Origin of the sequence: Pseudomonas sp. BN415 (assembly GCF_029871195.1) — a bacterium.
GTDB lineage: Bacteria > Pseudomonadota > Gammaproteobacteria > Pseudomonadales > Pseudomonadaceae > Metapseudomonas > Metapseudomonas resinovorans.
This window is the reverse complement of the sequence record NZ_SSOK01000004.1, coordinates 1-54035: the sequence shown is the minus strand read 5'-3', so window position 1 is coordinate 54035 and position 54035 is coordinate 1. Positions and strand designations below refer to the sequence as shown.

57 protein-coding genes (1 of these 57 running past the window's edge) are annotated in these 54035 nt (G+C 64.5%); 25 read left to right on the top strand and 32 right to left on the bottom strand.

Annotated elements, in window-relative coordinates; genetic code table 11:
• The 3 genes in view from E8F20_RS00475 to E8F20_RS00465 are tightly spaced (at most 39 nt apart) and all read right to left on the bottom strand, a layout consistent with a single transcriptional unit that may run on beyond the window.
• Window positions 1-136 carry the 5' end (the start) of a GMC family oxidoreductase gene (locus E8F20_RS00475; protein ID WP_280281949.1) on the bottom strand. The gene continues 1460 nt to the left of window position 1, outside the view, so 136 of the gene's 1596 nt are visible here — the first part of the coding sequence; its start codon is at window positions 134-136; the stop codon falls past the left edge of the window.
• Window positions 137-175: 39 nt separating this feature from the next.
• On the bottom strand, window positions 176-721 hold the full coding sequence (locus E8F20_RS00470) for a twin-arginine translocation pathway signal protein (RefSeq protein WP_280281948.1): 546 nt from the start codon (window positions 719-721) through the stop codon (window positions 176-178).
• 28 nt (window positions 722-749) lie between these two features.
• Window positions 750-2180: a coniferyl aldehyde dehydrogenase gene (locus tag E8F20_RS00465; protein ID WP_280281947.1), complete on the bottom strand. Its 1431-nt coding sequence runs from the start codon at window positions 2178-2180 to the stop codon at window positions 750-752.
• A 254-nt stretch (window positions 2181-2434) separates the two neighbouring features.
• On the opposite strand from E8F20_RS00465, the gene E8F20_RS00460 reads away from it, so the two are divergent.
• Window positions 2435-3100 carry a TetR/AcrR family transcriptional regulator gene (locus E8F20_RS00460; protein WP_280281946.1) on the top strand — a complete coding sequence of 222 codons (666 nt, stop codon included), beginning with the start codon at window positions 2435-2437 and terminating at the stop codon, window positions 3098-3100.
• Here E8F20_RS00460 and E8F20_RS00455 read toward each other — a convergent pair.
• Genes E8F20_RS00455 through E8F20_RS00440 form a run of 4 tightly spaced genes read right to left on the bottom strand, consistent with a single transcriptional unit; the run spans window position 3097 to window position 7574 of the window.
• Window positions 3097-4107, bottom strand: coding sequence for a hydrolase (locus E8F20_RS00455; protein WP_280281945.1), 1011 nt, complete (start codon window positions 4105-4107; stop codon window positions 3097-3099). The genes E8F20_RS00460 and E8F20_RS00455 overlap by 4 nt on opposite strands.
• A gap of 11 nt (window positions 4108-4118) precedes the next feature.
• Window positions 4119-4739: a 16S rRNA (guanine(966)-N(2))-methyltransferase RsmD gene (rsmD, locus tag E8F20_RS00450; RefSeq protein WP_280281944.1), complete on the bottom strand. Its 621-nt coding sequence runs from the start codon at window positions 4737-4739 to the stop codon at window positions 4119-4121.
• On the bottom strand, window positions 4739-6226 hold the full coding sequence (locus tag E8F20_RS00445; RefSeq protein WP_280281943.1) for a pitrilysin family protein: 1488 nt from the start codon (window positions 6224-6226) through the stop codon (window positions 4739-4741). The genes rsmD and E8F20_RS00445 overlap by 1 nt, the downstream gene beginning before the upstream one ends.
• Window positions 6219-7574: a pitrilysin family protein gene (locus tag E8F20_RS00440; protein ID WP_280281942.1), complete on the bottom strand. Its 1356-nt coding sequence runs from the start codon at window positions 7572-7574 to the stop codon at window positions 6219-6221. Before E8F20_RS00440 ends, E8F20_RS00445 begins: the two co-directional genes overlap by 8 nt.
• Window positions 7575-7717: 143 nt before the next feature.
• Between E8F20_RS00440 and ftsY the strand changes: the two genes are divergently transcribed.
• The 5 genes from ftsY to E8F20_RS00415 all read left to right on the top strand — a co-directional run bounded on the left by ftsY (window position 7718) and on the right by E8F20_RS00415 (window position 12443).
• Window positions 7718-9127: a signal recognition particle-docking protein FtsY gene (ftsY, locus tag E8F20_RS00435; protein ID WP_280281941.1), complete on the top strand. Its 1410-nt coding sequence runs from the start codon at window positions 7718-7720 to the stop codon at window positions 9125-9127.
• Complete coding sequence (gene ftsE / locus E8F20_RS00430; RefSeq protein WP_280281940.1) at window positions 9124-9792, top strand: cell division ATP-binding protein FtsE; 669 nt, start codon at window positions 9124-9126, stop codon at window positions 9790-9792. The genes ftsY and ftsE overlap by 4 nt, the downstream gene beginning before the upstream one ends.
• Window positions 9792-10811 carry a permease-like cell division protein FtsX gene (gene ftsX / locus E8F20_RS00425; RefSeq protein WP_280281939.1) on the top strand — a complete coding sequence of 340 codons (1020 nt, stop codon included), beginning with the start codon at window positions 9792-9794 and terminating at the stop codon, window positions 10809-10811. The genes ftsE and ftsX overlap by 1 nt, the downstream gene beginning before the upstream one ends.
• Window positions 10812-10925: 114 nt before the next feature.
• Complete coding sequence (rpoH, locus tag E8F20_RS00420) at window positions 10926-11780, top strand: RNA polymerase sigma factor RpoH (RefSeq protein WP_028629048.1); 855 nt, start codon at window positions 10926-10928, stop codon at window positions 11778-11780.
• Between the two features lie 60 nt (window positions 11781-11840).
• Window positions 11841-12443, top strand: a complete 603-nt coding sequence (locus E8F20_RS00415; protein WP_280281937.1) for a hypothetical protein — start codon at window positions 11841-11843, stop codon at window positions 12441-12443.
• A 13-nt stretch (window positions 12444-12456) separates the two neighbouring features.
• Here E8F20_RS00415 and mtgA read toward each other — a convergent pair whose 3' ends face one another.
• Complete coding sequence (gene mtgA / locus E8F20_RS00410) at window positions 12457-13149, bottom strand: monofunctional biosynthetic peptidoglycan transglycosylase (RefSeq protein ID WP_280281936.1); 693 nt, start codon at window positions 13147-13149, stop codon at window positions 12457-12459.
• A 65-nt stretch (window positions 13150-13214) separates the two neighbouring features.
• Between mtgA and E8F20_RS00405 the strand changes: the two genes are divergently transcribed.
• The 5 genes from E8F20_RS00405 (at window position 13215) to E8F20_RS00385 (ending at window position 17160) form a co-directional block, all read left to right on the top strand.
• Window positions 13215-13592 (top strand): DUF423 domain-containing protein, encoded by a 378-nt coding sequence (locus E8F20_RS00405; RefSeq protein WP_280281935.1) that lies wholly within the window; start codon window positions 13215-13217, stop codon window positions 13590-13592.
• A 106-nt stretch (window positions 13593-13698) separates the two neighbouring features.
• Window positions 13699-13899: a sulfur carrier protein ThiS gene (gene thiS, locus E8F20_RS00400; protein ID WP_028629044.1), complete on the top strand. Its 201-nt coding sequence runs from the start codon at window positions 13699-13701 to the stop codon at window positions 13897-13899.
• 89 nt (window positions 13900-13988) lie between these two features.
• The gene (locus tag E8F20_RS00395; RefSeq protein WP_028629043.1) at window positions 13989-14783 is read left to right on the top strand and encodes a thiazole synthase; all 795 of its coding nucleotides are present in this window, start codon (window positions 13989-13991) and stop codon (window positions 14781-14783) included.
• Between the two features lie 160 nt (window positions 14784-14943).
• Complete coding sequence (gene trmB, locus E8F20_RS00390) at window positions 14944-15663, top strand: tRNA (guanosine(46)-N7)-methyltransferase TrmB (RefSeq protein WP_280281934.1); 720 nt, start codon at window positions 14944-14946, stop codon at window positions 15661-15663.
• Window positions 15664-15816: 153 nt separating this feature from the next.
• Window positions 15817-17160 (top strand): DUF1329 domain-containing protein, encoded by a 1344-nt coding sequence (locus E8F20_RS00385; RefSeq protein WP_280282024.1) that lies wholly within the window; start codon window positions 15817-15819, stop codon window positions 17158-17160.
• Between the two features lie 227 nt (window positions 17161-17387).
• On the opposite strand, the gene E8F20_RS00380 is transcribed toward E8F20_RS00385, so the two are convergent.
• From E8F20_RS00380 to E8F20_RS00325, 12 genes are all read right to left on the bottom strand, one after another.
• Complete coding sequence (locus E8F20_RS00380; RefSeq protein WP_280281933.1) at window positions 17388-17642, bottom strand: hypothetical protein; 255 nt, start codon at window positions 17640-17642, stop codon at window positions 17388-17390.
• A 41-nt stretch (window positions 17643-17683) separates the two neighbouring features.
• Window positions 17684-18007: a DUF3392 domain-containing protein gene (locus tag E8F20_RS00375; protein ID WP_028629039.1), complete on the bottom strand. Its 324-nt coding sequence runs from the start codon at window positions 18005-18007 to the stop codon at window positions 17684-17686.
• 60 nt (window positions 18008-18067) lie between these two features.
• Window positions 18068-19252, bottom strand: coding sequence for a radical SAM family heme chaperone HemW (hemW, locus tag E8F20_RS00370; RefSeq protein WP_280281932.1), 1185 nt, complete (start codon window positions 19250-19252; stop codon window positions 18068-18070).
• Complete coding sequence (gene rdgB, locus E8F20_RS00365; RefSeq protein WP_280281931.1) at window positions 19249-19842, bottom strand: RdgB/HAM1 family non-canonical purine NTP pyrophosphatase; 594 nt, start codon at window positions 19840-19842, stop codon at window positions 19249-19251. Before rdgB ends, hemW begins: the two co-directional genes overlap by 4 nt.
• A complete protein-coding gene (locus E8F20_RS00360) occupies window positions 19839-20258 on the bottom strand; it encodes a DUF4426 domain-containing protein (RefSeq protein WP_280281930.1) in 420 nt (139 codons plus the stop codon). Before E8F20_RS00360 ends, rdgB begins: the two co-directional genes overlap by 4 nt.
• 17 nt (window positions 20259-20275) lie before the next feature.
• Entirely contained in the window at window positions 20276-20896 is a 621-nt protein-coding gene (gene metW / locus E8F20_RS00355) for a methionine biosynthesis protein MetW (RefSeq protein ID WP_280281929.1), read from the bottom strand.
• 3 nt (window positions 20897-20899) lie between these two features.
• Window positions 20900-22039, bottom strand: coding sequence for a homoserine O-acetyltransferase (locus tag E8F20_RS00350; protein ID WP_280281928.1), 1140 nt, complete (start codon window positions 22037-22039; stop codon window positions 20900-20902).
• 110 nt (window positions 22040-22149) lie between these two features.
• Entirely contained in the window at window positions 22150-24138 is a 1989-nt protein-coding gene (locus tag E8F20_RS00345) for a dynamin-like GTPase family protein (RefSeq protein ID WP_280281927.1), read from the bottom strand.
• Window positions 24139-24348: 210 nt separating this feature from the next.
• A complete protein-coding gene (locus tag E8F20_RS00340) occupies window positions 24349-24645 on the bottom strand; it encodes a DUF167 domain-containing protein (RefSeq protein WP_028629032.1) in 297 nt (98 codons plus the stop codon).
• The gene (locus tag E8F20_RS00335; protein ID WP_280281926.1) at window positions 24642-25235 is read right to left on the bottom strand and encodes a YggT family protein; all 594 of its coding nucleotides are present in this window, start codon (window positions 25233-25235) and stop codon (window positions 24642-24644) included. The genes E8F20_RS00340 and E8F20_RS00335 overlap by 4 nt, the downstream gene beginning before the upstream one ends.
• A 10-nt stretch (window positions 25236-25245) precedes the next feature.
• Entirely contained in the window at window positions 25246-26064 is an 819-nt protein-coding gene (gene proC, locus E8F20_RS00330; RefSeq protein ID WP_137822342.1) for a pyrroline-5-carboxylate reductase, read from the bottom strand.
• A 10-nt stretch (window positions 26065-26074) separates the two neighbouring features.
• Complete coding sequence (locus E8F20_RS00325) at window positions 26075-26770, bottom strand: YggS family pyridoxal phosphate-dependent enzyme (RefSeq protein WP_280281924.1); 696 nt, start codon at window positions 26768-26770, stop codon at window positions 26075-26077.
• Window positions 26771-26933: 163 nt separating this feature from the next.
• Between E8F20_RS00325 and pilT the strand changes: the two genes are divergently transcribed.
• From pilT to E8F20_RS00300, 5 genes are all read left to right on the top strand, one after another.
• Window positions 26934-27968, top strand: coding sequence for a type IV pilus twitching motility protein PilT (pilT, locus tag E8F20_RS00320; protein ID WP_028629028.1), 1035 nt, complete (start codon window positions 26934-26936; stop codon window positions 27966-27968).
• Between the two features lie 27 nt (window positions 27969-27995).
• Entirely contained in the window at window positions 27996-29141 is a 1146-nt protein-coding gene (locus tag E8F20_RS00315) for a PilT/PilU family type 4a pilus ATPase (RefSeq protein ID WP_028629027.1), read from the top strand.
• Between the two features lie 76 nt (window positions 29142-29217).
• A complete protein-coding gene (locus E8F20_RS00310; protein ID WP_280281922.1) occupies window positions 29218-29613 on the top strand; it encodes a TM2 domain-containing protein in 396 nt (131 codons plus the stop codon).
• A gap of 235 nt (window positions 29614-29848) precedes the next feature.
• Window positions 29849-31228: a pyridoxal-phosphate dependent enzyme gene (locus E8F20_RS00305; RefSeq protein ID WP_280281921.1), complete on the top strand. Its 1380-nt coding sequence runs from the start codon at window positions 29849-29851 to the stop codon at window positions 31226-31228.
• Window positions 31225-32409 (top strand): PLP-dependent aspartate aminotransferase family protein, encoded by a 1185-nt coding sequence (locus tag E8F20_RS00300; protein ID WP_280281920.1) that lies wholly within the window; start codon window positions 31225-31227, stop codon window positions 32407-32409. The genes E8F20_RS00305 and E8F20_RS00300 overlap by 4 nt, the downstream gene beginning before the upstream one ends.
• A gap of 147 nt (window positions 32410-32556) precedes the next feature.
• Here E8F20_RS00300 and E8F20_RS00295 read toward each other — a convergent pair whose 3' ends face one another.
• Window positions 32557-34938, bottom strand: coding sequence for a penicillin acylase family protein (locus tag E8F20_RS00295; RefSeq protein ID WP_280281919.1), 2382 nt, complete (start codon window positions 34936-34938; stop codon window positions 32557-32559).
• 112 nt (window positions 34939-35050) lie between these two features.
• On the opposite strand from E8F20_RS00295, the gene E8F20_RS00290 reads away from it, so the two are divergent.
• A complete protein-coding gene (locus E8F20_RS00290) occupies window positions 35051-36091 on the top strand; it encodes an AraC family transcriptional regulator (RefSeq protein ID WP_280281918.1) in 1041 nt (346 codons plus the stop codon).
• Here E8F20_RS00290 and E8F20_RS00285 read toward each other — a convergent pair.
• Window positions 36088-36663 (bottom strand): DUF6436 domain-containing protein, encoded by a 576-nt coding sequence (locus E8F20_RS00285; protein ID WP_280281917.1) that lies wholly within the window; start codon window positions 36661-36663, stop codon window positions 36088-36090. The genes E8F20_RS00290 and E8F20_RS00285 overlap by 4 nt on opposite strands.
• A 121-nt stretch (window positions 36664-36784) precedes the next feature.
• Here E8F20_RS00285 and E8F20_RS00280 point away from each other — a divergent pair, with 121 nt between their 5' ends.
• Window positions 36785-37726: an alpha/beta hydrolase gene (locus tag E8F20_RS00280; protein ID WP_280281916.1), complete on the top strand. Its 942-nt coding sequence runs from the start codon at window positions 36785-36787 to the stop codon at window positions 37724-37726.
• A gap of 22 nt (window positions 37727-37748) precedes the next feature.
• On the opposite strand, the gene E8F20_RS00275 is transcribed toward E8F20_RS00280, so the two are convergent.
• Window positions 37749-38504, bottom strand: coding sequence for a DUF2059 domain-containing protein (locus tag E8F20_RS00275; RefSeq protein WP_280281915.1), 756 nt, complete (start codon window positions 38502-38504; stop codon window positions 37749-37751).
• Window positions 38505-38711: 207 nt separating this feature from the next.
• Here E8F20_RS00275 and E8F20_RS00270 point away from each other — a divergent pair, with 207 nt between their 5' ends.
• Entirely contained in the window at window positions 38712-39329 is a 618-nt protein-coding gene (locus tag E8F20_RS00270) for a 2OG-Fe(II) oxygenase (RefSeq protein WP_280281914.1), read from the top strand.
• Window positions 39330-39339: 10 nt separating this feature from the next.
• On the opposite strand, the gene E8F20_RS00265 is transcribed toward E8F20_RS00270, so the two are convergent.
• Window positions 39340-39897: a DUF6160 family protein gene (locus E8F20_RS00265; protein WP_280281913.1), complete on the bottom strand. Its 558-nt coding sequence runs from the start codon at window positions 39895-39897 to the stop codon at window positions 39340-39342.
• A gap of 225 nt (window positions 39898-40122) precedes the next feature.
• On the opposite strand from E8F20_RS00265, the gene E8F20_RS00260 reads away from it, so the two are divergent.
• Window positions 40123-40614 (top strand): DUF523 domain-containing protein, encoded by a 492-nt coding sequence (locus E8F20_RS00260; protein ID WP_280281912.1) that lies wholly within the window; start codon window positions 40123-40125, stop codon window positions 40612-40614.
• A 3-nt stretch (window positions 40615-40617) separates the two neighbouring features.
• Here E8F20_RS00260 and E8F20_RS00255 read toward each other — a convergent pair whose 3' ends face one another.
• Window positions 40618-41154, bottom strand: a complete 537-nt coding sequence (locus tag E8F20_RS00255) for a transporter substrate-binding domain-containing protein (RefSeq protein ID WP_280281911.1) — start codon at window positions 41152-41154, stop codon at window positions 40618-40620.
• A gap of 128 nt (window positions 41155-41282) precedes the next feature.
• Between E8F20_RS00255 and E8F20_RS00250 the strand changes: the two genes are divergently transcribed.
• A complete protein-coding gene (locus tag E8F20_RS00250; protein ID WP_280281910.1) occupies window positions 41283-41714 on the top strand; it encodes a DUF4399 domain-containing protein in 432 nt (143 codons plus the stop codon).
• Between the two features lie 82 nt (window positions 41715-41796).
• Here E8F20_RS00250 and serA read toward each other — a convergent pair whose 3' ends face one another.
• On the bottom strand, window positions 41797-43026 hold the full coding sequence (gene serA, locus E8F20_RS00245) for a phosphoglycerate dehydrogenase (protein ID WP_280281909.1): 1230 nt from the start codon (window positions 43024-43026) through the stop codon (window positions 41797-41799).
• A 187-nt stretch (window positions 43027-43213) separates the two neighbouring features.
• On the opposite strand from serA, the gene E8F20_RS00240 reads away from it, so the two are divergent.
• The 4 genes from E8F20_RS00240 to E8F20_RS00225 all read left to right on the top strand — a co-directional run bounded on the left by E8F20_RS00240 (window position 43214) and on the right by E8F20_RS00225 (window position 46798).
• The gene (locus tag E8F20_RS00240) at window positions 43214-44605 is read left to right on the top strand and encodes an FAD-binding oxidoreductase (protein ID WP_028629524.1); all 1392 of its coding nucleotides are present in this window, start codon (window positions 43214-43216) and stop codon (window positions 44603-44605) included.
• 62 nt (window positions 44606-44667) lie between these two features.
• The gene (locus E8F20_RS00235) at window positions 44668-45333 is read left to right on the top strand and encodes a fumarylacetoacetate hydrolase family protein (RefSeq protein WP_028629525.1); all 666 of its coding nucleotides are present in this window, start codon (window positions 44668-44670) and stop codon (window positions 45331-45333) included.
• Between the two features lie 128 nt (window positions 45334-45461).
• On the top strand, window positions 45462-46352 hold the full coding sequence (locus E8F20_RS00230) for an SdiA-regulated domain-containing protein (RefSeq protein ID WP_280282023.1): 891 nt from the start codon (window positions 45462-45464) through the stop codon (window positions 46350-46352).
• Window positions 46353-46450: 98 nt separating this feature from the next.
• Window positions 46451-46798 carry a NirD/YgiW/YdeI family stress tolerance protein gene (locus E8F20_RS00225; RefSeq protein ID WP_280281908.1) on the top strand — a complete coding sequence of 116 codons (348 nt, stop codon included), beginning with the start codon at window positions 46451-46453 and terminating at the stop codon, window positions 46796-46798.
• Window positions 46799-46925: 127 nt separating this feature from the next.
• Here E8F20_RS00225 and E8F20_RS00220 read toward each other — a convergent pair whose 3' ends face one another.
• From E8F20_RS00220 to E8F20_RS00195, 6 genes are all read right to left on the bottom strand, one after another.
• Window positions 46926-47957 (bottom strand): histone deacetylase family protein, encoded by a 1032-nt coding sequence (locus E8F20_RS00220; RefSeq protein WP_280281907.1) that lies wholly within the window; start codon window positions 47955-47957, stop codon window positions 46926-46928.
• A 33-nt stretch (window positions 47958-47990) separates the two neighbouring features.
• Window positions 47991-49382, bottom strand: a complete 1392-nt coding sequence (locus tag E8F20_RS00215) for an APC family permease (protein ID WP_280281906.1) — start codon at window positions 49380-49382, stop codon at window positions 47991-47993.
• A gap of 428 nt (window positions 49383-49810) precedes the next feature.
• A complete protein-coding gene (locus tag E8F20_RS00210) occupies window positions 49811-50854 on the bottom strand; it encodes an extracellular solute-binding protein (RefSeq protein WP_280281905.1) in 1044 nt (347 codons plus the stop codon).
• A gap of 29 nt (window positions 50855-50883) precedes the next feature.
• On the bottom strand, window positions 50884-51672 hold the full coding sequence (locus tag E8F20_RS00205; protein WP_280281904.1) for an ABC transporter permease: 789 nt from the start codon (window positions 51670-51672) through the stop codon (window positions 50884-50886).
• Window positions 51669-52580, bottom strand: a complete 912-nt coding sequence (locus tag E8F20_RS00200; RefSeq protein WP_280281903.1) for an ABC transporter permease — start codon at window positions 52578-52580, stop codon at window positions 51669-51671. The genes E8F20_RS00205 and E8F20_RS00200 overlap by 4 nt, the downstream gene beginning before the upstream one ends.
• A complete protein-coding gene (locus E8F20_RS00195; RefSeq protein ID WP_280281902.1) occupies window positions 52577-53626 on the bottom strand; it encodes an ABC transporter ATP-binding protein in 1050 nt (349 codons plus the stop codon). The genes E8F20_RS00200 and E8F20_RS00195 overlap by 4 nt, the downstream gene beginning before the upstream one ends.
• Between the last annotated feature and the right edge of the window lie 409 nt (window positions 53627-54035).

The window sequence follows — 54035 nt, the reverse complement described above, 5'->3', positions numbered from 1 at the left end:
CCGTCGTGCCGCCACCGGCGCCGCTGCCGACGATGGCGACATCGGCTTCCAGGGTCAGGTCTTGTTCCAGGCGTGAGCCGTTGTGGGTTTTCCAGCCACGGGCCAGGCCCTCGGCGAACAGATCGGGTACAGGCATGTCAGGGTCTCGGGCGAGTTCTTGTCGTTATGGTGTGGATCAGATGGCGGGTGGTCCTGGGTAACCGCAGTGCGCCCAGGATTCCGGGCGGCCATACCAGGCCATCATCACCAGTTGCAGCAGGGACGCGTGGCCCATTTTCAGGAGGCCGATGGAGCTGTTTTCCCAGCGCGTGAGGAAGTCGCGAATGCCCTGGGCGCTGGCTTTCTCCCAACTGCCCCAGACGCCGGTCAATGGGCCGCGGGTGACCGGCAGGGCCAGTACGTCGAAGAGCTGCTGGGTCAGTTTGAGCATTTCCGGCGACAAACGGTGCAGGGCGTAGTCGAGGCTCTGCAAGGTGCTGTCCACGGCCTGGGCCATCTTCTCGCCGGGCACGGCGCCCTCGAGCATTACCGGGACCAGCGCGCGAAGGAAGGGCAGGTCGGAGTCACGCAGCACGGCGAAGCCGCCCGCCGGCACGCTGGCCGAACAGCCGGTGAGGCTTGCGGCGACCCCAGCGGTGGCGAGGAAGGCGGAGCCGAACAGGCTGACCTTGAGCAGGTTGCGCCGGGAAAGGCCCGGCACGTCGAGGGTGGTTTCGCTCATTCTTGTTATCTGCCTGCGAAAGCCCGGCTCAGCGGACGAAGAGTTTGTAGACCAGCTTCTGGATGGCCTTGCCGTAAGGCGGGTAAATCATCTTCGCGGCATTGAAGCGCTGCTTGATGAACACGCCCTTGGCCTTGCTGAAGGTCAGGAAGCCTTCATGGCCATGATAGTGGCCCATGCCGGAAGGGCCGACCCCGCCGAAGGGCATGTCGTCCTGGGCCACGTGCAGCAGGGTGTCGTTCAGGCACACGCCGCCGGAATGAGTCTCGTGCAGCACGCGTTGCTGTTCCGACTTGCCGTAGCCGAAGTAATAGAGGGCCAGTGGGCGCGGGCGGTCGTTGATATAGGCGAAGGCATCTTCGATACGGCGGTAAGGGACGACAGGCAGCAAGGGGCCGAAGATTTCCTCTTGCATCAGCTTCATGTCGTCGGTGGCGTTCAGCACCAGGGTGGCGGGCAGGCGGCGGCCCTGGGATTCGGGGAACAGCGGCACCAGGCGCGCGCCCTTGGCTTCTGCGTCGCTCAGGTAGCCTTTGAGACGGCCCAGTTGGCGCTCGTTGATGATGGCGGTGTAGTCGGGGTTGTCGCTCAGCTGCGGGTAGAAGCCCTGCACCGCCTGGCGATAGGCCTCGACGAAGCCCTCGACCCGGTCTTCCGGCACCAGTACGTAGTCCGGTGCCACGCAGGTCTGGCCGGCGTTCATGGTCTTGCCGAACGCGATGCGCTCGGCGGCATCGGCCAGGGGAACGTCGGCGGAGACGATGGCTGGCGACTTGCCGCCCAGCTCCAGGGTGACCGGGGTCAGGTTCTCGGCGGCGGCGCGCATCACATGCTTGCCGATGCTGGTGGCACCGGTGAACAGCAGGTGGTCGAAGGGCAGTCGGGAGAAAGCCACACCCACTTCAGCCTCACCCAGCGCCACGGCCACCAGGTCCTCGGGGAAGATGCGTGCCAGCAGGTCCTTGACCAACTGGGAGGTGGCCGGGGTGGATTCACTCATCTTGATCATCACCCGGTTGCCGGCTGCCAGGGCGCCCACCAGCGGTCCGATGGCCAGGTAAAGCGGGTAGTTCCACGGCACGATCACGCCGACCACACCAAGCGGCTGGTACACCACCTTGGCCGATGCTGGCTGGAAGGCCAGGCCGACGCTGCGGCGGGAAGGCTTCATCCACTTCTTCAGGCGCTTGGCGGCATAGTGGATGCCATGGAGGCTGGGCATGATCTCGGCCAGCAGGGTCTCGTTGGCCGAGCGGTTGCTGAAATCCTGAGAAATCGCGTCGATTAGGGCCTGTTTCTCGGCGAGCAGCAGATCACGAAGGGCGTTGAGCCACTGGATTCGCTGGTCTGCGCTGGGCATGGGGTTCGCGCGGAATGCCTCGCGCTGGCGCTGGAAGAGGGTTTCCAGCTGGCTGATCTGCTGCTGGCTCTGTTGCAGGTAGGCGATGTCGGCGACCATGGCGCGGTTCCTCGGGGGTTCCGGAAGCATTCGAATCCACTGGGGCGGATACGAAGCGGCTCTGTTGTTGTAGTGCCGTTGGTTTTAGAGTAATTGCTCTAAATTGTCAAATAGCTTGCCTGCCGGACTGCCCGGCGGCAGCCCAACGAAAAGCTGGGCGGGGTGGCTGCAGGTAACACCAGGTGTTTCCCAGTGCCTGGGCGGTGTACCTTTGGCGCACGCCGTGCCCCACCGATTGCAGGAAGATTCACCCGATGGCCCCAAGACCCAAGACTCGCGACCGCATCGTTCTGGAGAGCCTCGCGCTATTCAACACCCAGGGCGAGCGCAATGTGACCACCAACCACATCGCCGCACATCTGGGCATGTCACCGGGCAACCTGTATTACCACTTCCGCAACAAGCAGGAGATCATCGCCGAGCTGTTCGGTCACTACGAAGCACGGGTGGACAGCTTCCTTCGTCTTCCGGAAGGGCGTGAGGTATCGGTAGAGGACAAAACCTTCTACCTGGAATCCCTGTTGGCGGCCATGTGGGACTTCCGCTTCCTGCACCGCGACCTGGAACACTTGCTGGAATCGGATGTGGAGCTCGCCGCGCGCTACCGCCTGTTCGCCCAACGTTGCCTGGACCACGCCCAGGCCATCTACCGGGGTTTCGTCGCTGCCGGCATCCTGTTGATGAACCCCGCGCAGGTCGAAGCCCTGACTCTCAATAGCTGGATCATTGTCACCTCCTGGGTGCGTTTCCTCTGTACGACGCGGGGTGATTCGGCAGATCTCAGCCAGGAACTGCTGCGCCGCGGCATCTACCAGGTACTGGCGCTGGAGGGTGGCTACCTCGCGCCCGAGGCGCAGCCGGCGGTCAAGTCGCTCTACGAGAAGCTTTACGTGCCTCTGGAGCAAGTTGTTCCACGCTAGCGGCAGCTCCCCAGCCAATCCGGAATCCGTCGCTCCAGATAGTAGGCGGGTTTCTGCGGCGATCCTTCGACGAAGCCCACATGCCCGCCGCGCGCATGCAGTTCCATGCGAGTGGTGGCCGAAAGTTCGTGGGCGTCCGGCAGGCTGTGGCGGAATACGAAGGGGTCGTCGGAGGACTGGATCAGTAGCGTGGGGATGCGGATGCCACCCAGATAAAAGCGGCTGGAGGCGCGGCGGTAGTAGTCGTGGGCGTCGTTGTAGCCGTGCAGCGGCGCGGTGATGCGGCCGTCGAAGTCCCAGAAGGTGCGCATGCCCTCCAATGGGCCGAGGCGTTCCAGGGTGGACAGATGCTCGGCCTGACCCTGGTGGGCGAACAGGCGCTGCTTGCTCTTCACGTAGGCCACCATCTCGCGCATGAAATGCGCCTGGTAGACACGCGAAAAACCCAGGGCGATACGGTCGGCGCACTGGTCCAGGCGGTACGGCACCGAGACCGCCACCGCTCCTTGCAGGCCGCAGTCGTCGCCGGTTTCCCCCAGGTGTTTGAGCAGCACGTTGCCCCCCAGCGAATAGCCCACTGCGTAGAGCGGTGCCAGCGGCCGGCTGGCGCGCAGGTGCCGGACCGTGGTCGCCAGGTCCTCGCTGACTCCCGAGTGGTAACCGCGGGGCAGCAGGTTGGGCTCGCCCGAGCAACCGCGCCAGTTGATGGCCACGCTGGCCCAGCCACGGGTGGCCAGCTCTTGCTGCAAGCCGAGCACGTAGAGCGAGTTGGACGAGCCGGTCAGCCCATGCAGGACCAGCACCAGGGGGGCATCGGCTTCATGGGGGCCATACCAGTCCAGGTCGAGGAAGTCGCCGTCCTCCAGCCACAGGCGCTCGCGTTGCCGCTCCAGGCGGGGTGGCGTGCGACAGAACGGCGACCAGAGGGTCTGCAGGTGCGGACCCGGCAACCACCAGGCGGGCTGGAAGCTGGTGCGGTTGGTGACTGGGGTGTGGAACGAGTTCATCGGCGCGGCCGTTACTCAGAGGGCGGGATTTCCCTGTCTGCGCGTTGCCAAAGGGCGTAGTACACCTGGCCGGTTTTCTTTTCGCGGTGCAGGCGCCAGTTGCCTGGAAGGCCAAGTGTGGAGGGTGGATTCTCACTTTCGGTATAGACCCAGGCGCGGGGAGTCAGCCAGCCACGGTTTTCCAGCAGGTTGCAGACCGGCTGCAACAGGCCCTGGTTGAAGGGGGGATCGAGGAACACCAGGTCGAAGGCGCTGGGTGCCTGGTTGTCCAGGTAACGCAGGGCATCACTCTGCAGCAGTTGGCCCCTGTCGCAGCGCAGCACGTTCAGGTGACCGCGCAGGGCAGCCACGGAATCGGGGTTGAGGTCCAGCGCCAGCCCTTCTGCCGCGCCGCGCGACAAGGCTTCCAGGTAAAGCGCGCCGCTGCCGGCGAAGGGGTCCAGTACGCGCGCGCCTTCCACGTAGGGCGCCAGCCAGTTGAACAGCGTCTCGCGCACCCGGTCGGGAGTGGGGCGCAGGCTGGGGCCGTCGGGGAAGGCGAAGCGCCGCGAGCGCCATTCGCCGCCGATGATGCGGAGCTGGCCGTGGCCTCCGTGGGACGGTCTGGCGGGTTTGGCGTGTGGCTTGCGCATCAGTGCTCCGGTACGCCGCTGGGCAATTCGGCGGGTTTGTCGGTGGGCGGCGGCAGGTCCTTCTGGGTGACAGTCGGACCGGCGGTGACGATGACGAACTGGTCGGGATTCAGGTGTTTGGCCATGGCGGCCTTGACCTGGGCGATGTCCAGCGTCTGGACCTTCGCCATGAAGTCTTCCAGGTAAGTCAGCGGCAGGCCGTAGAAGCCGATGGCGCCCAACTGGCCGACGATGTCGGCGTTGCTCGCGGTGGAGAGCGGGAAGCTGCCGGCCAGTTCGCGCTTGGCGTCGTCCAGTTCCTTCTGGGTGGGACCGTCGGCCAGGTACTGGCGAACGATGTCCTGGATCAGCTTGAGAGTGCCCTGGCTCATTTCGGCGCGGGTCTGCAGGCCGATCATGAAGGGGCCTCGCACCTGCATGGCGGTGAAGCCGGAGCTGATGCCGTAGGTCAGGCCGCGCTTCTCGCGAATCTCTTCCATCAGCCGGGTGCCGAAGCCGCCGCCGCCGAGGATCTGGTTGCCCAGGTAGAGCGCCGCGTAGTCCGGGTCGTTCCGGTCGATACCGAGCTGCGCCAGCATCAGGTGGGTCTGCTTGGACGGGAACTCGATATGGTTGAGGCCGGGCTTGGGTGTCTCGGGCTCGGGCAGCTTGGCCAGCGCCGGGCCTTTGGGCAGGGCCCGGGATACCTGGTTGGCAATGGCTTCGGCGTCAGCGCGGGACAGGTCGCCGACCAGGGCGATCACTACGTTGCCGGTGGCGTAGGCTTTTTGGTGGAAGTCGCGCATCTGGGCGACGGTGATGCCGGGGACGGACTTCTCGTTGCCTTCGCTGGAGTGGGCGTAGGGATGTTGGCCGTAGAGCTGCTTGAAGAGTTCCAGGCCAGCGAGCTTGCCCGGGTTCTGCTTCTGATACTCGAAGCCGGCGAGCATCTGATTCTTGATCCGCGCCAGGGAGTCTTCAGGGAAGGTCGGGGCACCGATCACCTGGGTAAACAGCGCCAGGGCAGGCGCGCGTTGCTCGGCGGCGGTAAGGCTGCGCAGGCTGGCGACGGCCATGTCGCGGTAGGCACCGTTGCCGAACTCCGCGCCCAGGCTCTCAAAGCCTTCGGCGATGGCGGTGACATCCTTGCCGGCCACGCCCTCGTTGAGCATGGCGTTGGTCAGGGTCGCCAAGCCGGGAGTGCCGCCGTCCTGGCTGCTGCCGGCCGCAAAAGTCAGACGCAGGTCGAACATTGGCAACTCGGAAGCGGCGACGAACAGCACCTTGGCGCCTTCGGCAGTAGTCCAGCTCTGGATGTTCAGCATGCGGCGGCCGGGCGCCTTGTTACCCAGTTCAGCCAGTGACTGCAGGCCTTCAGCCGGTGTCGGGGTGGCGGTTTCAGCGGTGGCGCTACTGGCCGGGCGGTTGGCGATGACGCCGAGCACGCCGAGCAGGACGATCAGGGCCAGACCGAGCAGGCCGTAACGCAGGCCGTTGCGCTCACTCATGGTGGGCCTCCTCGGGCAGTATGTGGGCAACGCTCAGGCGGTCGCGGGTGAAGTAAGTCTTGGCAGCGGCCTGGATATCGGCGGGGGTCACGGCTTCCAGGGCGGCGAGGTCCTTGTCCATCAACGTCCAGGACAGGCCGACGGTTTCCAGCTGGCCGATGGTGGTGGCCTGGCTGGTGATGGAGTCGCGCTGGTAGACCAGGCCGGCAATGGCCTGGGCGCGCACGCGCTTGAGCTCCTCGGTGCTGGGCGGGGTGTTCTTCAGGTCTTCCAGCTGGCGCCAGATGCCGGCCTCGGTCTGCTCCAGGGTCTTGCCCTTCTGCATGTTGGGGGTGGCGCTGATGACGAACAGGCTGTCGCCACGGGGGAAACCGTCGTACCAGGCGGAGGCGCCGCTGACCAATTCTTCGCCACGCTCGAGGCGGCTCGGCAGTCGTGCACTATAGCCGCCGTCGAGCAGGGTGGATATCAGACGCAGGGCGTGGACCTGGCGAGGGTCCTTGGCGGTCGCCAGGCCGGGCACGTTGAAGCCCATCAGCAGGCTCGGCAGCTGCGTGCGCACGTGCAAGGTCAGGCGGCGTTCGCCGGGGGCGGCCAGCTCCAGGGGTTTCTTTGCGGGCGGCACTTTGCGCTTGGGAATGCCGGCGAAATAGCGCTCGGCAAGGCCCTTGACCTCGTCCGCGGTAACGTCGCCCACCACCACCAGCGTGGCGTTGTTCGGGGCGTACCAGGATTCGTACCAGTGGCGCAGCTCCTCCACCTTCATGCGGTTGAGGTCAGCCATCCAGCCGATGGTGGGGATGTGGTAGCCGCTGGCCGGATAGGCCATCGCCTTGAAGCGCTCGAAGGCCTTGGCCGTGGGCTTGTCATCGGTGCGCAGGCGGCGTTCTTCCTTGATTACCTCGATCTCCCGAGTGAATTCCTCGGGCGGCAGCTTGAGGCTGGCGAGGCGATCGGCTTCCAGCTCGAAGGCGACGCCCAGGCGGTCACGGGCGAGCACCTGGTAATAGGCGGTGTAGTCGTCGCTGGTGAAGGCGTTCTCCTCGGCGCCCAGCTCCCGGAGTATGCGCGAGGCTTCGCCGGGGCCAAGTTTTCGGCTGCCCTTGAACATCATGTGCTCGAGGGCGTGGGAGAGACCGGTCTGGCCGGGCGTTTCGTAACTCGAGCCAACTTTGTACCAGAGCTGAGACACCACCACGGGGGCACGATGGTCCTCGCGGACGACGACCTTCAGGCCGTTGTCCAGGGTGAACTCGTGGGTGGGCTGGTTGTCTGCAGCGAGGGCCAGAGCAGGCAGGCAGAGGGCGCAATACAGCAAGCCGGCGGCTTGTCGGGCAATGGCTTTCATTGATGTTCTTGACCTGTCGGACGGCCCCGGCGGTCGTACCGCCTGCGGGCGAAGAGGTGCTAGGATACCCCATCCTTTCCCGGGGCGGCGAAGCTGGCCGGCATAGAGCCAGCACGGTCGCTCCCTTGAGATGCAATCGACTCATGTTTGGTTCCAACGACGACAAGAAAGCTCCGGCCCAGGCCGGGGAAAAGAAATCCTTGTTCGGCTGGCTGCGCAAGAAGCCCCAGGAATCCGCCCCCGCCACTCCGGCGGAGCCGGTGGTTCCTGTCGAGGCCGAGGTGCCGGCCGCATCCACGCCTGCGCCCGAAGCTGTTTCAGCTTCCGGACCGGCCACTGACACCATGGCCGAGGCGGCCCCGGCAGCCGCGCCTGAGGCCGCTCCGGCGATTGCCGAAGTGCCTGTGCCCGAAGCCACGCCCGTGGCGGTCGAGGCCCCGTCTTTCGCCCCCGCGCCTGTGGTTTTTGAATCTCCGGTCGTCGCCGAGCCTGCTGCACCTGCACCTGCACCTGCACCTGCACCTGCACCTGCACCTGCACCTGTAGCCGCCCCGCCAGTTGCGTCCGCCGTACCTGCGCCGGTTGCCGACGTTGCACCTGTCGTCCCGGCTGAACCTTCCAAAGCCGGGTTCTTCACCCGCCTCAAGCAGGGGCTGTCGAAGACCAGCGCCAGCATTGGCGAAGGCATGGCCAGCCTGTTCCTCGGGCGCAAGGCCATCGACGACGATCTGCTGGATGAAATCGAAACTCGCCTGCTGACCGCCGACGTTGGCGTGGAAGCGACCAGTGTTATCGTCCAGAGCCTGACCCAGAAGGTCGCGCGCAAGCAGCTCGCTGACAGCGATGCCCTCTACAAGGCGCTGCAGGACGAACTGGCTGCCCTGCTGCGTCCGGTCGAACAGCCGCTGAAGATCGACGGCGGCCGTACGCCTTACGTGATCCTGGTGGTCGGCGTGAACGGCGTCGGCAAGACCACCACCATCGGCAAGCTGGCCAAGAAACTGCAACTGGAAGGCAAGAAGGTCATGCTGGCTGCCGGCGACACCTTCCGTGCCGCTGCAGTGGAGCAGCTGCAAGTGTGGGGGGAGCGCAACAACATCGCCGTGATCGCCCAGCACACCGGCGCCGACTCCGCTTCCGTGATCTTCGATGCCGTGCAGGCCGCCAAGGCCCGGGGCGTCGACGTGTTGCTTGCCGACACCGCCGGCCGCCTGCACACCAAAGACAACCTAATGGAAGAGCTGAAGAAAGTGCGCCGCGTGATCGGCAAGCTGGACGAGTCGGCTCCTCACGAAGTGCTGCTGGTTCTGGATGCCGGTACTGGGCAGAACGCCATCAACCAGGCCAAGCAGTTCCACCAGGCGGTCAACCTGTCCGGCCTGGCACTGACCAAACTGGACGGTACCGCCAAGGGCGGCGTGATCTTCGCCCTGGCCAAGCAATTCGGCCTGCCGATCCGCTACATCGGTGTGGGTGAAGGCATCGACGACCTGCGTACCTTCGAGGCCGACGCCTTCGTGAAGGCCCTCTTCGCTGAGCGGGAGTCCGCATGATTCGATTCGAGCAGGTCGGTAAACGCTACCCCAATGGCCATGTTGGCCTGCACGAACTGAGCTTCCGCGTCCGCCGCGGCGAGTTCCTCTTCGTTACCGGCCACTCCGGCGCCGGCAAGAGCACCTTGCTGCGCCTGCTGCTGGCGATGGAGCGCCCCACCAGTGGCAAGCTGCTGCTGGCCGGCCAGGACTTGTCGAGCATCACCAACTCGCAGATTCCCTTCCTGCGTCGTCAGATCGGCGTCGTCTTTCAGAACCACCAATTGCTGTTCGACCGTAGCGTGTTCGATAACGTCGCCCTGCCGCTGCAGATCCACGGTTTGTCCAAGGCGGAGATCGCCAAGCGGGTGAGCGTGGCACTGGAGCGCGTGTCATTGGCGGACAAGGCCGAGCTCTATCCGGCCGACCTGTCCACCGGTCAGCAGCAGCGCGTCGGCATCGCCCGCGCCGTGGTGCACCGGCCGGCCCTGCTGCTGGCCGACGAACCCACCGGCAACCTGGACCCGCGCCTGGCCGCCGAGATCATGGGTGTATTCGAGGACATCAATCGCTTGGGCACCACTGTGCTGATCGCCAGCCACGACCTGGCGCTCATCGCGCGCATGCGCCACCGCCTGCTCACCTTGCAACGCGGTCGCCTGATCGGCGACGGGGAGGCTGTCTGATGAGTGCCAAGCAGATGCCGCCGCCAAAGCCTGCCGAGCGTGTAGGGGCTTCGCCCCGGCATGTCGAGTCGCCGGAGCAGGGTGACGAAGGCCCGGATTTCCGCACCCTGTTGCACGCCTGGCTGGAAAGCCATCGGGCCAGCCTGGTGGACAGCCTGCGCCGTCTGGGGCGTCAACCCATCGGCAGCTTCTTCACCTGCCTGGTGATGGCCATCGCCCTCAGTCTGCCCATGGGCTTGTCCCTACTGCTTAGCAACGTCGAGCGCCTGGGTGGCTCCTGGCAGCGAGCGGCGCAGATTTCCCTGTTCATGAAGATCGACGCCAGCGAGTCCCAGGGCCAGAAGCTGCGCGATGAGATCGCAGGCATGCCTGACGTGGCCGAGGCCGAGTGGATCAGCCGCGAGCAGGCCCTGGCGGAACTGCAGCAGCAGTCTGGCCTGGGCGAGGCCCTCAAGGAACTACCGGAGAACCCGCTGCCGGGCGTGGTCCTGGTGACGCCCAAGGAAGTTGACAAGGCCGCCCTGGAAGCCCTGCGTCAACGCCTGTCGGAAATGTCCGGCATCGAGCAGGCGCAGCTGGACCTGGTCTGGGTCGAGCGCCTGTCGGCCATCCTCAAGCTGGGCGAGCGTTTCGTCTTCGGCCTGGCGGTGCTGCTGATCCTGGCGCTGCTGCTGGTGATCGGTAATACCATTCGTCTGCATATCGAGAACCGCCGTACCGAGATCGAGGTGATCAAGTTGGTGGGTGGGACCGACAGCTATGTGCGTCGTCCCTTCCTCTATATGGGCGCGCTCTATGGCACCGGCGCCGGCCTGCTGGCCTGGCTGGTGCTCGCCTATGGCCTTGACTGGCTGAACGACGCCGTGGTGCGTCTTGCCGGGCTGTACGGCAGCGACTTCGCCCTGGCAGGGGTGCCATTGGCCGATGGTCTATCCCTGCTTCTGGGCGCCGTGCTGCTGGGTTACATTGGTGCTTGGCTGGCCGTAGCCCGTCATCTCAGCGAGCTGGCGCCGCGCTAAAAAGGCGCCGGGTTTCGCAGCTTTTGCGAGGGGTGTAAGGAAACTTTTACACCCCCTTGCAGTCATATAGGCCAGTGCTACACTGCGCGAGCTTTAGTGAATCGGAGGATTCGCATGACCACTTCCCTGCAACCTGTCTATGCCCTGGCCCCCGGTGCGAACCTGGAGGCATACGTGCATGCGGTCAACGGCATCCCGCTGTTGTCTGTCGAGCAGGAGCGCGAACTGGCCGAACGCCTCTTCTATGAACAAGATCTGGAAGCGGCACGGCAAATGGTGTTGGCGCACCTGCGCTTCGTCGTGCACATCGCCAAGAGTTATTCCGGCTACGGTCTGGCCCAGGCCGACCTGATCCAGGAAGGCAACGTAGGCCTGATGAAGGCCGTCAAGCGCTTCAATCCCGAAATGGGTGTGCGCCTGGTGTCGTTCGCGGTCCATTGGATCAAGGCCGAGATCCATGAGTTCATCCTGCGCAACTGGCGGATCGTCAAGGTCGCCACCACCAAGGCGCAGCGCAAGCTGTTCTTCAACCTGCGCAGCCAGAAGAAGCGCCTGACCTGGCTGAACAACGATGAAGTCCACGCGGTGGCCAACACCCTTGGTGTCGAGCCACACGAAGTGCGCGAGATGGAGAGCCGTCTCACCGGCCAGGACATGGCGTTCGACCCGGCGGCGGATGCCGACGATGACACCGCCTTCCATTCGCCGGCGCACTACCTGGAAGATCACCGCTACGACCCGGCGCGCCAGTTGGAGGAAGCCGACTGGAGCGACAGTTCCACCGCCAACCTGCACGAGGCGCTGGACGGTCTGGACGATCGCAGCCGCGACATTCTCTACCAGCGCTGGCTGGCCGAGGAAAAGGCGACGCTGCACGACTTGGCGGCCAAGTACAACGTATCCGCCGAGCGTATTCGCCAGTTGGAGAAGAACGCCATGAACAAGCTCAAGGGCTTCATTCAGGCGTGACGTTGAAACCCGAAAAAGCCGCACCTTGGTGCGGCTTTTTTCTGTCTGGAGAAAATCGCCATGCCCCTGCCGTCCTTGCGTTCCAGTCACTGGCTGCTGCTCGCCGCGGTCGCCGTGCTGTTCTTTTCCCTGGCGCTGTGGATGAGCAAGCAGTCCGACCGGGCCGAGCCGCTGCCCTGGTTGGTGGACTGGCAGGAGTCGGTCATCGTCCCCCTGGCCGACGATGACCTGGCTCTGGAAAGGCTCACTAAGCTGGCGTCGGGAGAGCTCTGGTTGCAGCCGCGTGCAGAAGGACCGCGTCTGGTCTACCGCTCCGAACAGGAGAGGGAGGAAGGGGTCTGGCGACTGGAAGCAGAGCTGGAGCTCAGTGACAGTGAGCATGCCAGTTTGGCCAAGGCCTTGGGCAAGGGAACCGAAGAGCAGCCCCTGAGCGGCGAGATGCTGGGACAGCTGAGTGGGCACCGCGTGGCGGTGCTGAATATGGTACCCATGTCCGACGTTTCGGCGGCGCGCCTGGCCGCCAGTATCGGCCCGCCGCGCCTGCGGCTGCGCACCGGCGAAGGTGAAGTCTGGGTCTATCCCCAGCAGGGGCTGAGCGTGCACTTGCTCGAAGGCAAGCTGCAGCTGATGCACCTGGTGCCGCGTGAGGCAATGAAGAACTGAGTTACCGCAGGTCTCAGAGCTGCTCCAAGTAGCTACTGCCTCCCAACTGGTTCATCTGTCGGCGAATCCAGCCGGCGCGACTGGCGACATACCCGCTTGGCCGCGAAGGGCTCCATTTGCGAGGGTTGGGCAGCACCGCTGCAAGCAGGGCCGCCTGCTGGCGTGACAGCCGTGCGGCTGACACCCGGAAATGCTGGTGTGCCGCAGCTTCGGCGCCAAATACGCCGCCGCCCCATTCGACGCTATTCAGGTAGACCTCGAGGATGCGGTGCTTCGGCCAGAACAGTTCGATCAGTCCGGTGAACCAGACTTCCAGCCCCTTGCGGACCCAATTGCGGCCGGACCAGAGGAACAGGTTCTTCGCCACCTGCTGGCTGAGGGTGCTGGCGCCGCGGACGGACCCGCCGCGCTCGTTGTGCGCCAGGGCCTTGCGGATAGCGGGAATATCGAATCCCCAGTGCTCGGCGAATTTCTGGTCTTCAGCGGCAATCACCGCGATTTTCAGGTCATTCGGCAACGCGTCCCAGGACACCCAGTCGCGTTTGATGTCGATGGGTTTGCCGTCGATCCACGACTCGATCTTGCGCTCTACCATCAGCATCGAGCCTGGCGGAGGCACCCAGCGGAACAGGATCACCAGCAGCACGGAAGCCGCCGCGAACCAGAGCAGCAATTTGAAGAGGCGGCGGCGAATGGTGTGGAACATCTAACTTGGCCCGGGGAAAGTTGCGCGCCATTATAGCGGCCGTCTGTCCCTGGTCTGGAGTCTCCATGACGCGCCTGTTTCTGCTGCTGTCCGCATTCGCCGGTTTCACCGGAGTGGCCCTGGGCGCCTTCGCCGCCCACGGATTGAAAAACAGGCTGACTCCGGAATACCTGGCGGTGTTCCAGACCGGCACGCATTACCAACTGATCCACGCCCTGGCCCTGTTCGGTGTCGCCCTGCTGGCGCTGCATGCGCCCGGTCGACTGGTGAGCCTGGCGGGTGGCTTCTTTGCCCTCGGCATCCTGTTGTTCTCTGGCAGCCTCTACCTGCTGACCCTATCCGGCGTCGGCAAGCTCGGCATCATCACCCCCTTTGGCGGGCTGGCCTTCCTCGCCGGCTGGCTGTGCTTGGGGTTGGCCGCCTGGAACCTCGCCACTCGGTAACTTGACCGTGGCGTCAAATTGCGGGACGAATGGCGTCCTTTTGCCTTGGTCCCGCGCGGCGATCGGGCTAGAATGCCGTCCCCTTTCCAGTTGTGACTGATCCGTCATGCGCATTCAGTTGAACGGCGATTCCTTCGAGCTGCCCGATGGCCAGACCGTCGCGGACCTCATTGCCCGCCTGGATCTGGCCGGCCGCCGCGTCGCGGTCGAGCTCAACCTCGACATCGTACCGCGCAGCCAGCACGCCAGCACCGCCCTGCGTGAAGGCGACCGCGTCGAGGTGGTACACGCCATAGGCGGCGGCTAGTCGCGCGGGCCATGTGCCTGCCCGGTCGCCCCATTTGCAGCATCCGTTCCGCGCTTCGCGCACTTTCCTCTGCCCGCCAGGAGTCCAGCATGAGCCAAACGCCGATCGACAAGCCCTTTACCCTCGCGGGCCGCACCTATCAGTCGCGTCTGCTGGTGGGTACGGGTAAGTACAAGGACCTCGAGGAAACTCGCGTTGCCATCGAGGCTTCCGGTGCCGAGATCGTCACAGTCGCCGTGCGCCGCACCAACATCGGCCAGAACCCGGGCGAGCCAAACCTGCTGGACGTGATTTCCCCGGATAAGTACACCATTCTGCCGAACACCGCTGGTTGCTATAACGCCGAAGAGGCCGTACGCACTTGCCGTCTGGCTCGCGAGCTGCTGGATGGCCACAACCTGGTCAAGCTGGAAGTCCTGGCTGACCAGAAAACGCTTTTCCCCAATGTCGTCGAAACCCTCAAGGCCGCCGAAGAGCTGGTCAAGGACGGCTTCGACGTCATGGTCTACACCAGCGATGACCCCATCATCGCTCGCCAACTGGCCGAGATGGGTTGCATCGCCGTGATGCCCCTGGCTGGCCTGATTGGCTCGGGCATGGGCATCTGCAACCCCTGGAACCTGCGCATCATCCTCGAAGAGGCCAAGGTCCCGGTGCTGGTGGATGCCGGTGTGGGCACCGCCTCCGACGCCACCATCGCCATGGAGCTGGGTTGTGAGGCCGTGTTGATGAACACCGCCATCGCCCACGCGCAGAACCCTGTGATGATGGCCGAGGCCATGAAGCATGCCATCGTCGCAGGTCGTCTCGCCTATCTGGCCGGACGCATGCCCCGCAAGCTATACGCCAGCGCCTCGTCGCCGCTGGATGGTCTGATCCGCTGAGAATCCGCGATCAGCTGCGCGTCGGCCCTGCAGCGTTAAAAACAGGCTCGGAATGCTCATTTACAGCTGTAAACTCCGCTTTCTCGCCTGTTTTTGCCTTGCATGGCTCTAGCTCGCAAGATCGATTAGGTTCTGTAAGTTTTGCTAACAGGTTTTCGCAATGATTGAAGAACAGGGCTCGCCGGCTGAAACCGACGAAACGCGCCACCACCGCACCATCAAGAGTTTCGTGATGCGTGCCGGGCGCATGACCGAAGGCCAGCAACGCGGTCTCGACCAGGGCTGGCCGAAGTTCGGCCTTGAGCTGGCCGATGGGCCGCAGGACTTCGACGCCCTGTTCGGCCGCAAGGCGCCGCGTACCTTTGAGATCGGTTTCGGCATGGGCCACGCTACCTTGGAGATGGCCGCTGCAGCGCCGGAGCAGGACTTCATCGGCGTTGAGGTCCACCGTCCGGGTGTCGGCGCGCTGTTGAACGGTGCCATGACTCAGGACCTCTCCAACATCCGCGTTTACAGCTGCGACGCCCTGGAAGTGCTGCGCGACTGCGTCGCTGACGCCAGCCTGGATCGCGTCCTGCTGTTCTTCCCCGACCCCTGGCACAAGTCCCGCCACCACAAGCGACGCATCGTCCAACCGGCATTCGCCGAGCTGGTGCGGCAGAAGCTCAAGGTCGGCGGTGTGCTGCACATGGCCACTGATTGGGAGCACTACGCCGAACACATGCTGGAAGTGATGAACGTCGCGCCGGGCTTTCGCAACCTGGCCGCGGACGGTCGCTACGTCCCGCGTCCGGATGAGCGCCCGGTGACCAAGTTCGAGCGCCGCGGCGAACGTCTCGGCCACGGCGTCTGGGACCTCAAGTTCCAGCGCATCGATTGACCGGACGCCGCCCAGCGGCGCACCGGTACACCTGACTAGACCGGGTCGACCCGGCACCTCACCTGATCCGACGATAGCAACGCCTGCCACTGAGCGGGCGACATAAGAATAAGAGCGACGTAGCGCCAAGTACGTCGTTAGGAGAAGGCTGTGTTGTTGAAAACTTTCGGATATCTGCTTCTGGCCGGCTGCGCCCTGCAGGCCCAGGCCAAGGTCGACGTTACCCAGGCCGCCCGTCTCGGGCAGGACCTCACCCCCATGGGCGGCGAGCGCGCCGGCAATGCCGCCGGCACCATCCCGGCCTGGGACTGCGGTCTCGCCACACCGCCGGCCGGCTACCAGCCGGGTATGCACCACCCCGACCCCTACGCCGGCGAAGCGCCGCGCTTTGTCATCGACGGCAAGAGCCTCGGCCAGTACGAGCAGCTCCTGACTCCAGGCCACAAGGCCTTGCTGCAGGGGCATCCGGACTACAGGCTGCGGGTTTTCCCGACGCACCGCAGCGCTGCTGCTCCACAGCGCATCTACGACGCGACTCGCTTCAATGCCGAAAATGGCACGCTGATTGCCGGTGGCAACGGCGTGGAAGGTGTGGCTGCCGGTGTCCCCTTCCCGCTCCCGGCCAACGGTCTGGAAGCCATCTGGAACCACATCCTGCGCTATCGCGGTGAGCAGATTCACTTCACCACCAACCAGGCGGCGGTCCTCGCCAACGGCAGCTACAACCTGCTGAAGCTGGAGCGGGACATCTACTTCGTCTACGGTCGCGAGGGCATGACCCCGGGCAACCTGGAGAACACCCTGTTCTTCTACAAGTACCGCGTCGTGGCGCCGGCCAAGCTGTCCGGGTCGGCCCTGGTGGTGCAGGAAACCCTCGACCAGGTGCTGTCGATCCGCAAGGCCTGGCGCTTCAACCGTGGCGAGCGTCGGGTGCGACGCCTGCCGATGCTGGCCTACGATACCCTGCAGCCGGATACCAACGGCCTGGCCACTGCGGATGTGGTGGACGCTTACAACGGCGCGCCGGACCGTTACGAGTGGCAGTTGCTGGGCAAGCAGGAAATGCTGGTGCCCTACAACAGCTACGCGGTGCACCAGAAGGGTATTGCCTATGAGCAGATCTTGAGCGCCAGCTATGTGAACCCCGACTTGCTGCGCTACGAGCAGCACCGCGTCTGGGTGGTGGAAGCGACCCTGCGCAAGGGCTTCAGCCATCCCTATGCCAAGCGCCGCTTCTATCTGGATGAGGACAGCTGGCAAATCCTCGCCGTCGACCTCTACGACAAGGACGGTCGCCTCAGCGGCCTGCAGGAAAGCCATCCGATCAGCTACTACGATGTACCCATGTTCGGCAGTACGCTGGAAACCATCTACGATTTCGTGGGCAGTCGTTACTTCGTCGATGGTCTCGACAACAACGAACCCATGTATGATTTCAAAGCCGCGCTCAGCCCGAGGGACTTCACACCCCAGGCGCTGCGACGCGAAGGCAACTGATTCCGGCCTGCCTGGCCATCCCAGCCGCCCCTCGGGGCGGCTTTTTAATGGGCGGGTGTTTTACCGGGGCGGTGGGCGCGAGTCCAATCGCGAATGAGTTCGCTCCCGCAAGGTCGCTGCACTCGTAGGGTGGATGGCGCTTTTGCATCCACCATTGAAGCCGCGGTGGAGCGCGAGTGGTGGACCTATTGAGCGTGGTCCACCCTACCGAACGGCGCCATGCCAGCTCAGTTGATCAGCTCGGCCCCTGTCAGGGTCGATTCCGGCAGCGAAGGTGGCGCAGGGCTGATCTGCATGTACTTGATGCTCTCCCGGGGAATCAGCAGCAGGTCGCCATCCACTTCGATGCTGAGGAAAGGGGATTCCAGCTGGCGGCGCAGGCCGCGGGCGACTTCCACCGGGTCGGCAGATTGCTGGGGAAAGCGCAGGGCCAGGCGCTGGCCGTCCTGAAAGTGCAGGTAGAGGTGCTTGATCGGCTTCATCGGCGTGCTCCCTGGTTGGGCCGCCGGGAGAGCCGCCGGCCTCAGTTGCGATCGGCGATCACGCCAATCACGAAGAAGACTAGTAGCAGGACGGGCGCTAGGGTGTAGTTGTTGAAGTAGCCCAGCCCTTGGGCCAGCCAGGGTGTGAGGTAGATCATCGCCAGCCCGTAGCCGACCGCGCAGAGCAGCACGAATAGCAGGGTACGGAAGAGGAAGTTGAGGCTACCGATACGTTGCTGCACCCAGGCGTTCAGCGAGGGTCCGAACAGCACCAGAACGGTGGCCATGATAGCCAGCGCGATGTCGTGCAGGTGGCCGCGGCTCCAGCGCGACAAAGTGGCGATCAGGTCCAGTACGACGTCCATCCAGGGGGTCCTTGGCGAAGTGGTTCGGGGGCAGACGATTCCAAATTCGCACACTGCCCGTCAAGGCAGAAAGTGCTGTAGCAGATCGTTCAGGAACAACTGCCCTTCGTGAGTGGCGACCAGCCGTTGCGGGTCCTTCAGCAACAGTCCGCGTGCTTCGGCTTCGGTACGGGCCGTCGCCAGGCTGGCCAGTGGCATGCCGGTGCGTTGAGTGAACAACTCCGCAGGCACGCCGTCCGTGAGGCGCAGCACGTTCATGAGGAATTCGAAGGGCAGTTCGTCGTGGTCGAGGTGGCGCTCACCGGCCTGGTAGCGCTTGGCCGGGTCCAGGTAGTCCTTTGGCAGGCGGGTCTTCCAGCTGCGGATGATGCGGCCTTCCGGGCTGCTCAGCTTGGCGTGCGCACCGGCGCCGATGCCGAGGAAGTCGCCGAAGGACCAATAGTTGAGGTTGTGGCGTGCGCGCAGGCCGTCCCGGGCGTAGGCGGATACCTCGTACTGCGCGTAGCCGTGGTCGGCCAGGAGCCCCTGGCCGGCTTCCTGGATGTCCCACAGGATGTCGTCCTCGGGCAGCTCCGGTGGCTGGCTCCAGAACACCGTGTTCGGCTCCATGGTCAGCTGGTACCAGGACAGGTGCGTCGGTCCCTGGGCGATGGCTGTGCGCAGGTCTTCCAGGGCGTCCTCCAGGGACTGGTCTGGCAGGCCGTGCATCAGGTCCAGGTTGAAGTTGTCGAAGCCGGCCTTGCGTGCCATGTCGGCAGCGCGCACGGCTTCCTCGCCATCGTGGATGCGCCCCAGGGCCTTGAGCTTGGCCTCCTGGAAGCTCTGCACGCCGATGGACAGGCGGTTGATGCCGAGCTGGCGGTAGGCGGCGAACTTGGCCTGCTCGAAGGTGCCGGGGTTGGCTTCGAGGGTGATCTCGATATCGCGGGCGAAGGGTATCCGCTGCTCGACACCGTCCAGCAGCCGGCCGATGGCGTTGGCGCTGAACAGGCTGGGGGTTCCGCCGCCGAAGAAGATCGAGGTCAGCTCGCGGCCATGGACATGGCCGAGGTCCTGCTCGAGGTCGGCAAGCAGGGCGTCGATGTAGGCCTCTTCAGGCAGCTCGGAACCGGCGGCGTGGGAGTTGAAGTCGCAGTAGGGGCACTTGCGCACGCACCAGGGAATATGGACGTAGAGCGCCAGGGGGGGCAGCTGGAAGCCGATGGCCTGGCTTCCCGCCCCCGGGTGCGCGACGCTGGCTTTCATATGCCCAGCCGCTGCTTGAGCAGGGCCATGGCGCGGGCGCGGTGGCTGAGCTGGTTCTTGTCGATGGGGGAAAGTTCGGCGCTGGAGCACCTGCTTTCAGGGACCCAGAACAGCGGGTCGTAGCCGAAACCCTGTTCGCCGCGGGCTTCGAACAGGATGCGGCCGCGCCAGATGCCCTCGCAGAGGATCGGTAGCGGATCTTCCGCGTGTCGCATCAGCGCCAGGCTGCAGATGAACTGGGCACCGCGCTCGGCCTCGGGCACGTCACGCAGGGCGTCCAGCAGCTTGGCATTGTTCGCCGCGTCACCCTTGCCGTCGGCATAGCGTGCCGAGTAGATGCCAGGGGCGCCGCCGAGGCAGTCCACCGCCAGGCCAGAGTCGTCGGCTAGCGCGGGCAGGCCGGACACCCGCGCCGCGTTGCGGGCCTTGAGGATCGCGTTTTCGACGAAGGACAGGCCGGTTTCTTCCGGCTCGACAGCGCTGAATTCGGCGATCGAGCGTACCTTCACGCTGTCGCCGAGCATGGCCTGGAGTTCCTTGAGTTTGCCGGCGTTGTGGCTGGCCAGCACCAGTTCTTTGAAGGGCATCATTCGTCGGGGAAGAATTCCTGGTCGAAGCTGAAGCTGTGGGGGGCTTCATCTCCGCGTTGCACATTGAGGGTGAAGTTCAGCATCTCACGCTCGTCGAAGGGGAACTGCGCCAGGTAGTAGATGGCCTCGCCCTCGGTGACCTGCTTGAACTTCAGCGGGGTGACCTGGCCAAGCAGGTTCTTCACCTGGCCGCTGACCTGGGCGGTGCTGGCCTTGCCAGACTTGAGCACGGCGACGTTGACCACGCCCTGGGTCTTGCTGCGGGTCAGCCCTACCGCGGCGGCGATGTTGGGCTGCAGGAAGCTGGAATTGAACGCGTTGTAGTGCACGTCCAGGTCCCCAAAGGTCTGCTTGCGCTCGGCAGCTGCCGGCAGGGCCAGACAAAGGGCGAAAAGGAACAGGGCTAGACGACGCATGGCAGGACTCCTTTGATTCAGACCGCGAGGCGGTGGTCCGCAAGGCCCGGGCCGCTGACGCGATAGATGCCGATCTCACCCAACAGATTAGGCCAAACGCGGCTGGGCAGATTGTGCCGGTGAGCGTGGTCCACGGCCAGGCGGTCGAGGACCTTCACCTGCATTTCGCGGCACAGTGCCTCGAAGTCCTTGAAGGTGCAGAAATGGATGTTCGGCGTGTTGTACCAGGTGTAGGGCAGGAACTCCGACACCGGCATGCGTCCATAGCGTGCCAGGTACCAGCGGCAGCGCCAGTGGCCGAAGTTGGGGAAGGTGATGATGCACTCACGGCCAACCCGCAGCATCTCCTGGAGGATGCGGTCGGGGTAATGCACGGCCTGCAGGGCCTGGGTCATGACCACCACGTCGAAACTGTTGCTGGCAAAGTTGCCCAGGCCCTTGTCCAGGTCCTGCTCGATCACGTTCACGCCATGGTCGATGCAGTGGGCGATGTTCTCCGGGTCGATCTCCAGGCCGTAGCCGGTGACCTGTTTATTGTCGCGCAGCCAGGCCAGCAGTTCGCCCCGGCCACAGCCGAGGTCGAGCACCCGGCTGCCGGCGGGAATCCAGTCCTGGATGATTTCTAGGTCGGCACGCATGAGTTACACCACAATCCTGTTCATGTAGCTGCTGAAGGCCTGGAGGTAGCGCGGGATTGGAATAAGGAAGGCATCGTGGCCCTGCGGGGCGTCGATTTCCAGGTAGCAGACGTTCTTCCTTGCCGCGGTCAGGGCGTCGACGATCTCTCGCGAACGGGCCGGGGAGAAGCGCCAGTCGGTGGTGAAGGACATCACGCAGAAGTCCGCCTTGGCCCCGGCCAGGGTGCGCGCGAGGTCGCCGTCATGCGCGGCGGCAGGGTCGAAGTAGTCCAGCGCCTTAGTCATCAGCAGGTAGGTGTTGGCGTCGAAGCGCCCGGAGAACTCTTCGCCCTGATAGCGCAGGTAGCTTTCGACCTGGAATTCCACGCTGTGGAAGTCGTAGTTGAGTTTCTCGCTCTTCAAGCCGCGGCCGAATTTCTCGCCCATGGCGTCATCCGACAGGTAGGTAATGTGGCCGACCATGCGTGCCAGCATCAGGCCGCGCTTGGGGATCACGCCGTGGTCCTGGAAGTGACCGCCGTGGAAGTCCGGATCGGTGAGGATGGCCTGGCGCGCCACTTCGTTGAAGGCGATGTTCTGAGCCGAGAGCTTGGGGGCCGAGGCAATGGCCAGGCAGTGGCGCACGCGATCCGGGTAGCTGATGGTCCACTGCAGGGCCTGCATGCCGCCGAGGCTGCCGCCTACCACGGCGGCCCATTGCCGGATGCCGAGGGTGTCGGCCAGGCGCGCCTGGCTGTTGACCCAGTCTTCCACCGTCATCACCGGGAAGTCGGCACCGAAGGGCGTGCCGGTCGCCGGGTTGATGCTGGATGGTCCGGTGGAACCGTTGCAGCCGCCGAGGTTGTTCAGGCTGACGACGAAGAACTTCAGGGTGTCGATGGGCTTGCCCGGGCCGATGCAGCTGTCCCACCACCCCGGCTTGCGGTCTTCCATGCTGTGGTAACCGGCGGCGTGGTGATGGCCGGACAACGCATGGCAGATCAGCACCGCATTGCTGCGGTCTGCGTTCAGTTCGCCGTAGGTTTCAAAGACCAGTTCGTAGTCGGCCAGGCTTCGGCCGCAGGCGAGTGCCAGCGGGTCGCTGAAGCGTTGCACCTGGGGGGTGACCAGGCCGACGGAATCTGCGGGAATGGCGGTGGGCATCGCGACCCTGCTCTCAATCTGGGAAGGGCGCCAGTCTAAAGAGCGCCGCCCCCTGCGGCAAGCGCAGGGGGCGGCGGCTAAAGCGTTGAATAATCAGGCGCTGCGGGCGTTCAGGCGGACTCGTTGCCACGCTGTTTGCGGGGCATCACTGGCAGATTGACCACCTTGCCCATACGGCGCATGGGTGAGGGGAGGCGGAAGATACGCAGCATCTCGTTGGCCTCGGTGATCTGCTGCTCCAGCTCTTCGGTATAGCGCTCCAACTGCTGGCCGCGCTGGCGGGTGAGCTGGGTTTCCTGGGCCAGGGCCTTCAGGCGCAGCATGTGGGTTTCCAGCAACTGCTTGTGTTCCAGGGTGTGCTGCATCAACGGCATCAGCGCGTCGCTGGCCCACTGTGCGACCTCCAGGCGCAAGCGCTGGTGCATGCCAATGACTTCCTGTACCAGGGTGTCGAAGAAGCGCTTGCCGAGCTGGCGTTGTTCGGTCAGCAGGGTCTTCGGATGCAGACGGAACTGATCGGCCTTGATGCGTAGCTGGGCAATCTCGCGCAGATAGCGCTGGACATTGAACTGCGGCGCATCGACGCCGTTCAGCGGGTTTTCTTCGTTGTGCCGCCGGTAGATGGCCGAGACCATCTTGTTGGCCATGTCAGCCTCGTGCTCCAGGCTGCGCAGGTCATGCTCCAGCGAACGGAAGAAGTGCAGGATGCTCTGGTTGATGCCAACGGTGGTCCAGCTGCCGGTGAGTTCGCGGCGCAGGCGTGCCAGGTGCTCGTCCAGACGTTCCGTGCGCGCGGCGTTGCGCAGGACATCGCCCTGGCGCTTGAGCAGGCGCTGGTTGGTCTTCAGGCCGAGCAGGCGACGATGGTGCTGGGCATGGTCTTCCTTGGTGCGTGCGGTCAGTTCGAACAGCATCTGACCGTTGTCCTGCTGGTGGTTGTCGAGCATCGCTTGCTGCTCGCGGACTTTCTCCAGGCGCAGGTTGAGCACATGCAGGTTGTTCTGCAGCAACGTCAGCATCTGATGCGCCACATGGTCTTCGATCAGGCGTTCCTTTTGCGTGACGATCCGCTCGCAGAGCAGTTCTTCGAGGGTACTGATCTGGCTGCGGGCGAGCAGCTCACTGTCCTTGCGCACCTTGGCCAGCAGCGCCTGCTTGGCCGACAGTGGCAGCACTTCGTCACTGCGGATGCCGAGCTGCCGGGCGGTCGATTCCTGGATACGGCGAATGGCGTTCTGCACGAAGGTCTCGCCGGCCAGGTCATCCCACAGCACGTCGATCTTGTTCAGCACGGCGAAGAGATGGGACTGGGTGTCCTCGTCCAGCTGGCGGATGTGCTGCTTCCAGACGCTCATGTCGCTGGCGGTGACGCCGGTATCGGCCGAGAGCAGGAAGATGATGGCCTGGGCGCTGGGCAGCATCGACAGGGTCAGTTCGGGCTCGCTTCCGAGGGCGTTCAGGCCGGGGGTGTCGAGGATGCGCAGGCCTTGGCGCAGCAGCGGGTGGTCAAAGTTGACCATGGCGTGACGCCAGGCCGGCACCATCACTTCGCCCGGGCGGCCGGTGGGGTCGAGCATGTCCGGATGGAAGCCGAGCTGGATGGCCTGCTCGACCGGCATCGGCTTGGTCCGCGCCACCTGGGCAAAGGCCTGGATCATGTTGTCCGGGTCGCTCGGGTCGAGCGGGATGTTCACCCAGTGCCTCGGTGCGCGCTTGAACTGGGCCACGCTGGCGGAGGCGGTGCGCGACTCGATGGGCAGCAGGCGGATGTAGGAGCGCTCTGAACGGGGGTCGTAGAACAGTTCGGTGGGGCACATGGTGGTGCGCCCGGCCTGGGACGGCAGCATGCGCTGGCCGAACTCGGAGAAGAACAGGCTGTTGATCAGCTCGGTCTTGCCGCGGGAGAACTCGCCGACAAAGGCCAGGGTGATGTGATCGGTGCGGAGCAGGCGCTGCGCCCGTTCCAGCTTGGCCGAGAGCGCGTCGGAATTCAGCCGGTTGTGCTCCAGCCAGCTCCGGTAACGGGTGATCTCCCGCAGCAGCTCACGTTTCCAGGCAACGTAGGCGTCGACTTGCTGACTGAGACGCTCCATGCTCATTCAGACTCTCCTCGCGATCACGCATCCTGCGTACGGGAATGGACGAACTTCGAATTCGGTTGTCGACGATGCTGGTGGTCATACGGCGCCGTCCGGGGACTTGCTCCGGCGTGCGGTAAAGGCAGAGTGCCAGCGGGTCATTGCTCGGCATTATGCGCCTTGGGGTTTGGCCGTCAATTGCCGGGCGCGCTAAGCCCGCCTTAAGGTCGGTCAGGGTTGCCGAGCGGTCAGTCCGGGCAGACCGGGAAGGGTGCGCGGGCGCTGGATGCGCACGCGCTTCTGGCGGTTCAGTTCGCCGCTTTCCAGGCTCACCTGGCTCTTGGCGACACCGAAGGCGTCCGCCAGGAATGCCATCAACTGGGCATTGGCCTTGCCCTCCACCGGCGGGGCGGTAAGGCGGATCTTCAGGCGCTCGCCGTGCAGCCCGGCGAACTCATCACGGCTCGCCTTGGGCTGCAAATGGCAGTCGAGGATCAGGTCCTCGCCTGCCCAGCGGAACCAGGTCATAGGAAGGGACTGAGGATCTGCGGCATGCCGGTCATGGCGGCCAGGTTGCCGATCACTAGCATGTCCAGCAGTTTCAGCGCAATAAAGGCGAAGATCGGCGAAATATCCAGGCCGCCGAGGTTCGGCAGCAGCTTGCGGAACGGCATCAGCAACGGCTCGCAGATCTGGTTCACCAGCTGGGCACCGGGGTTGTAGCTGCCCGGGGCGACCCAGGACAGGATCACGCTGATGATCAGGGCGAAGAAGAATACCTTCAGGAACAGCGAGGTGACGCCGATGATCGACCAGATCAGCAACTGCAGCAGGTAGCCGCCGACGCCGTAGCCCATCAGGGTCAGGGTGATGACCATCAGCAGCAGCTGGACGAGGATGGCCAGCGCCAGGGAAGCGAGATCCAGTCCGCCCAGGCCAGGGATGATCTTGCGCAGCGGGTTGAGCAGCGGCTTGGTGGCACGTACCACGAACTGGCTCAGGGGGTTGTAGAAGTCGGCGCGCACCAGTTGCAGGATGAAACGCAGCAGGACGATCAGCAGGTAGAGGCTGCCGAGGGTTTGGATTACGTAGATGGCTGCGGTGTTGAGTCCGGTCATCGAAAGCTCCTTATTGGCCGAGTTGTTCGGCCAGTTCAGCCGAACGCCGGTCGGCGGCGTTCAGGGCCTGTTGCACCAGGGCTTCGAAGCCGCCGGCCTGGAAAGTCTTGATCGCCGCTTCGGTGGTGCCGTTGGGCGAGGTGACGCGGCGACGCAGCTCGGCAGCATCCACGTCGCTGGAAACCGCCATGCGCGCGGCGCCCAAGGCCGTTTGCAGGGTCAACTGCTCGGCGGTGGCACGGGGCAGCCCCAGTTTCTCGCCGGCGGCGGTCATCGCCTCCATCAGCAGGAAGAAGTAGGCCGGACCGCTGCCGGACACGGCGGTCACCGCGTCGATCAGCTTCTCTTCTTCCAGCCAGAGGGCGATGCCCACGGCAGACAGCAGCTGTTCGGCTTGCTCGCGCTGGGCGGCGCTGACCTCGGCGTTGGCGTACAGTCCGCTGACGCCCTGGCGCAACAGCGCCGGGGTATTGGGCATGCAGCGTACGATCGGGCGGGCGCCGAGCCAGGCGGCCAGGCTGGCACAGGTGATGCCGGCGGCGATGGAAACGACCAACTGGCCGTCCTTGAGGCTCGGCGCCAGGGCCTGGCAGACGGTCTTCATGACCTGCGGCTTGGTTGCCAGGACGACCACATCGGCGTCCTGCACGGCTTCGGCGTTGCTTTCCACGACCTTGATGCCATGTTCGGCAGCAACCTTCGCGCGCTGCTCGGCGCCTGGATCGCTGGCGCGGATGTGGTCGGCGGCAATGCCCTGGGCGCGCAGGCCGCCGATCAGGCTGGCGGCCATGTTCCCGGCGCCGATGAATGCAATGCGGGGAGTGCTCATGAATGCTTCCTTATGAATGCGAGGGCTGGCCATAGTCGCGGGCGCCGAACAGCGCGGTGCCGATCCGCACCCAGGTGGCGCCTTCGGCAATGGCCGCTTCGAGGTCGTGGCTCATGCCCATGGACAGGGTGTCCAGGGCGGGGTTCAGTGCGGCCTGCAACTGACGCAGGCGGGCGAAGGCGGCGCGCTGCTGCGCCAGGTCGTCAGTGGGTTCCGGGATGGCCATCAGGCCGCGCAGGCGCAGGTTCGGCAGTTCGGCCACGGCAGCGGCCAGGGCCGGCAGCTCTTCGGGGGCGCAGCCGGACTTGCTGGCTTCTCCACTGACGTTCACCTGCAGGCAGATGTTCAGCGGCGCCAGGTGTGGCGGGCGCTGGGCGGAGAGGCGCTCGGCGATCTTCAAGCGATCCACCGAGTGCACCCAGTGGAAATGTTCAGCAATGGATTTGGTCTTGTTCGACTGGATAGGGCCGATGAAATGCCAGGTCAGCGCCAGGTCGGTGAGCTCGGTCTGCTTGGCCAGGGCTTCCTGCAGGTAGTTCTCGCCGAAATCGGCCACGCCAGCGGCAAAGGCCTCGCGGATGGCAGCAGCGGGTTTGGTCTTGCTCACGGCCAGCAGGCCGATGCTGGAAAATTCTCGCCCAGAGGCTTGCGCCGCCTCACGGATACGCGCGCGAACCTTTGCAATATTGTCTGCTATCGTGGACATTACCTGCGCTCTACAGCCCGGCCTGAGTGGGGTCTGCGGCATTCTAACTGCCGCTGAAAAATGTAGCGAGCGACGGCCAGGCTGGTTGGCTTCGATAGCCGCGGGCCTGGCGCAGTGATCATTCAGCGGTCTGCAAACCGTTTGCTTCGAATTGGGGAACCGAATGGACATTACTGAGCTGCTTGCCTTCAGCGCCAAGCAGGGCGCTTCGGACCTGCATCTCTCGGCCGGCCTGCCACCGATGATTCGCGTCGATGGCGATGTGCGTCGGATCAACCTGCCGGCCCTGGACCACAAGCAGGTCCACGCGCTGATCTACGACATCATGAACGACAAGCAGCGCAAGGATTTCGAGGAGTTCCTCGAGACTGACTTTTCCTTCGAAGTTCCTGGCGTCGCGCGTTTCCGGGTCAACGCCTTCAACCAGAACCGTGGCGCCGGCGCCGTGTTCCGGACCATTCCCTCCAAGGTGCTGAGCATGGAAGACCTGGGGATGGGCGAGATCTTCAAGAAAATCTCCGACGTTCCTCGTGGCCTGGTGCTGGTCACCGGTCCGACCGGTTCGGGCAAGTCCACCACCCTGGCGGCGATGCTCGACTACCTGAACAGCACCAAGTACCACCACATCCTCACCGTGGAAGACCCGATCGAATTCGTCCACGAGTCGAAGAAGTGCCTGATCAACCAGCGGGAAGTGCACCGCGATACGCTCGGCTTCAACGAAGCCTTGCGCTCGGCGTTGCGTGAAGACCCGGACATCATCCTGGTGGGTGAGATGCGTGACCTGGAGACCATCCGCTTGGCGCTTACCGCCGCGGAAACCGGGCACCTGGTGTTCGGCACCCTGCACACCACCTCCGCGGCCAAGACCATCGACCGGGTGGTCGACGTGTTCCCCGCCGAGGAAAAGTCCATGGTCCGCTCCATGCTCTCCGAATCCCTGCAGTCGGTGATTTCCCAAACCCTGCTGAAGAAGATCGGCGGCGGCCGGGTGGCGGCCCACGAGATCATGATCGGCACCCCGGCCATCCGTAACCTGATTCGCGAAGACAAGGTGGCGCAAATGTATTCCGCCATCCAGACCGGTGGCTCGCTCGGCATGCAGACCCTCGACATGTGCCTCAAGGGGCTGGTCGCCAAGGGGCTGGTCAGCCGCGAGAGCGCCCGGGAAAAGGCCAAGAGCCCAGAAAACTTCTGATCCGCCTGAGCGGCCAGCGAGAACGTCATGGAATTCGAGAAACTGTTGCGCCTGATGGTGGAAAAAGGCGGTTCGGACCTTTTCATCACGGCAGGCGTGCCGCCGTCGATGAAGGTCAACGGCAAAATCATGCCGGTGACCAAGAACCCCATGTCGCCGGAAATGACGCGGGAAACCGTGATTGGCGTGATGAACGAGCAGCAGCGCCGCGAGTTCGCCGAGAACCACGAGTGCAACTTCGCCATCAGCGCGCGGGGCATCGGCCGCTTCCGGGTCAGTGCCTTCTATCAGCGCAACCTGGTGGGCATGGTGCTGCGTCGGATCGAGACCACCATTCCCACCATCGACGAGTTGAAGCTGCCGGAAATCCTCAAGAAGCTGTCGCTGACCAAGCGCGGCCTCGTGCTGTTCGTCGGCGCCACCGGTACCGGCAAGTCCACCTCTCTGGCGGCAATGATCGGCCACCGCAACAAGAACAGCAGCGGCCACATCATTTCCATCGAGGACCCGATCGAGTTCATCCACCAGCATCAGAGCTGCATCGTTACGCAGCGTGAAGTGGGCATCGATACCGAGTCGTTCGAGGTGGCCCTGAAGAACACCCTACGCCAGGCGCCGGACGTAATCCTGATCGGCGAAGTGCGGACCCGCGAGACCATGGACCACGCCATCGCCTTCGCGGAAACCGGCCACCTGTGCCTGGCCACCCTGCACGCCAACAACGCCAACCAGGCGCTGGACCGCATCATCAACTTCTTCCCCGCCGACCGGCAGCAGCAGGTGTGGATGGACCTGTCGCTGAACCTCAAGGCCATCGTCGCCCAGCAACTGGTGCCGACCCCGGATGGCAAGGGCCGCCGTGCGGTGATCGAAGTGCTGCTGAACACCCCGCTGGCCGCCGACCTGATCCGCAAGGGCGAGGTGCACGAACTCAAGGGGCTGATGAAACGCTCCACCGAACACGGCATGCAGACCTTCGACCAGGCGCTTTTCCACCTTTACTCCCAGGGCGAGATCACCTACGAGGACGCCCTGCTGTACGCCGATTCGGCGAACGACCTGCGCCTGCTGATCAAACTGGGCTCGGAGACTGACGGCGAGCACCTGCAGCACATGAGCGACGGCCTGTCGCTGCAGGTTTCGGAAGAAGACCCGGGTCGCCGCTTCCGTTAAGCTCGCGCCCGATGAAGAAGCCCGCCTCGGCGGGCTTCTTCGTGCCCGGACACATTCACACCCTGCAGGAGGCAGCATGAACACCCGTCAGGACACCCACAGCAAGGCCATTGGCTACCTGCTCTGGATTTTCGGATTCCTCGGTTCCCACCGCTTCTACTACGGTAAGCCGGTGACCGGGACCCTCTGGTTCTTCACCCTGGGCCTGTTCTTCATCGGCTGGATCATCGACCTGTTCCTGATCCCGTCCATGGACCGCGAGGCTAGCCTGCGCTTCAACGCCGGCCAGTACGACTACAACGTCGCCTGGATCCTGCTGACCTTCCTCGGCGTCTTTGGCGTGCACCGCATGTACCAGGGCAAGTGGATCAGCGGCATCCTCTACCTGTTCACCGGCGGCTTCTTCCTGATCGGCGTGCTCTACGACTTCTGGACCTTGAACACCCAGGTGTCGGTGCTCAACGCCCGCTGACTCTGGCAACTCCTTCCAGCGGAGTCACCCGCAGGAACCGACTGCACGGTGGGCTTCAGCCCACCGTCTGCTCATCGATCCTGGTGGTGGGCTGAAGCCCACCCTACCTGACCAAACCCCCGTTCTACGCTTGCCCCCTTCGTCGGAACCCATGGCGGCACTCCGCCGTGCGACCTATGTTCCAGCGTGGGGTGCCAGCTTCGCCCCCTGACTGGTCGCGCAAGGAGGTGACGCCATGAAGCGTGTCAAAGAAGTCCGCCCCGCAGTCCTCGACCTGATCGGTAACACGCCGCTGGTGCGGGTCAGCCGCTTCGATACCGGGCTCTGTACGCTCTTCCTCAAGCTCGAATCCCAGAATCCCGGCGGCTCGATCAAGGACCGTATCGGCGTCGCCATGATCAACAGTGCCGAGCGCGATGGCCGGCTCAAACCTGGCGGCACCATTGTCGAGGCAACCGCCGGCAACACCGGCCTGGGCCTGGCCCTGGTGGGCCGCGCCAAGGGCTACCGGGTGGTGCTGGTGGTTCCGGACAAGATGTCCACCGAGAAAGTGCTGCACCTCAAAGCCATGGGCGCCGAGGTGCACATCACCCGCTCGGACGTCGGCAAGGGCCACCCCGAGTATTACCAGGACCTGGCGGGGCGCCTGGCCGCGGAGATACCGGACGCGTTCTTCGCCGACCAGTTCAACAACCCCGCCAACCCGCTGGCCCATGAGTGCACCACGGGTCCGGAAATCTGGCAGCAGACCGGACAGGATGTGGACGCCATCGTGGTCGGCGTCGGTTCGGCCGGCACATTGACTGGCCTCACCCGGTACTTCCGCCGAGTGCAGCCCGACCTGGAAATGGTCCTGGCCGATCCGGTGGGCTCTATTGTCGCCGAGTACACCCGCAGCGGAACGTTCGGTACCCCCGGTTCCTGGGCAGTAGAAGGCATTGGCGAAGACTTCATCCCCGGTATCGCCGACCTGTCCAACGTGCGCCATGCATACTCCATCAGCGACGAGGAAAGCTTCGGCCACGCCCGCGAGTTGCTGCGCAACGAGGGCATCCTCGGTGGCTCCTCCACCGGCACCTTGTTGGCCGCGGCCCTGCGTTACTGCCGCGAGCAGAAGACGCCAAAACGCGTGGTGAGTTTTGTCTGCGACACCGGCACCCGCTACCTGTCGAAGATCTACAACGACCAGTGGATGACCGACCAGGGCCTGCTGGCGCGCAAGCGCTACGGGAACCTGCGCGACATCATCGCGCGGCGTTTCGAAGACGGACGGGTGATCAGTGTGGGGCCGGACGACACCCTGCTCACGGCGTTCCAGCGCATGCGCCTGGCGGATGTCTCCCAGCTACCGGTGCTCCAGGGCGAACGCCTGGTGGGGGTGGTCGACGAATCCGACATCCTGCTGGGTGTGCATGCCGACGCGACGCACTTCCGCCAACCTGTGGCGAGCGTCATGACGACGCGTCTGGAGACGCTGGCGCCGGACGCAAGCCTGGCTGAACTGCAGGCTGAGCTGGACCGAGGCCTGGTGGCCATCATCGCCGATGCGTCCGGTTTCCATGGCCTGATTACCCGTTCCGACCTGCTCAACCACCTGCGGAGGACCCTCGCATGAGCCAGCAGGAAGACGCCGAAGCACGTGCCTTTGCCACCCGCGTGATCCACGCTGGTCAGGCCCCCGACCCTTCCACCGGGGCCATCATGCCGCCCATCTACGCCAACTCCACTTACGCTCAGGAAAGCCCCGGCGTGCACAAGGGCCTTGACTACGGCCGCTCCCACAATCCTACGCGCTGGGCCCTGGAACGTTGTGTCGCGGATCTGGAGGGCGGTACCCAGGCCTTCGCGTTCGCCTCCGGGCTGGCTGCCATCGCCACGGTGCTGGAACTGCTGGACAGTGGCTCCCACATCGTCGCCAGCAATGACCTCTACGGCGGGACCTTTCGCCTGTTCGAGCGGGTACGCCGGATCAGTGCCGGACACCGCTTCAGCTTCGTCGACTTCAGCGACATCGGCGCAATCGGTGCGGCGCTGAGCGACGATACGCGCATGCTTTGGGTGGAAACCCCGAGCAACCCCCTGCTGCGGCTGGCCGATCTCGAGGCCATCGTGGAGCTTTGCCAGGCGCGCGGCATCATCCTGGTGGCGGACAACACGTTCGCCAGTCCCTGGGTGCAGCGCCCGCTGGAACTGGGCTTCGATGTGGTCGTGCACTCCACCACCAAGTACCTCAATGGCCACTCCGACGTGATCGGTGGCATCGCCATCGTCTCCGGCGACAGTCGCTGCGACCTGTTGCGCGAGCGCCTGGGCTTCCTGCAGAACGCGGTAGGCGCCATCGCCGGTCCCTTCGACGCCTTCCTCACCCTGCGCGGGGTTAAGACCCTGGCGCTGCGCATGGAGCGCCACTGCAGCAACGCCCTCGAACTGGCCTACTGGCTGGAGCAGCAGCCGCAGGTGGCGCGGGTCTACTACCCCGGCCTGCAGTCCCATCCGCAGCACGCCTTGGCGCGGCGGCAGATGCATGGCTACGGCGGCATGATTTCACTCGATCTGCGGGCTGACCTGGCAGGCACCCGGCGCTTCCTTGAAGCGGTGCGCATCTTCACCCTGGCGGAGAGCCTGGGCGGCGTGGAAAGTCTGATCGAGCACCCGGCGATCATGACCCATGCCAGCATCCCGGCGGAGATCCGCGCCGAGCTGGGCATCGGCGATTCGCTGGTGCGGCTGTCGGTCGGAGTGGAGGATGTGGACGACCTGCGCGCGGACCTGGCGCAGGCGTTGGGGAGGGTTTGAGGGCGGTCATTCAGGATCGACCCCGCGCTGGCGGATGGCTTTCCCCCTCACCCCAACCCTCTCCCTCAGGGAGAGGGGGCAAGAGCGGTGCGCGTTGTTAGCCAGGTGCGGGTCACCCCCCTCCCGTTCAGGGAGAGGGGCCGGGCGTCAGTTCCCTGGCACCAATTTCAGCGTCTCTTGGCTATTGGCCTTCACCGCATCCTCGGCGAAGTGCATCGGCACGTATTCGCCGCGCAGGTAGGCCTCGGCCTGGTCCTTGTAGTGACGGTCGAAAGGCACACCGCTCTGGCCCACCGGATTGATGCCCAGGGCGTGTTCGGCATCGGCCAGGTCCACCAGGCGTCGCGTAGAGGGGCCGTAGAACACTTCCCAGGGCGCCGGGCCGACGCGGTGGGACAGGTTGTTGGGTACCTCGTGGCCGCCCGGTGCGGCGAAGGGGCCGACATTGAACAGCAGGTTCAACGGCTTCTGCTGGCCCAGCGGATGCGCATGGGTCAGGGTGTGGCCGGTGCCCCAGAGCCATTTCGAGCTGTCTTCGCCGAGGGTCTCTTTCAGGTGCGCGAGGCTGGCCTGCCAAGCGGCCTTGACCACCTCCGGGCGGCTTTCCTTCTGCGGCGTATCGCGCTTGTCCCACCAGGGCGAGCCGGCGTCGGCCGCCAGGCGCGGCAGGGCGGTGTCGAGCACGCGGGTTTGCAGCAGGCTGTCGAAGAAGGCGTCACCCAGTTCGTCGCGCATGGCCGCATTGGCCAGTTCAAAGGTGAGCTGGTTGAACAGGGTGGCGGCCACTGAGTCCAGCGCGTGGTCGCCGTCCCAGTCTGCCAGTTGTTCCACCAGCGCTTTCTCCCGGTCGTCGACCGCCGCTGCGCGCAGCTCGTCGAGCAATGGCGCCAGCAGGCGCGGGCCGTAGCCGGTGCCGGTTTCCAGCTGCAGTGCCTGGCTGTTCTGCACATCCCACTTGACCCCGGGCGTGGCGAGGCGCTCGTTCAGGCGCTGGCCGCGGTCCGGCAGGTTGTAGTAGCCGGGAATCGCCACGCCCGTGGGCGACAGCGGCTGGTAGTTGGCCGAGACGATGTAGCCACGCTCCGGGTTTTCCTCGTGCGGGTTGGCGCTGAACGGCAGATAACCGGGCTTGTCCGCCGCGTGGGTGCTGCCGTCGAGGATGAAGGTGGGATTCACGCCCTCCGGGCGCTGCGGCAGTTTTGCCGCGGCCCACCAGCCGATGTCGCCGCTGGCATTGGCCCAGATGATGTTGAGGCCGGGCGAGTGGATTTTCTCGGAGGCGGCGCGAGCCTGGTCCAGGCTGCTGGCGCGGTTGAGGTCGTAGAAGGCGTCGAGGATGGGGTTCTCGGTTTCGAGGAAGGCCCACCACATCGCGATCGGCGTCTTGCCGGCGGCGGCGCCGAGGGCATCGTTGATGATCGGACCGTGGGGCGAGCGACGCAGGGTCAGCTTTACGGGTTCGCCACCCTTGACCGTGATGGTTTCCTCGCGACTTTCCAGGTTCACCCACCGCCCTTGGTACCAGACCTGGTTGGGGTTGTCCGGGTTGCTCTTCTCGGCGATCAGGTCGAGGTCGTCGTTCTGGAACATGGTCAGGCTCCAGGCGAACTGCCGGTTGTGGCCGAGAGAGGCGACCGGATTGAGGGCCTGGTGGTGGCCGTAGAGCTCGAAGCCCGGATAGGCCAGTTGCGCCTCGTACCACACGGCTGGCACTGCGAAGCGGATATGTGGGTCGCCGGCGAGCAGCGGCTTGCCGCTGGCGGTGTGGCTGCCGGACACGGCCCAGGCGTTGCTGCCCTCAAACTGCGGCAGGCCGGCTTCCACCAGCGCCTGCTGGCTGAGTTGGGCGAGGCGGTTGAGGTCCTGCCAGTCGGCGCTGGCCAGGGGCTGGCTGATCACCCCTTCGGGGTGCCAGTCGACATCGAAAGCGGTCAGGTAGTCGGCACCCAGCTCGTCGCGTACATAGGTCATCACCGGTTCGGTGCGCAAGGCGGCGGCGAAGCTGTAGGCCATGTAGCCAGCCACGGAGAGGGTGTCGGCGACGGTGAAGGGGCGCTTCTCGATGCCCAGCAGGTCGAACTCCAGCGGCGCCGGGCGGTTGTCCTGATACTGGTTGATGCCGTCGAGGTAGGCCAGCAGTGCCTTGGTCGCCGGGCTGTGCTTGTCCATCTTGAGGGCGTACTCGTCGGCGTGGGCGCGAATGCCCAGGGTGCGGAACAGGCGGTCGGTGTCCACCAGGCGGGCGCCGAGGATCTCGGCCAGTTCGCCACGGGCCAGGCGGCGCAGCATTTCCATCTGGAACAGGCGGTCCTGGGCATGGACGAAGCCCAGGGCGCGGTACATGTCGGCTTCGTTGGCGGCTTGAATGTGCGGTACACCGCGCTCGTCGTAGTGGACGGTCACCGGAGCCTGGAGATGGGTCAGGGAAAGTTCGCCGTCGCGCACGGGCTTCTTGCTCTCGCTGTACCAGGTGGCGCCGGCGGCGGTCGCGGCGATGATGACGGCCAGGGCAGTCAGGGTGCGTTTCATGCACGAATCTCCTTGTTGTTATGGTCGCGGCATTCTCCCCAAGCTGACCTTCGCGGGCATTGACCGGCGACCTGCAAGCTGAAAGTCTTCGGTCAATTCCGAGGAGCCCGCCATGTCCAACGCTGAGCCCGATGCCGCCAGCTTCGTTCCGCTGACCCATTCCGCCACCTTGCGCCGTCTGCTCTACGAGGCGCTGGCTGATCTCGGCCTGGACCCCGGGAAGATCTATCTCGGCGTCAACCAGCACCGTCGCCTCGGGCCGCCGCCGGTGGACGGCCGCCTGCGCCACGACGATGCACCGCAGTTCTGGCTGGCCGCTGACACGCTGATCGGCGACCCCGATATCGGCCTGCACCTGGGGGAGGTGATGAAGCCGCGCCTGCTCGACGTAGTGGGCTACCTGTTGCTGGCCAGCCGCGACTTGGGCGAGGCGCTGACGAGCTTCCTGCGCTTCCAGCACATCCTTTCCGGTGGCTTCGTCGCCCAGTTGCAAGCGGAGGGGGCGCAGGCGCGCTTGGTGATCGACCTCAACTACCTGGGGTTCTCGTCCCTGCGCCAGCAGATGGAATGCCTGGCCCTGTTGTTCACCAAGCTGTTGGGCTTCATCACCGACGGCGAATTTCGCCTGGAGGGCGTGCAGTTCCGTCATGGGCGACCGGCGCGGGTGAGCGAGCACCAGCGACTGTTTGGCCTGCTGCCGGCATTCGGTTGTGAGCATGATGCGTTGCTGTTCCCGGCGGCGCTGCTGAAACGCCCCTCGCGCACCGCCAATCCGGAACTGCATCAGGTGCTCTGGCAACATGCGGAGACGCAACTGGATGCGCTGGTGGGCAACGACCTGCTCAACCGTCTGCGTTACCTGCTGGGTGTGCGCCTCGGCCAGGCGGATTGCTCACTCGACGCCTGCGCCGCCGAGCTGGGTTTCAGCAGCGGTGCATTGCAGCGGGCCCTGGCGGAGCAGGGCAGCAACCTGCGGCGGGTGCGAGAGTCGGTACAGCAGGTCCGTGCGGTGGAACTGCTGCAGGACGGCAAGGCGATGCGTGAGGTGGCCCGGGCCTGCGGTTTTTCCGAGCTGTCGCCGTTCTACCGGGCCTTCCGCCGCTGGTACGGGATGCCGCCGGAGGCCTATCGGGAGCGTTTGCGAGCGGGTTAGGAGGGGCTCCGCCAGGCACAGAAGCAACCTGCCGCCAGGGTGCTGCTGGCGCTCACCGGACGGTTGTCGAGCAGGGCTTCGAGAATCGGCTCGATGAAGCTGTTGGCCGAATTGCACACGGCGCCTTCGCTGTAGGGGCCGAAGTAGGCCAGACGGCCGTCGCGGTCCCAGATGCCGACAGCGGGCACCGCCGGCAGTTGCTCGGCGCCGGGCACCTCGACCAGGGGTTGCAGGGCTTCCAGGCCCGGCGGCAGTTGGCCCTTGCTGCCGGGCTTTTGCAGGGCATGGAAGGTCACGCCCTGGGGAGCGAAGCGCTGGATCAGCTCGGCCAGGTGCTGCTGGTTGCCGGCGTTGCAGGGGCAGGCCGGGTCCCAGAAATGCACCAGGCGGATTGGCCCCGGGCCGGCGAGCTCGGCCGGCAGGTGCAGTTGCTCGCCGGAAAATACCGTGGCCTGGGTATTGAAGGGGCGGACATAGCGCGACTCGTACCAGCGCAGGGCCAGCAGGATGGCGCAGACGCCGGCGAGGAGGAGGAGGCTGGTGATCAGTGTCTTGGGCTTGGGTGCACGCATGGTGAAAGGCCTGTGCGGGGGCGCGTAGCTTGCCACGTTGCGCCGGGCAGCAGAATATCGGCAGCCGGCCAGGGACCCAGGTGGTCCTGTGGATAGCGTTGCTTCACTCAGGGAAAACCCGATGCCAGAACCGTTCCAGCCCGATCTCCTGCGTCCTCTGTTGCGACCCTTGGCCGCAGGCGCTGCCGACTTGCGCCAGGCGCAGAGCTATCGCGCGTTCTACCGGCTGGATTTTGCCGCGCGCCATCCGGGCGTACTGAGCCGTCTGGGCTGTGTCGAGGTGGCCGGGTACTCCTTGGTCACCCAGCTCTGGTTGCCGCCCGAGCCCCGTGCCAGTCTGGTGATGCTGCATGGCTACTACGACCATATGGGGCTCTATGGCCACCTGGTGGACTGGGCGCTGGGCATGGGCTTCGCGGTGATCGCCTGCGACCTGCCGGGCCATGGACTGTCCAGCGGCGCGCGGGCCAGCATCGGTGATTTCGCCGAGTATCAGGCCACGCTCCAGGCGCTGCTGGGAGAGGCTGCCGCCCTGAACCTGCCGCAGCCCTGGCACCTGGCTGGGCAGAGCACTGGCGGTGCCATCCTGCTGGACTACCTGCTGACCGGTGCGCCGCGTCCGGAGCTGGGCGAGACCCTGCTGTTCGCCCCGCTGGTGCGGCCGCGCGCCTGGGGCTGGTCGAAGTTCAGTTACCAGCTGATGCGGCATTTCGTCGAAGGCATTCCACGGCGCTTCAGCGTCAACTCCAGCGACGCCGAGTTCATCGAGTTCGTCCACCACAAGGACCCGCTGCAGCCGCAGACCCTGCCCACCGCCTGGGTGGGCGCCCTGGCGCGCTGGGTGCCGTGCATCGAGAACGCGCAACGCAGCACGCGCCGGCCCCTGGTGATCCAGGGGAGCGGTGACATGACAGTGGATTGGCGGCACAACCTGCGGGTGCTGGCGGATAAGTTCGATCGGCCGGAGGTGCTGATGCTGGAAGGGGCCGGCCACCATCTGGTGAACGAGGCGCCAGCCTATCGGGAGCAGTACTTCGGGTTCTTGCGGGAGCGACTGAGCTAGCCCGGAGTGGTTGTCCGATGGCTCAGAGGCCCTGCTGTGCGGAGGCGTCCTGGCCCACGGCGAGGCCGGCGCGGACGGCGGCCAGGGCGGCCTGGTAGTAGGCCTTGCCATCGGCGGATTCGGCGAAGGTGACGAACTCTTCCAGTTCCGGATCGGACAGTTCGCGGTAGACATAGAGCAGGGTGTTATCCAGGTCGTTTCCAATCTGCTCCATCAACCGCTGGCGTTGGCCGTCGATCATGCCCTGGGCCTGACCGCCACCCAGCAGGCCGGGGAGCATCTGGCTCAAGCTGTCGGCGGCGACGCCGGCCAGGGCAAGGCTGACTTCGGCGCCGGCTTCGCGGGCTGGTAGTGCCTGGGCCAGGTGGCGGATCAGCAGGCGTCGCGTGGCGTCGGCCTCTATGCGTGGCAGGCCGTTGACATGCAGGGCCAACTGGTCGCGCCGGGTGGCCAGGGTTTCGGCGGCGATGATCTTGCGTCCCAGAGGCGACTGGAAGAAGGCCAGGGCCGGGCGCGGGTCGTTCAACTGGCCGCGGAGGGCAGCCTGGGCGCGCTGGTCGATGGCCTGGGGCTGGAAGCGGCGGTTGCTGTTGTCCACAAGGGCCTGGTAGACCGCCGGCGGCAGGGTCTTCTGGTAGCGCTGCTGAGCCGCTGCAAGGGCGTCGTTGAAGTGCGCGCGCTGTTCTGGCCAGCCGGCCGCCTGGTAAAGGTTGGCGTGATCGTCGGCCAGGGCAGGCAAGCCGAAGAGGAGGAGGGTAACGGCGAAGAGCAGGCGCATGAAAACTCCTTGATGACGCAGTCCGCTGTTCGTATCGGACCCACTCGTACGGCATCGGTTCGGCGGGGGAAGGCGTTGGCGGCGGGCAGGTGAGGCGGGGTTGAGCGTGCGGCTATTCTCAGCGGACTTGGGCTTTATTGTCGAGGTGTCGGAAACTGCCGCAAGTCATGTAGGCGATGTCTTATGCGCTGGTAGAATGCCGCCATTATGACTGCTCCTGCCGAATCCTCTCTATCCGCCCTGATCGTCGACGACTTGGCCCATCAGGGCTGGTCCCACCAGCACCTCGTGCTGCCTGCTGACCTCACTACCGCCTTGGCCGAAGAATGTCGCGCCCGCTCCGCTGCCGGGAGTCTTGCGCCGGCTTCGATCGGCCGTGGCGAGGGACAGCAGATTCGCGAGGGGGTGCGAGGCGACCGTATTCACTGGCTGGAACCCGGCCAGTCGGCCGCCAGCGATGCCTATCTGGCGCTGATGGACGAGCTGCGCCAGCGGCTCAACCGTGAGCTCTATCTGGGGCTGGAGGATTTCGAGTGCCATTTCGCCCTCTATCCTCCCGGCGCCTTCTATCAAAAGCACCTGGACCGCTTCCGAGACGACGACCGTCGTGCGGTGTCGGTGGTGGCGTACCTGAATGCCGATTGGCAGCCGGATCAGGGCGGCGCTCTGCGCCTGTACCCGGCTGACGGCGAACATGACGTGCAGCCCGAGGGCGGCAGTCTGGTGGTGTTCCTGTCCGCCGAGTTACCCCACGAAGTCTTGCCGGCGAACCGTGAGCGGCTGTCCCTGGCAGGTTGGTTCCGGCGGCGCGGCGGAGCGCTCTGAACGCCGGGAACTAGTGACCCCAGACCCGGAAATTACCGCGCAGGTCGGTGATGTCGCGGATCTCCAGGCTGCCGAGTCGGCTTTCGCCGATGTGCATGTCGGCGGCGACCCGTACGCGGATGCGTTGGGCCGGGATGAAGCTGGCCTGCAGTTGTTCGTTGATGGTAGTCAGGTCGGGCAGCTCCAGACGAATCTGCTGGGTACCTGAAGCGGACTTGACCACGTCCAGCTTGAGCGTTGGCTGGTCGGCGCCTAGTGCAGGGACGGTCAGGCCTAGTTGCGCAGGGCCCAGAGGGAAGTTTCCACCAGCTCCGTTGGGGCAATCGCCGGGTTTCAGGCAACCGTTGTCGATGCGCACGTTGCGCAGCGACAGGCTGCCGCCATCGTCGTTCCAGCGGATGCTGTCGATGCGGGTCATCACGTCCAGGCGCAGGTTGATCCCGGCCTGGCCGCTGATCTCGCTGAGGGCCTGGTTGTCCAGGGATTCCAGGGCGGCCTGGCCGGTACCGCTGAGCAGGGCGGTGCCGCAAGCCAGGGCAAGGCGGAGGTTGTGTGTCGTTCTGGGCATGGCACGCTCCTGTGCAGGTTGCGCGCAGAGTCTGGAGCGCCACGTGAGCCACAGCCAGTGGCGCAGGGCGCTTCCCGTCTAAGGATGGGGAAGCTCGTCGGCTTCCCCATGAAGCGGCTTGGCAGTTGTCCGCCCAAGGCCCTACCTTCGATCAGTGCCCGGTTCGCGCCAGCGGAATGGGTGTTACCCGGGGTGACCGCGAGGGTCGCCCCTCTGGAGACGTGGATGCAGAAGATTCTGGTCAGCCGTTGCTTGTTGGGGCAGCGGGTGCGTTATGACGGTGGGGCCCATGGGCCGTTCGGCGTGCTGGAGCGCTGGCAGGCGGAGGGCCGCATCGTGCCGCTCTGCCCGGAGGTGGCCGGTGGGCTGCCGACGCCGCGGGCACCGGCAGAAATTGCCGGCGGCCGTGGTGCTGCGGTGTTGGACGGCGAGCTGCCAGTGCTTACCGACGACGGCCAGGATGTGACGACCGAGTTCGTTGCCGGGGCGCGCATCGCCCTTGAACTGGTGGCCACCTACGGTATTCGCATCGCGCTGCTCAAGGCGCGCAGCCCTTCCTGCGGCAATCGCGAGAACTATGACGGCAGCTTCAGCGGCGTTCGTGTCGCTGGCGAGGGCGTCACCGCTGCAGCCTTGCGCCGCGTCGGTGTCGAGGTGTTCAGCGAAGAGGAGCTGGCCGAGGCGGCAGCGCGCCTGGCCGAGTTGGACGACGCCTGAGGCTCAGTGCGAGGCAGCGGCCGGTGGCTGGCTGAGGTCCTTGCCCAGCCATTGCTCGGACAGCGCGCCGAGCCTGCGCTCGCTGCGGAGCTTGGTCAGGGCGCGGTTCAGGCTGTCGCGGAAGGCCGGGTTGCCCTTCTGGAAGGGAATCGTCATGGGGGCGGCTGCGCGACTTTCGCCTTCAGCTTCGCTCAGAGGGAAGACGTAAGGATCGCTGAACTCCAGGGTGTCCTGACCTTCTTCCGACGGCTCGATCGGGTCCAGGGCAATGTCGTAGCGGCCACTCTGCAGGCCGTCCAGCATCTTGCCGCCGTCGTCCACCACGAAGTCCGCCTCTACATTCAGCTCCGCCGCCAGCGCGCGACCCAGTTCGACGTCGAAGCCGATCAGCTTGCCGCCTTCGCGGTAGCTGTAGGGCGGATTGTTGTCTTCCAGGGCGATGCGCAGGCTGCCGCGTTCCCAGATATCGTCGAGCAGTTCGGCCTGGGCGAGGGGGCTCAGCAGGGCGAACAGGGCGGGCAGGCAGTACAGCAGGCGCATGGGGAACTTCCTCGTTTCGTTATGTCTTCTTCGGCTGGCGCGGGGTGCAGCGCATGCTCGGACAGCAAGTGAACCTATCTGGTTGCATAGGGTCTGGTGTCTGGTTCACAAAAACATGGAGATGTGTAATGAGGACTTCATCATTCCTGAGCCTTGGCGCCCTGCTGCTTGGCGCCGCCACCGCCACCCAGGCTGCCGTTCCACGTACCCCCTCGCCCGAAGGCGCGCAGGTGTACTTCATCGAACCGGCTACTGGCGCCACGGTCGGCCAGACCTTTACCGTCAAGTTCGGTCTCAAGGGCATGGGCGTCGCGCCCGCCGGCGTGGATGCGCCCGCCACCGGCCACCATCACCTGCTGATCGATCAGGACGACGCGCCGGCGATGGACATGCCGCTGCCCATGACTGACAACCTCCGCCATTTCGGCAAGGGCCAGACGGAAACCCAACTGACGCTGCCACCCGGCAAGCACAACCTGCGGCTACTGGTAGGCGACAGGAACCACGTACCGCTGGACCCGCCAGTGATCTCGGAAACGATCACGGTGACGGTCAAGTAAAGACCTCGGAAACGAAAAAGGGAGGCCGAAGCCTCCCTTTTTCATGCCCGGCGAAGCATCGCCGACGCGCAGCAGCCTCTCTTTAGAAGAGGACGCGGCTGCGGATGGTGCCGTTCACGTGCTGCAGCTTCTCGAGGGCGAGGTCCGAGTACTCGGCATCGACGTCGATCACCACGTAGCCAACCTTCTCGTCGGTCTGCAGGTACTGACCGGAGATGTTGATGCCGTTGTCGGCGAACACCTTGTTGATCTCGCTCATCACGCCCGGCACGTTCTCGTGGATGTGCAGCAGACGGTGCTTGCCCGGATGCGACGGCAGGGCCACTTCAGGGAAGTTGACCGAGGACACCGAGGTACCGTTGTCGCTGTACTTGACTAGCTTCTCGGCCACTTCCAAGCCGATGTTGGCCTGGGCCTCGGCAGTGGAACCGCCGATGTGCGGGGTCAGGATCACGCGGTCCAGGCCACGCAGCGGGCTCTCGAACTCTTCGTCGTTGGACTTGGGTTCGACCGGGAATACGTCGATCGCGGCGCCGATCAGGTGCTCGTCCTTGATAGCTTCGGCCAGGGCGTCCAGCTTCACCACGGTGCCGCGGGCGGCGTTGATCAGGATGCCGCCTGGCTTGATGGCGCGGATCTCCTTCTCACCGATCATCCACTGGGTGGACGGCAGCTCCGGCACGTGCAGGGACACGATGTCGGACATGCCGAGCAGTTCGTGCAGGTTGCCCACCTGGGTAGCGTTACCCAGCGGCAGCTTGGTCACGGTGTCGTAGAAGAACACCTGCATGCCCAGGGCCTCGGCCAGGACCGACAGCTGGGTGCCGATGGAGCCGTAACCGACGATCCCCAGCTTCTTGCCGCGGATTTCGAAGGAGTTGGCTGCGGACTTGATCCAGCCGCCGCGGTGGCAGGAAGCGTTCTTCTCCGGGATGCCACGGAGCAGCAGGATCGCTTCGGCCAGCACCAGTTCGGCGACCGAGCGGGTGTTGGAATAGGGTGCGTTGAACACCGCGATACCGCGCTCGCGAGCGGCACTCAGGTTGACCTGGTTGGTGCCGATGCAGAAGCAGCCGACGGCGATGAGCTTCTTGGCGCAGTCGAACACCTCGTCGGTGAGCTGGGTACGCGAGCGGATGCCGATGAAGTGGACGTCGGCGATCTTCTCTTTCAGTTCATCACCCGAGAGGGCGCCCTTGAGGTACTCGATATTGGTGTACCCGGCGGCCTTCAGGGTGTCCACGGCATTCTGGTGGACGCCTTCGAGGAGAAGGAACTTGATCTTGCTCTTTTCGAGAGAGGTCTTGCTCATCTGCGTACCTATGTATCCCGGTAAAAATGACAGAAGCGGGCCGTGGGGGGACTTGGCTGCTACCCGGAAAATCGGCTGGAGAGCACGATTCGCGGGGTGCGTATGCTAGCATGATCTCCTTTTCCCTTGCTCGGTTGCGACCTGAATCGTTCTCAGGGCGACCATGAATGATTTGAGAGTTCCGCTGATGACCAACGTTGCCCTGATCGAAGAGCTGAAGACCCTGGTTGAGCCCGGCAAGGTGCTGACCGACGCCGCGTCCCTGGAGGCTTACGGCAAGGACTGGACCAAGCATTTCGCCCCGGCCCCCAGCGCCATCGTCTTCCCCAAGAGCATCGAGCAAGTACAGGCCATCGTTCGCTGGGCTAACCAGCACAAGGTCGCGCTGGTCCCCTCTGGCGGCCGTACCGGCCTTTCCGCCGCGGCTGTAGCAGCCAATGGCGAAGTGGTCGTCGCCTTCGACTACATGAACCAGATCCTCGAATTCAACGAGTTCGACCGCACCGTGGTCTGCCAGCCGGGCGTGGTTACCGAGCAGCTGCAGAACTTCGCTGAAGAAAAGGGCCTGTATTACCCGGTGGATTTCGCGTCTGCCGGTTCCAGCCAGATTGGCGGTAATATCGGTACCAATGCCGGCGGGATCAAGGTTATTCGCTACGGTATGACCCGGAACTGGGTAGCCGGCCTGAAGGTGGTCACTGGCGCTGGCGACCTGCTGGAGCTGAACAAGGACCTGATCAAGAACGCCACCGGCTACGACATGCGCCAGCTGTTCATCGGCGCCGAAGGCACCCTGGGCTTCGTGGTGGAAGCCACCATGCGCCTGGACCGTGCGCCGAAGAACCTCACCGCCATGGTCCTGGGCTCGCCTGACCTGGACTCGATCATGCCTGTGCTGCACGCCTTCCAGAGCAAGCTGGACCTGACCGCTTTCGAGTTCTTCTCCGACAAGGCCATGGCCAAGGTCCTGGCCCGTGGCGACGTGCCGGCTCCCTTCGAAACCGATTGCCCCTTCTACGCACTGCTGGAGTTCGAGGCCGCCAGCGAGGAGATCGCCAACGATGCCCTGGCCACCTTCGAACATTGCGTCGAGCAGGGTTGGGTGCTGGATGGCGTGATGAGCCAGAGCGAGCAGCAACTGCAGAATCTGTGGAAGCTGCGCGAGTACATCTCCGAGACCATCTCCCACTGGACTCCGTACAAGAACGACATCTCCGTTACCGTTTCCAGGGTGCCAGCGTTCCTGCATGACATCGACGCCATTGTCGAAGCCAACTATCCGGACTTCGAAGTGGTCTGGTTCGGCCACATCGGCGACGGCAACCTGCACCTGAACATCCTCAAGCCGGACAACCTGTCCAAGGACGAGTTCTTCGCCAAGTGCGCCACCGTGAACAAGTGGGTGTTCGAGACCGTGCAGAAGTACAACGGCTCCATCTCCGCCGAGCATGGCGTGGGCATGACCAAGCGTGACTACCTCGGCTACAGCCGCTCGGAGCCGGAGATTGCGGTGATGAAAGCGATCAAGGCGGTGTTCGATCCGAACGGGATCATGAACCCGGGGAAAATCTTCAATTGAGCAGACAGGCGGTGGAGCGATCCACCGCCTGTTTCGTATGGATACCGTTCAGGAGTCGGTAAATGAGCTACCAGCATCAATATGTCGATGGCACCTCGATCCACTTTTCCCTGGGTAAGGTGGTCTGCGTCGGTCGCAACTACGCCGAGCACGCCAAGGAACTGAACAACCCCGTGCCCACCGAGCCGTTGCTGTTCATCAAGCCTGGCTCCTGCGTGGTGCCGCTGGCCGGTGGCTTCAGCATTCCCCAGGACCGCGGCGCGGTGCATTTTGAGGCGGAAATCGCCGTGCTGATCGGCAAGCCGCTGTCGCGCCACCCGGACGAAGAGGAAGTGCGTGACGCCATCTCCGGCTTCGCCCCCGCCCTGGACCTGACCCTGCGCGACGTGCAAGCGAAGCTCAAGGAGAAGGGCCTGCCTTGGGAAATCGCCAAGAGTTTCGACGGTGCCTGCGTGCTGGCGCCCTTCGTACCGGGTGACGCGCCCGAACAGTTGGACGACATTGGCATTCGCCTGACCATCAACGGCGAAGTCCGCCAGGATGGCAACAGCCGTGACATGCTCAACCCCATCCTGCCGCTGATCCAGCACATGGCGGGTCACTTCAGCCTGCAACCGGGCGACGTCATCCTCACCGGTACCCCGGTGGGCGTCGGCCCGCTGAACCAGGGCGATGACCTGGTGCTGGAACTGGTTGGCCACAGCCGATTCGAAAGCCGGGTCATCTGATCCGGCCGACCGGCGGAGATGCATTTCACGGAACTTTCACTGGCATATGGCTATCTCTTAGCCTTCCTTTCGTCGAGTAGTATCCGATGCCGCTCCGCTTCCTGCCGTTCATCCGCCGCCGCAGGCTGATGCTGGGACTGGTCGCCGCCTTCGCCGGGACCACCGCCCTGACTAGTTACATGCACTGGGACGACCGCGCCCGGGTCTGGCTGGGTGAGCAGCAACTGACCCAGGAACAGCGCGCCGACAGCATCTGGCTGCCCGGCTACAGGGCCGTGCTGCAGGGCAAGCCACTGGCTGGCCTGGAGAACGACGAAACCTCGGACCTGGCCTACAACCCGGTTACCGGTACCCTGTTCACCGTCACCGGCAAGTCACCGACCCTGGTGGAGCTGAGCCGAGACGGCGAGGTGCTGCGCAAGATTCCACTGAAGGGCTTCTCCAACCCCGAAGGGGTCGCCGTGCTGGAAGGTGGCCATGTTGCGGTGACCGATGAACGCCGCCGCACCTTGTCGATTTTCGAGCTGGACCCGGAAACCCGCGAGTTGAGTGCCGGTAGTACGCCTGAGTTCGACCTCGGTTTCCCTGACTCGGGCAACAAGGGCTTCGAAGGTATTGCCTGGGACCCGGCCCAGGGCCGGCTTATTCTCGGCAAGGAGCGTGGCCCCATTGCGTTGTTCAGCCTCGGCAGCGACGGCAGCGAAGCCCACAGCGATGTACTTCGACCGCTGCCCAGCTATGGCCTGGGTATGCGCAATCTCTCCGCACTCAGCATTGATCCGCGCACCGGTCATCTGCTGGTGCTCTCCGCCCAGTCCAATCTGCTGCTGGAGCTGGACGAGGAGGGCGAGCCTGTGAGCTTCATCAGCCTGCTCGGTGGCATGAATGGCCTGGAAAGTCGCATCCCCCGCGCCGAAGGCGTGGCCATGGACGAGAGTGGCGACATCTACGTCGTCAGCGAGCCGAACCTGTTCTACGTGTTCCGCAAGCAACTGGTGGCCAGCGCCGATCCGAGTTAGGGCGCCCCGCCGTTAAGCTTCGCTTAAGGCGCTTTTAAGCCTCGTTTCAGCCAGCCGCCCTAGCCTGATCCCGTCAACCACTCAACGGGATCACGCCCATGAAAACCAAATACCTCGTCCTGCTGGTCGCGCCGCTGTTCTCCACTGCCGTCATGGCCAGCAGCTACACCGGCCCCGGCGCCACTTCCCAGATCACCACTGTCGCGGCCGCGCTGGAGGCCGCCGACGATGCACCGGTGGTGCTGCAGGGGCAGATCATCAAGCGCATCAAGGGCGACATCTACGAGTTCAAGGACGCCAGCGGCACCATGAAGGTGGAGATCGACGACGAAGACTGGCCGCCCATGTCTATCGACGACAAGGCCACCGTCAAACTGACCGGCGAAGTGGACCGCGACCTGATGGGCCGCGAAGTGGATGTGGAGTTCGTCGAGCGGGTGAACTGATATAGCCCTGTGGGGGCGAATTCATTCGCTAAGGGCAGCGCAGCTGCCCCTGGTTGATCCGAAGGGCAGACCTTCGGTCTGCATAGCGAATGAATTCGCCCCCACAAATGCCATTTCCCAGGGACCCTCACGCCACGCTTTCAAACCCCTGCAGCACATTGATCGCGTTGATGCCGATCTCCTCCACCGCATAGCCCCCTTCCATAACAAACAGCGTCTGCAGGCCGAGCTTGCCGATGATTTCGCCCATGCGCAGGTAGTCCGGGCTGTCCAGCTTGAATTGCGAGATGGGGTCCTCCTTGAAGGTATCCACGCCCAGCGATACCACCAGCGCGTCCGGCGCGTACTCGGCGATCTGCCGGCAGGCGTCGGCCAGAGCCAGGCTCCATGTCGACCAATCGACTCCCGAGGCCAGTGGGTAGTTGAAGTTGAAGCCTTCCCCCGCGCCCACGCCTCTCTCGTCCGCGAAGCCCAGGAAGTAGGGGTACTCGAAGCGCGGATCGCCGTGGATCGAAGCGAAAAGCACATCCGCACGGTCGTAGAAGATGTCCTGGGTGCCATTGCCGTGGTGGTAGTCCACATCCAGCACAGCAACCCGCTTCGCTCCGGCATCCAGCATGGCCTGCACGGCGATGGCCGCGTTGTTCAGGTAGCAGTAGCCGCCCATGTAGTCGGCGGCGGCGTGGTGGCCCGGCGGGCGGCACAAGGAGAAGATGCCGCGGGCGCCGTTGCGCAACTCCGTCTGGCCGCTGAGCGCGACGTTGGCTGAGCTGGTGATGGCCTGCCAGGTGCCGGCGGTGATGGGGGCGCCTGCGTCAAAGGAGTAATAGCCCAGGCGACCATCGATATCGGTGGGTTCTACCTGCCGCAAGCGCCGGGTCGGCCAGGCGATCGGCAGCATGTCATGACTACGACCCTTGGCCTGCCAGTCGCCCCAGGCGTTCTTCAGGAAATTGACGAAGCCTTCGCTGTGCACGCGCAGGATGGGCGATAGACCGAAGTCGGCCGGCGCCTGGATGGCGCCGAGGTTCACCGCCTTGGCGCGGTCCAGCACCATGTCGGCGCGGCTCGGCTTCTCGAAGCAGGGGGTGAACTGGCCACCGATCAGCTCGTGCTTGCCGTGGTGCAGGTGGTGGTCGTCGGAATAGATCGTCAGCATCAGCGTCTCCTTTCGGCGAGCGGGTCATCGGGTTCATTCGTGTTCGGAGAACTGCACCTGCGGCGCCTTGCGGCGGAAGCCGCCGGTCTGCACGGCGAGGTAGGCCAGGCCAATGGCGAACCAGCCCAGGCCGATGGCCAGGGTCAGCCCCGACAGGCTGGTCCAGAGCCAGGCAATCAGCGCGAAGCCGATCAGCGGGACGAGCCCATAGCGCAACAGGTCGCCCGGCTGGCGCGGGCGGCCGTCGAACAGGTGGGTGCGGATCACTGCCAGGTTCACGGCGGAGAAGGCCACCAGGGCGCCGAAACTGATCATCGAGGCCAGGGTGGCGAGGTCGATCACCACGGCCAGCAGCGATACCAGCGACACGATCAGGATAGCCACGGTCGGGGTGTGAAAACGTGCCGACAGGGTAGCGAACAGGCGGCGTGGCAGGATGCCGTCACGACCCATGCTATAGAGGATGCGCGAAACCGACGCCTGGGAAGCCAGCGCCGAGCCGGCAGCGCCAGCGACGTAGGTGGCGGTGAAGAAGGCGGCAAGGAACTGGCCGCCCGCCTGCAGCATCACTTCGTTGGCGGCGGCATCCACATCCTTGAAGCTGCTGCCGGGGAACACCAGTTGCGCCACCAGCGACAGCACGAAGAACAGCACGCCGGCGCAGAGGGTGGTGATGATGATCGCGCGTGGGATGTCGCGTTTCGGGTCGCGGGCTTCTTCGGCCAGGGTCGAAACCGCATCGAAACCGAGGAACGACAGGCAAAGCACCGCTGCGCCAGCCATCAACGGCGCCAGTCCGGGTTGGCTACCGTCGCCAATGAAGGGTGCGGCGAAGTCGATGGGGGCGCCAAACAGACTCTTGCCAGCCATGGCCAGGAACACCAGGACGAAGATCACCTGGGCGGCCACGATCAGGTTGCTCATGCTCGACACTGAGCTGATGCCGAGGACGTTCAGCGCGGTCACCAGGCCGATGGCGCTGACCACGAAGACCCAAGCGGGCACCTCGGGGAAGGCGATATTGAGGAAGAGGCCGATCACCAGGTAGTTGATCATCGGCAGGAACAGGTAGTCGAGCAGCAGTGACCAGCCGGCCAGGAAGCCTGCGCAGGGGCCGAAGCTCAGGCTGGCGTAGGAGTAGGCAGAGCCGGCGATGGGGTAGCGACGGACCATGAAGCTGTAGGACAGGGCGGTGAAGATCATCGCCAGCAGGGTCACCACGTAGGCCAAGGCGGTGCGTCCGCCTGTCATTTCGGTGACCACGCCGTAGGTAGTGAAGATGGTCAGCGGCACCATGTAGACCAGGCCGAAGAACACCAGGGCGGGCAACCCGAGTATCCGGCGCAGGGCCGTGCCCTGGGCGCTGTGGGTGAATTCGTTGGGCAGGCTGCCGCTGTTGTCGAGGCGGGCGGACGGGCTGGACATTGTTCTTCTCTCCGATTTACTGCGCGCCGCTGGGCGGCGCCTGGGTCGCAAGGCGAGCCATCCAGGCACGTGCTAGGCCGGGTCCGTTGCGCATCCGGCTGTGCGCGGGCAGTCAGTAAGGGTGGAGTTGGACTGAAGCGGGAGGGGCGGTGTGAAGCGCATGTGTACGGGACATTTGGGTATCTCTCTAGCCGTTGTTCTTGTTGGATCGGCGCCCGTCGGTGGGGCACCTGCTAGCTGCATGCGCTTCGATTCTGTCAGCGGGGGGAGCGGGGTAGAACCCCGCAAAGGGTCAGAATGGGATCGAAATGGCCAACATGGTTGGCCGGTTGATTCAGTTGAGTAGGATGAATGAAGCCTGCGATACCCATCACCATCGTCGATGGGTATCGCTTCGCTCCACGCCATCCTGCGGGCTATGTGGCGACTTATTTCTTCAGCTTGGTCCACACCTTGCTGCGCAGGCTCAGGGCCTTGGGCGAGCACAGCTTGAAGGTGCGCAGGCGGTCCAGCTTGTCCTGCGGGGTGTTGATGGCCGGGTCGTCGAACAGCTCTTTCTCCATGAACTTGTCCGAGCCGTCGATGGCGTTGTTGTACTTGGCGAAGTTGGAAGCGGCGGCGATGTTTTCCGGCAGCATCATCCAGTTGATGAAGGCGTGGGCTTCCTCGACGTTCAGGGCGTCCTTGGGAATCACGAAGTTATCGATGAAGACGTGGATGCCTTCCTTCGGATAGACGTAGACCAGGCTGTCGCGCTGGGCGTGGGCACGGTGGAAGGCACCGTTCCACTGCATGTGCATCGCCACTTCGCCAGCCGCCATGCGTTCGATGGTGCCGTCGCTGTTGTACATGGCCAGTAGCGGCTTCTGTGCCAGCAGCAGGTCCTGGATCTTCTTCGCGTCCTTCGGGTCCTCGGTGCACTGGTCGATGGACAGGTAATGGGACGCGGCGATGTACAGGTCTTCGATGGAGTTCAGCGCGACGACCTTGCCTTTCAGCTCGGCCGGCGGCTCGAAGAAGGGCTTCCAGCTCTCGTCCAGCTTGCCGCCCGGCACCTGCTTGCTGTCATAGCTGTAGCCAGTGGTGCCCCAGAGGTAAGGCACGCTGTAGTCGTGGCCGGGGTCGAAGTCGAGCGTCTGGAAGTTGGTCTTGAGGTTCTTCAGGTTGGGCAGCTTGCTCTTGTCGAGTTTCTGCAGCAGTCCGTCGCCGGCCATGATCTGGATGAAGCTGTCCGACGGCACTACCACGTCGTAGGCGCCGCCGCCGGCCTTGAGCTTGGCCAGCAGGGTTTCGTTGCTGTCGTAGGCGTCCAGGGTGGCCTTGATGCCGGTGTCCTTCTCGAACTTCTTCAGCAGCTCCGGCGGAAAGTAGTCCGACCAGTTGGCAAAGTGCAGGGTCCCTGCGGCCTGGGCGGAACCGGTCAGGCCGCTGGCGAGCAGCATAGCGAGTGCAAGCGGGGTACGGCGGGTCATGGTCAAGCTCCTTGCTGGTCGAAAGCGGGTCAGCGCTTGCGCTGCCCGACGTAGTAGGACAATGCAACGAAAGCTATGGAAATAGCTAGGATTATGGAGGATATGGCGTTGATCTTCGGTGAAATCCCCATCCGGATCGAGCTGAAGATGTACACCGGTAGAGTCGTGGCCCCGGCTCCGGCGACGAAGTAGGTGATGACGAAATCGTCCATGGAAATAATGAAGGCCAGCATGGCGCCGGAAAGGATGCCCGGCATCAGCAGCGGGAAGGTCACCTTCCAGAAGGCTTTCCAGGGCGACGCGTAGAGGTCGGCGGCCGCTTCGGCCAGGCGCGGGTCCATGCCCTCCAGACGGGCACGGATCGGCAGGTAGGCGAAGGGGATGCAGAACACCACATGGGCGATGAGGATGGTGAAGAGCGAGAGCTTCAGGCCGATGAAGGCGAAGAACATCAGCGTGGCCACGGCTGTGACGATTTCCGGCACCAGTAGCGGCAGGCCGAGTACGCCGCTCATCAGCGTCTGCCCACGGAAAGCGCGGCCGCGCATGCCGAGCGCGGCGAGGGTGGCCAGGGACGTGGCGATCAGGGTGGCGAAGGTGGCGACGATCAGCGAGTTCTTCGCCGCGCGGACGATCTCCGGGTCGTTGGCCACCACCGAGTACCACTTCAGGCTGAAGCTTTCCCAGATGGTCGCCGATTGCCCGCTGTTGAAGCTGAGCGCCACCAGCACCAGGATCGGCACGTAGAGAAAGGCGAAGAACAGCCAGGCGGTGGGGCGTACACCGGTGAAGCGCCAGAGCGGATTGCGCATGTTCATGGATGGCCTCCGGCGGCCTGCTTGAAGCGCAGGCTGTAAAACAGCATCGCCAGCAGCACGAAGCCCAGCAGGGCGAAGGACAGCGCCGCGCCCAGCGGCCAGTTGTGGGAGGCGCCGAACTGCAGCTGGATCAGGTTGCCGATCATCAGCGACTTACCGCCCCCGAGCAGCTCGGGAATGATGTAGTTGCCGAGCGAGGGGATGAATACCAGGATCGCGCCGGCGACTATGCCGGGCATGGCCAGCGGCACGATGACCCGGCGTAGGGCCTGGAAGCGGTTGGCGCCGAGGTCGAAGGCGGCTTCCACCAGGCGCCAGTCGAGCTTCTCCAGGCTGGTGTAGATGGGCAGCACCATGAAGGGCAGGAAGGTGTAGAGCAGGCCGATCACCACGGCCACGTCGGTGTAGAGCAGGCCAAGGGCGCCGTCGGACAGGCCGAAGACACCCAGTCCGCTGTCCACCAGACCGCCGTTGCGCAGCAGCAGGATCCACGCATAGACCCGCACCAGCAGGTTGGTCCAGAAGGGCACGGTGACCAGGAATAGCAGCAGGTTGCGCTTGCGCTCGCTCTGCAGCGCCAGGTAGAGCGCAGTGGGGAAGCCGATCAGCAGGCAACCCGCGGTTGTCAGGACCGAGAGCCAGAAAGAACGCTGGAAGATCTGCAGGTAGTCGGTGTTGAACACCAGGCTGTCGTCCAGGTCGCGTTCGTAGAGGAAGTTGACGTAGGCCTCCAGCGAATACTGGTCCCACTTCACACCTCCGTAGTCGCCCGGCGCCAGGATCGAAACCAGGAACATGATCCCCAGCGGCAGCACCAGGAACACCAGCAGGGCGAGCATGGCCGGGCTGGTCAGCAACAAGCGTCGGCGCAGCTGGCGGCGTTCGGCCTGGGCGCGCAGTGTGCTCATTCGACCAGCACCCGGATGGCTTCGCTGGGTACCTGTACCCGCACTTTCTCGCCACCGGAATAGGCATTCAGCGCGCCGTTGCGGTTTTGCTGGCGGACTCGGAAGCCGCTCTGCCCGGCAATGTTGAGGTGGTAGACGGTGTCGGTGCCGACATACACGACGTTCTCGATTTCGCCGGCCAAGTTGCCCTGCTCGTCGAGGCAGGTGCGTTCCGGGCGGATCGCCAGGGTCACGGCGCCACGGCGCGGGCTGAACGCGCTGAGCAACTGACCGTCGGGCAATAGCACGCCGCGTTCCAGGGCTTCGCCTTCGAGGAAGTTGGTTTCGCCGATGAAGTCCGCAACCGTGCGGTTCAGCGGTGCTTCGTAGATTTCTGTCGGGGTGCCGACCTGGAGGATGCGCCCCTTGCTCATCACCGCGATGCGGTCGGACATGGTCAGGGCTTCTTCCTGGTCATGGGTGACGAAGATGAAGGTGATGCCCGTTTCATGCTGCAGGCGCTTGAGCTCGATCTGCATGTCCTTGCGCAGCTTCTGGTCCAGCGCCGAGAGCGATTCGTCCAGCAGCAGCACCTTGGGTTTGTTGGCCAGGGCTCGGGCCAGGGCGATGCGTTGCTGCTGGCCACCGGAGAGCTGGTCGGCGCGGCGTTTGCCCACATCCGGCAGCTTCACCAGTTCCAGCATGCGCTGTACCGTCTGCTCGACCTCGTCGCGACCCAGGCCACGCATCTCCAGGCCGAAGGCGATGTTCTGCGCCACCGTCATGTGTGGGAACAAGGCGTAACTCTGGAAGACGGTATTGACGGGACGGCGGAACGGCGGGAGGCCCTGCATCGGTTCGCCGTACAGGCGGATGGCCCCGGAGCTGGGTTGCTCGAAACCGGCGATGAGTCGCAAGAGGGTGGTCTTGCCGCAGCCGGACGGGCCGAGGAGGGTGAAGAACTCGTTGGCGCGGATTTCCAGGGAAACATCGTCGAGGGCCTTCACGCCCTGCCCCGGATCACCGAACTCCATGCACACACGTTCGACGCTGATCGCGCTAGTCATGCTGATCACAAGCTCTAAGAGTTTGTTCTTATTGGGCTTTTCTTTTGCTGCTGGTGAAGCGGCCCTTGTTTGTCCCGATTCTGTCAGCAGCTCCGCTCCGAGAAGAACGATAGATCAGGTCAAAAGGAGATATTTCCGGCCAAGTTGCAGGCTGTGATGGACGTCGCTCTTGGCACATATCCGTAGGGGCGATTTCAATGGCTATGTCTGCGTTAAGTGTTGCTAGTACGTCCTGAGCCAGGCTGCTTGCCGAGTTTTGCGGATGCTTCTGGTTTCGTCCCCCCGGACGAGTCCCTTTCTCAAGCGCCGAAAGGAACCAAAGGGCTTGCCCCTGCATCCGGGTTTGGCTCCGCCAAACTACCCTCCCTCCATCCTTGCTCCAGGGGCACGGCGAGAGGGGCCATCCATG

Bases quoted from the DNA above. Each gene is read 5' to 3' on its own strand.
- E8F20_RS00305 (WP_280281921.1), top strand. From the start codon at position 29,849: ATGAAGCGTGTCAAAGAAGTCCGCCCCGCAGTCCTCGACCTGATCGGT.
- E8F20_RS00300 (WP_280281920.1), top strand. From the start codon at position 31,225: ATGAGCCAGCAGGAAGACGCCGAAGCACGTGCCTTTGCCACCCGCGTG.
- E8F20_RS00255 (WP_280281911.1), bottom strand. From the start codon at position 41,154: ATGCGCCTGCTGTACTGCCTGCCCGCCCTGTTCGCCCTGCTGAGCCCC.
- serA (WP_280281909.1), bottom strand. From the start codon at position 43,026: ATGAGCAAGACCTCTCTCGAAAAGAGCAAGATCAAGTTCCTTCTCCTC.
- E8F20_RS00415 (WP_280281937.1), top strand. From the start codon at position 11,841: ATGCCCCTGCCGTCCTTGCGTTCCAGTCACTGGCTGCTGCTCGCCGCG.
- E8F20_RS00225 (WP_280281908.1), top strand. From the start codon at position 46,451: ATGAAAACCAAATACCTCGTCCTGCTGGTCGCGCCGCTGTTCTCCACT.
- E8F20_RS00375 (WP_028629039.1), bottom strand. From the start codon at position 18,007: ATGGACGTCGTACTGGACCTGATCGCCACTTTGTCGCGCTGGAGCCGC.
- E8F20_RS00315 (WP_028629027.1), top strand. From the start codon at position 27,996: ATGGAATTCGAGAAACTGTTGCGCCTGATGGTGGAAAAAGGCGGTTCG.
- E8F20_RS00220 (WP_280281907.1), bottom strand. From the start codon at position 47,957: ATGCTGACGATCTATTCCGACGACCACCACCTGCACCACGGCAAGCAC.
- E8F20_RS00470 (WP_280281948.1), bottom strand. From the start codon at position 721: ATGAGCGAAACCACCCTCGACGTGCCGGGCCTTTCCCGGCGCAACCTG.
- E8F20_RS00235 (WP_028629525.1), top strand. From the start codon at position 44,668: ATGAGCTACCAGCATCAATATGTCGATGGCACCTCGATCCACTTTTCC.
- E8F20_RS00260 (WP_280281912.1), top strand. From the start codon at position 40,123: ATGCAGAAGATTCTGGTCAGCCGTTGCTTGTTGGGGCAGCGGGTGCGT.
- E8F20_RS00345 (WP_280281927.1), bottom strand. From the start codon at position 24,138: ATGAGCATGGAGCGTCTCAGTCAGCAAGTCGACGCCTACGTTGCCTGG.
- rpoH (WP_028629048.1), top strand. From the start codon at position 10,926: ATGACCACTTCCCTGCAACCTGTCTATGCCCTGGCCCCCGGTGCGAAC.
- E8F20_RS00205 (WP_280281904.1), bottom strand. From the start codon at position 51,672: ATGAACATGCGCAATCCGCTCTGGCGCTTCACCGGTGTACGCCCCACC.
- E8F20_RS00215 (WP_280281906.1), bottom strand. From the start codon at position 49,382: ATGTCCAGCCCGTCCGCCCGCCTCGACAACAGCGGCAGCCTGCCCAAC.
- ftsX (WP_280281939.1), top strand. From the start codon at position 9,792: ATGAGTGCCAAGCAGATGCCGCCGCCAAAGCCTGCCGAGCGTGTAGGG.
- rdgB (WP_280281931.1), bottom strand. From the start codon at position 19,842: ATGATGCCCTTCAAAGAACTGGTGCTGGCCAGCCACAACGCCGGCAAA.
- E8F20_RS00335 (WP_280281926.1), bottom strand. From the start codon at position 25,235: ATGACCGGACTCAACACCGCAGCCATCTACGTAATCCAAACCCTCGGC.
- E8F20_RS00230 (WP_280282023.1), top strand. From the start codon at position 45,462: ATGCTGGGACTGGTCGCCGCCTTCGCCGGGACCACCGCCCTGACTAGT.
- E8F20_RS00380 (WP_280281933.1), bottom strand. From the start codon at position 17,642: ATGAAGCCGATCAAGCACCTCTACCTGCACTTTCAGGACGGCCAGCGC.
- E8F20_RS00195 (WP_280281902.1), bottom strand. From the start codon at position 53,626: ATGACTAGCGCGATCAGCGTCGAACGTGTGTGCATGGAGTTCGGTGAT.
- trmB (WP_280281934.1), top strand. From the start codon at position 14,944: ATGATTGAAGAACAGGGCTCGCCGGCTGAAACCGACGAAACGCGCCAC.
- E8F20_RS00460 (WP_280281946.1), top strand. From the start codon at position 2,435: ATGGCCCCAAGACCCAAGACTCGCGACCGCATCGTTCTGGAGAGCCTC.
- thiS (WP_028629044.1), top strand. From the start codon at position 13,699: ATGCGCATTCAGTTGAACGGCGATTCCTTCGAGCTGCCCGATGGCCAG.
- rsmD (WP_280281944.1), bottom strand. From the start codon at position 4,739: ATGCGCAAGCCACACGCCAAACCCGCCAGACCGTCCCACGGAGGCCAC.
- E8F20_RS00310 (WP_280281922.1), top strand. From the start codon at position 29,218: ATGAACACCCGTCAGGACACCCACAGCAAGGCCATTGGCTACCTGCTC.
- E8F20_RS00340 (WP_028629032.1), bottom strand. From the start codon at position 24,645: ATGACCTGGTTCCGCTGGGCAGGCGAGGACCTGATCCTCGACTGCCAT.
- pilT (WP_028629028.1), top strand. From the start codon at position 26,934: ATGGACATTACTGAGCTGCTTGCCTTCAGCGCCAAGCAGGGCGCTTCG.
- E8F20_RS00280 (WP_280281916.1), top strand. From the start codon at position 36,785: ATGCCAGAACCGTTCCAGCCCGATCTCCTGCGTCCTCTGTTGCGACCC.
- E8F20_RS00200 (WP_280281903.1), bottom strand. From the start codon at position 52,580: ATGAGCACACTGCGCGCCCAGGCCGAACGCCGCCAGCTGCGCCGACGC.
- ftsY (WP_280281941.1), top strand. From the start codon at position 7,718: ATGTTTGGTTCCAACGACGACAAGAAAGCTCCGGCCCAGGCCGGGGAA.
- E8F20_RS00290 (WP_280281918.1), top strand. From the start codon at position 35,051: ATGTCCAACGCTGAGCCCGATGCCGCCAGCTTCGTTCCGCTGACCCAT.
- E8F20_RS00465 (WP_280281947.1), bottom strand. From the start codon at position 2,180: ATGGTCGCCGACATCGCCTACCTGCAACAGAGCCAGCAGCAGATCAGC.
- E8F20_RS00395 (WP_028629043.1), top strand. From the start codon at position 13,989: ATGAGCCAAACGCCGATCGACAAGCCCTTTACCCTCGCGGGCCGCACC.
- E8F20_RS00270 (WP_280281914.1), top strand. From the start codon at position 38,712: ATGACTGCTCCTGCCGAATCCTCTCTATCCGCCCTGATCGTCGACGAC.
- E8F20_RS00275 (WP_280281915.1), bottom strand. From the start codon at position 38,504: ATGCGCCTGCTCTTCGCCGTTACCCTCCTCCTCTTCGGCTTGCCTGCC.
- mtgA (WP_280281936.1), bottom strand. From the start codon at position 13,149: ATGTTCCACACCATTCGCCGCCGCCTCTTCAAATTGCTGCTCTGGTTC.
- E8F20_RS00265 (WP_280281913.1), bottom strand. From the start codon at position 39,897: ATGCCCAGAACGACACACAACCTCCGCCTTGCCCTGGCTTGCGGCACC.
- E8F20_RS00360 (WP_280281930.1), bottom strand. From the start codon at position 20,258: ATGCGTCGTCTAGCCCTGTTCCTTTTCGCCCTTTGTCTGGCCCTGCCG.
- E8F20_RS00405 (WP_280281935.1), top strand. From the start codon at position 13,215: ATGACGCGCCTGTTTCTGCTGCTGTCCGCATTCGCCGGTTTCACCGGA.
- E8F20_RS00350 (WP_280281928.1), bottom strand. From the start codon at position 22,039: ATGCCCACCGCCATTCCCGCAGATTCCGTCGGCCTGGTCACCCCCCAG.
- hemW (WP_280281932.1), bottom strand. From the start codon at position 19,252: ATGAAAGCCAGCGTCGCGCACCCGGGGGCGGGAAGCCAGGCCATCGGC.
- proC (WP_137822342.1), bottom strand. From the start codon at position 26,064: ATGAGCACTCCCCGCATTGCATTCATCGGCGCCGGGAACATGGCCGCC.
- E8F20_RS00455 (WP_280281945.1), bottom strand. From the start codon at position 4,107: ATGAACTCGTTCCACACCCCAGTCACCAACCGCACCAGCTTCCAGCCC.
- E8F20_RS00445 (WP_280281943.1), bottom strand. From the start codon at position 6,226: ATGAGTGAGCGCAACGGCCTGCGTTACGGCCTGCTCGGTCTGGCCCTG.
- E8F20_RS00250 (WP_280281910.1), top strand. From the start codon at position 41,283: ATGAGGACTTCATCATTCCTGAGCCTTGGCGCCCTGCTGCTTGGCGCC.
- E8F20_RS00210 (WP_280281905.1), bottom strand. From the start codon at position 50,854: ATGACCCGCCGTACCCCGCTTGCACTCGCTATGCTGCTCGCCAGCGGC.
- ftsE (WP_280281940.1), top strand. From the start codon at position 9,124: ATGATTCGATTCGAGCAGGTCGGTAAACGCTACCCCAATGGCCATGTT.
- E8F20_RS00295 (WP_280281919.1), bottom strand. From the start codon at position 34,938: ATGAAACGCACCCTGACTGCCCTGGCCGTCATCATCGCCGCGACCGCC.
- E8F20_RS00240 (WP_028629524.1), top strand. From the start codon at position 43,214: ATGACCAACGTTGCCCTGATCGAAGAGCTGAAGACCCTGGTTGAGCCC.
- E8F20_RS00325 (WP_280281924.1), bottom strand. From the start codon at position 26,770: ATGTCCACGATAGCAGACAATATTGCAAAGGTTCGCGCGCGTATCCGT.
- E8F20_RS00440 (WP_280281942.1), bottom strand. From the start codon at position 7,574: ATGAAAGCCATTGCCCGACAAGCCGCCGGCTTGCTGTATTGCGCCCTC.
- E8F20_RS00285 (WP_280281917.1), bottom strand. From the start codon at position 36,663: ATGCGTGCACCCAAGCCCAAGACACTGATCACCAGCCTCCTCCTCCTC.
- metW (WP_280281929.1), bottom strand. From the start codon at position 20,896: ATGCGTGCCGACCTAGAAATCATCCAGGACTGGATTCCCGCCGGCAGC.